Source organism: Bacillus sp. LB7, assembly GCF_030449715.1.
GTDB classification, from domain to species: domain Bacteria; phylum Bacillota; class Bacilli; order Bacillales; family Bacillaceae; genus Bacillus; species Bacillus paralicheniformis.
Genome location: NZ_JASGCA010000002.1, coordinates 401,820 through 458,564, shown reverse-complemented (window position 1 = coordinate 458,564; position 56,745 = coordinate 401,820). Strand labels below are relative to the sequence as shown.

Here is a 56,745-nt window from a genome sequence, read left to right as displayed (position 1 = left end):
ATACGTCAAGACCTAAAATAGGAGTCTTGCCTTCTGAAAGAGGAGAATCTTGGTTTGGCGTGCTTGTGATTTCAAGCTCTCCGTTATTGACAACAAGCCATGCCCAGCCGGAGCCGAAACGGCCAGCTGCTGCAGCGGCAAAGTCTTCTTTGAATTGATCGAAGCTGCCGAATTTGCCGTTGATCGCTTCTGCCAATTCACCAGTCGGAGCGCCTCCTCCGTTTGGAGAAAGAAGTTTCCAGAACAATGAGTGGTTGGCATGTCCACCGCCATTGTTGCGGACAGCTGTGCGGATGTTTTCCGGTACAGCATCAAGGTTTGCAACAAGCTCTTCAACAGATTTGCTTTCAAGATCCTGTTTGCCTGCCACCGCTTCGTTCAATTTTGTAACATATGTGTTATGGTGCTTCGTATGGTGAATATTCATCGTCTCTTTGTCGATGTGTGGTTCTAACGCATCGTAAGCATAAGGTAATTCTGGAAGTTTGTAAGCCATCATCAATTCCTCCTTAATATTGTATGTATTGAAATGCCGCCTTTAGCAAGCCTTTCCTCTTTCAATGTATCAAAAGAAAAGGCTTGTTTCAATGGAAATGCTCACAAAATGATCACAAGTGCATTTCAAGCGCTCACTAAACTTTATCCTTTTCACCTTCTTTTTAAACATGCAGGGAAAAATTTAAAGCACAGTATATAAAAAGTAGCCGATCATGATTAACTGGATCACGCTTTTAGCTAAAACTCCGGAAATAAAACCGATCAGCGAACCGATTCCAATTTTAGCGGCAGTTTTGATATCCTTCTGATGAACAATCATCTCACCTGCCAAGGCCCCGATAAAAGGCCCCAAAATAATGCCTGCCACCGGTATCACAAACGGTCCGATCAAAAGGCCGATCGTGCTGCCCCATATCGCCGCCCTGCTGCCGCCGAAGCGCTTAATACCGAGGAGATTTGTAATATAGTCGGCGGCAAACAATACGGCTGTAAAAATGCCTTCAATGATCCAGAATAAGTAGGAGTAATGCCCGAATGTAAATAAAAATCCGTATAGAACAAAGCCGGCTACGATGAAAACGACGCTCGGAATGATGGGATAAACAAGGCCGATGAACGCAATGATGAACATCGCCGCAACGATGATCCAATATAAAACATCCATGCGAATCCCCTCCAATCGATTGTGATGCTTCATATTATACCCATTTTTCCAAAAGGAAACTTCCAGAACCCCTGTTGATCGATAAGTTTTCTTGTATTCGTCCTTTTGTGACGATACAATAATGCAGATACATTATAGAAATAGGAAGTGAAAAACGAATGAATTTATTTCAGCGATTTTTTAAAAGTACATATTCCCCTCACGCGATTGGCAAAATGCGTTTCCAAGGCATAGGGAGAACGATTTTATACGTATTTTTGCTCAGCATCATCGCCGCTCTCCCGAACCTTTACCATATCAGCAGCGGAGTGGTGAATACAATGAACAGCTTTCAGTCAGCTGTGAAAGAATTCCCCGATTTCTCCATAAAAGACGGCTCACTGCAAACAGATGCAAAGAAAGCGATTGAATCACAGTCATTCGGATTTGTCATCGTTTTTGATCCGAGCGGCTCTTATAAAACAAAACAGATTGAAGACAAACGGAATTCCGTCGGCATCCTGAAAGATAAGTTCGTTATCGCCATTGACGGCCAAGTCCAGGAAATGCCATACACAATGCTTCCCGAGGACATGTCTAAGGATGATATCCTTTCTTTAGTTGATCAAAATAAATCGGTGATTGTTCCCGTCTTATGCGTTCTGCTGTTTTTGGCGACGGCAGCCGGAAAATTCATTGATGTCTCGGTTCTTGCCGTCATCGGGCTGATCATTCGCAATGGTCAGAAGAAAATGCTCTCTTATAAACAGCTTTGGGTGATGTCTGCTTATTCGATCACGCTCGCAACCGTGTTTTTTGCAATTATGGACGCGCTGGAGGCAGTGGTTCCAAGTCAGTTTCTCCTGAACTGGTTTGTGAACTTTATCATCCTGTTTCTCGCCATTAAAGAGACGCCGGCTTCTAAAGCAGCAAGGTAAAACGGGCAGGAGCAAATTTATTGTCATGTTGAAAGAGGGACAAGCGTAACATAATAAAAAATGCACGAAATGGGGACAAATCAGATGAAACGTGTGATTGTGCTGTTTTCGATTTTGCTCGCCCTGTTCATTGTTTATTATGACTTGAAATCAGGCACCATCCCTCAAAACGCCTTGCCGGCTTCAACCATGGCAGCGGAAGCTCCGGCTGCAAGCCTGCAATATAAGACCGTTACCGTCAAACCCGGACAGACCGTATTTTCAATCATCGGGAACAGCGCCGTTCCGGCCGACAAAATAGCCGAAGATTTTGAAGCGCTGAATCCGAATGTGAAGGCGAGCCGCATTCAAGCAGGCGTCACCTACAAGTTTCCCGTTTATCCTGAATAAGCGTTAATTTCTTGTCAGTTTCATGAACGGGCTGTTACAATAAGACTTGTAAACGATTTGGTATAAGAAAAGGAGCAACCGCCTCCGAATTATACTTAAGGAGCGAATTCAAGTGAGTGAAATCACACATCGTACAAAAACGCGTCCCGTTAAAGTGGGACCTTTAACAATAGGCGGCAATAACGAAGTCGTCATTCAAAGCATGACAACAACGAAAACACATGACGTTGAAGCAACCGTCGCCGAAATCAACAGACTCGCGGAAGCGGGATGTCAAATCGTCCGCGTCGCCTGTCCTGATGAACGGGCTGCAGACGCGATTCCTGAGATCAAAAAGCGGATATCCATCCCTCTTGTCGTGGATATTCATTTCAACTATAAATTGGCTTTAAAAGCGATCGAAGGCGGAGCCGATAAAATCCGTATCAATCCTGGGAACATCGGCCGCCGCGAAAAGGTTGAAGCGGTTGTCAATGCAGCGAAGGAAAAGGGCATTCCGATCCGGATCGGCGTCAATGCGGGCTCTCTGGAAAAACGTATCCTTGAGAAATACGGCTATCCGACAGCAGACGGCATGGTCGAAAGTGCACTGCACCACATTAAAATTCTTGAAGATCTCGATTTCCACGATATCATCGTCAGCATGAAAGCGTCTGATGTAAATCTGGCGATTGAAGCGTACGAAAAAGCGGCAAAAGCATTCGATTATCCGCTTCATTTAGGCATCACCGAATCGGGAACGCTGTTTGCCGGTACGGTGAAAAGCGCCGCCGGTCTCGGCGCGATCCTTTCAAAAGGAATCGGCAATACATTGCGGATTTCTTTAAGCGCGGACCCGGTCGAAGAAGTAAAAGTCGCCAGGGAGCTCCTGAAATCTTTCGGGCTCGCTTCCAATGCGGCGACATTGATTTCCTGCCCGACTTGCGGCCGGATCGAAATCGATTTGATCAGCATCGCCAATGAAGTCGAAGATTACATCGCTAAAATCAAGGCGCCGATCAAAGTTGCCGTTCTCGGCTGTGCCGTCAACGGTCCCGGAGAAGCGCGCGAAGCCGATATCGGAATTGCCGGCGCACGCGGCGAAGGCCTCCTGTTCCGCAAAGGCGAAATCGTCCGGAAAGTGCCTGAGGAAACGATGGTCGAGGAATTGAAAAAAGAAATCGACAAGCTCGCCGAAGAGCATTATGCCAAACAAGCGGCCGAAAAAGAAAAATTAAACACATAATAAAAAAAGCTTGACGGATATCCGTCAAGCTTTTTCCGTTAGAAAAACGGGGTGATGAATATGCCAAGCACCAAGGAAACTGCACCGATACCCATTGCCCATGCTCCTAAGCCAGCTGCTCCTTGTCTTCTGGCTATATAACCGACAATGATCCCTGCAATTCCTAACAGCACTGGAAGCATAAACAAGGAAATAATCGAAAGCGCAAGCCCGATATATCCGGTTACACGTCCGCCGGCAGCATCGGCATCGTTACGCGCTTCGCCGTTGTCCCTGTTATCTGTACGATAAGTCGGGGCAACTTCTGCTGCTGTTTCTTCTAAAAAGTCATCATTATCTAAAGTCGCATCGACTAGGTCAGCATCATAACCGGCCCGGTTACGATCGCGAACATTTTGATCTCTTTCCATTCGATATCCCCCCTCTTTAATCCATAAAGGAGCATTTATAGTTTAAGCATTTTAGCCCGATTCATGTTTGCTAAACTTTACTGTAAATGTTAAAAGATTATGATACACTGGAGGAATGGATGATAAGGAGTGTGGACATGTTACATTTAGGAATCGATATTGATGGAACGATTACTGCCCAGGATACTTTTGTTCCCTATTTGAACGAGTCGTTCAGCCTCTCCATTACATTGGAAGATATTAAGGAATATGACTTAACAAAGCTGCTGAATATATCCCAAGAAGATTTTTGGAAATGGATGAACGAAAACGAGCCCCGCATCTATCAGGAAGCGCTGCTGGCTCAATATGCCAAACAGACGCTGGATGAGCTGAAAAAACAGCATAAGCTGATATACATTACGGCAAGAAGACACCATCTGGAGGATATCACCTTTAACTGGTTCGAGAAACGCGACATTCATTATGACCATATAGAACTTGTCGGCGGACACGATAAACTGGAAGCCGTCTTCAGGCATGAAATCGATGTTTTCTTTGAGGACCACCACGGGAATGCAACCATGATTGCAAAAGAAGCAGGCATTCCGGTTCTGTTGTTTAATACGCCGTACAATCAGCTTCCAACCGATTCAAACATCGTCAGAGTCGACAGCTGGCTTGAAGCCGCCGAATGGCTGAAAAAGAACGCGAAAACGATTAAAGGCGCAAAAAGCATGTAAGATAAAGTCTCTTACATGCTTTTGCGTTAAAAAGGCATATGGCTTTAAACGCCATATGCCGCTTTTCTTTACTGCGCTTCCGTGCTATTTTCTTCGCATCGCGGGCACGTTCCGTAAATTTCAAACTTATGGCCGCTGATCTGGTAGCCGTCAAGATCGTCTGTCAGCTTTTCCATCGGACATAGTTCGATTTCCTTCGTTTTGCCGCACACCATGCAAATAAAATGATGGTGGTGATGAGCAGAAGAACATTTAAAACGAAACAGCTTTTCACCGGAAAGCTCAGTCGTTTCCAATATGCCGAGTTCTTCAAACAGCGACAAATTCCTGTAGATCGTATCAAAGCTTAACCCCGGATAATCATCGTTTAAAGCGGAAAGGACATTTTTCGCCGTTAAATATTTATCAGAATCACTAAACAGCTGAAGCATATCCTCCCGTTTGCTTGTATATTTATATCCTTTTTCCTTCAGTAAATCAAGCGCTTCCTGTACGTTCACGGCGAATCCTCCTTTTGATTTTATTATAACTGATGCACAGTATCAGGATAAAGATCGACAGCATCACGATCGTTCCCCCCGGCGCCAGATCGAGATGATAAGCAAGCACCAGGCCGACGATGACGGAAAGTTCACCGAATAGGATCGATAAGAAGATCGCCTGCTTAAACCCCTTGGCAATGCGCATGCTCGCAGCGACAGGGAGCGTCATCAGCGCTGAAACGAGAAGCGTACCGACGATTCTCATAGAGGCGGCGATCACAAGCGCAACGATCAAAATAAATATAAAATGAATCCACTTCGCGGAAATCCCCGAAGCTTTTGCATGCTCTTCATCAAATGACAGGAGAAACAGCTCTTTAAAAAGGGAAAACACCACGATCAGAACGGCTGCGGAAATTCCGACGATCACCAGCATGTCTTCCCGCGAAACAGCGCTGACGCTGCCAAATAGATAGCTGAACAGATCCGTATTAAATCCGTCCGCAAGCGAAATAAAAATAACGGAAATCCCGATTCCTCCCGACATGATAATCGGGATCGCCAGCTCCTGATAATGTTTATAAACCGTTCTCAGCCTCTCGATGATCAAAGAGCCGGCAACGGAAAACGCCATTCCGAAATAGATCGGGCTGACCCCGGCGAGCACTGCAAACTGTTTGCCTGCATACAGGCTCGCCGCTATGCCGGCTAAAGAAACGTGGCTGAGCGCATCCGCGATCAGCGACAGGCGCCTGACAACGATGAATACACCGAGCAAGGGCGCGATGAGGCCGATTAATATTCCTGAAATAAAAGCGTTTTGCAAAAACTCATAATGAAAAAAAGGTGTCAGCATTATTCGTGTCCTCCATGATGATGGTGATTGTGGCTGATGGCTTGAACATCATGCCCGTAAAATTGAGACAAGTCTTGATCTGTCATGGACTCAAACTCTTCTGTATTGCCGTGAAAATGAAGATGTTTATTCATGCAGGCAACGTGTGTGACTTTATCGGAAACCGTGCCGACATCATGGGTGACAAGAATGAGCGTAATGCCTTTTTCACGATTCAACTTCTCCAGCAGCTTGTAAAACCCTTCAACTGTTTTTTGATCGACTCCAACCGTTGGCTCGTCAAGAATGAGCAGCTTCGGTTCGCTCACAAGCGCTCTCGCGATGAAAGTTCTTTGCTGCTGTCCTCCCGAAAGCTCACCGATGTTTCTGTCTTTCAAGGACGTGATGCCGACGGCTTCGATCGCTTCATCCACCTTTTGCTTATCGGCTTTAGACATGCGCCTGAATAAGCCGAGCTTCGCTGTTAAACCGCTTGCCACCACTTCATATACTGAAGCGGGAAAACCGGTGTTAAAGCTGTTTGCTTTTTGGGATACGAAGCCGATTTTGCTCCAGTCCTTAAATTTTCTGAGAGGGACGCCGAACAAATTAAGTTCGCCTGTCTGCGGCTTAATCAGCCCGAGAATGCATTTCAGCAATGTCGTCTTTCCCGATCCGTTTGGACCGACCAAGCCGAGAAAAGTCCCTTCTTCAATGTTTAAATTGATATCTTCTATCACATTTCGATGATCATAGGAATATGATACATGCTTCATTTCAATAATAGGTTGTTTCAATACGTTCACCTTCAAACTCTCCAGAATCATTACGATTTATCGCACAAAAAGAAAATGGCAGCCGAAAAGCAGCAAGCCATTTTCACGATTGACCAGTTCATCTTTAAATTATACATATAAACTAAAAAAAAGTAAATGAAAGCCTAATGGATGGCGTTTTTGAACTTTCCTCCACGCGTTTCGTGCGTGTCCATAATCGTAATAAAAGCATTGTGATCAATATCGAAAACAATCGATTTCAGCTTCGTCACTTCAAGCCTGGTCACAACGGCATAAATCACCTCTGTGTCCTCATCGGAATAGCCGCCTTTCCCTTTGAGCTTGGTCGTTCCCCGGCCGAGGCGATGCAGCAGCGCATCGGAAATCTCCTCGTATTGATCTGAAACGATGATAACCGCTTTCGTCTCATCAAGCCCTTGAATAACGGCGTCGATCGTCTTCATCGCAATATAGTATGTCATAACCGAAAACATAGCCTGCTCAAGGCCGAATACAAAGCTTGCCCACGCAAAAATAAAGACATTGACGAACATGACAAATTCGCCGACTGAAAACGGCAGCTTTTTCGTAAGCAAAATGCCGAGTATCTCAGTTCCATCCATAGAACCGCCGTTACGAATAACAAGCCCTACGCCGAATCCGAGCAGAAGACCGCCAAATACGGCTGCCAGGACGGGCTGAGTCGTAACCCCTTCTACATGATGCAACAAGGTTTCGATAATTGACAAGCTGATGATTCCGATCAGGGTTGAAATTAAGAACGTTTTTCCGATGTGCTTGTAGCCTGAAAACATAAACGGAATGTTAAGAACGACGACGAGCAGTGCGAAGTTGATATACGGAGTATCTTTAAAAATGTAGTCCAATATTAGTGACATGCCGATAATGCCCCCATCAATGATGTTGTTCGGCACTAAAAATAATTCGATGCTGGCGGCTGCGCAGGCAGCCCCGACGAGAATCATGACGATCCGGAATGCCATTTTGACCGCTGATTCTTTTTTATGCTGTTTTGTGGTATTTGCCATTCTGTCTCTCCTTTTCCCAAACTGGCCAAACCGTCCCTTATCATCATCATATCATTTAACAGACTGAAATAAAAAAATGACACATTTTTAATTTTACGCCATACATTAGTTCAGAGGGGAGGAATGGACGTGATTTTATTTCAAAAAATCGTGCTACAGCGTTTAAATCAGGTCACGGCTGACGAGGTGCTGAAGTACGCTAAACAATACGGAATTCATGTAACAAGAAAACAGGCGCTTGAAGTAGAAAAGCTTGTGAAAGGAAAAAACATCAATATTTTTAATGAGGAAGAACGCAATAAACTGCTCAAGCAGGTGGAAGCGGTCACTTCAAAAGAAGCGGTGCAGCTTTTGAACCAGCTGTTTTCTCAATACGTATCATAAAAAGGGGAGCTGATACGCCCCCCTTTTTTATTGCTGCTTGATTTTTTCCAGCAGCCCTTCATCAAACTGTTTATTTTTAAGCATTTCAATTTCAAACCGGTACGGCGGCTTTTTGTTCTTTTTATCTTCTCCTACATAAGGCGTTTCAAGGATTTTCGGAATATATGTCAGCTGATCGTGGTGAACGATGTATTGAAGCGCATCAAAACCGATTTCTCCAAATCCGATGTTTTCGTGACGGTCTTTTCTCGCGCCTCTGACATTCTTGCTGTCATTAATATGAAGCACTTTTAAACGGTCGATTCCGACGATTTTATCGAATTCGTTTAAGACACCGTCAAAGTCGGATACTACATCGTAACCTGCGTCATGGGTATGGCATGTATCGAAGCAGACGGATAAATGTTCATTGTGTGTAACGCCTTCGATGATCTGTGCCAGCTCCTCAAACGACCGCCCGCATTCTGAACCTTTGCCGGCCATCGTTTCCAAAGCGATCTGCACATTCTGATTCGGGTCGATGACCTCGTTCAATCCTTCGATGATTTTTTGTATGCCCGCTTCTGCGCCCGCACCTACATGAGCTCCCGGGTGAAGAACGATTTGTCTGGCGCCGATCGCCGATGTCCTTTCAATTTCAGAACGCAGGAACTCGACACCGAGCTCAAATGTGGCCGGATTTGTTGTATTGCCGATATTGATAATATACGGGGCATGAACGACGATATCAGAGATGCCGTTCTCCTCCATATGAGCCCTTCCTGCTTCAATATTCAAATCCTCGATTTTTTTCCTGCGCGTGTTTTGCGGCGCTCCCGTATAGATCATAAATGTATTGGCGCCGTAGGAGCTTGCCTCCTGACTGGCCGCGAGCAGCATATGTTTTCCGCTCATTGAGACGTGTGAACCGATTTTCAACAAAACTGTTTCCCCTACTTTCCTTTTCTAAATTGCTTTCTTTTTTGCTGTCTTTTTATTTTATTGATTTCCGTCTGCATTTTCTTCTTATATCCGGGCTTGACTTTTCTCGGTTTTTTCACAAGCCGCTTGGCGACTTCATCCGTTTCATCAGGCGTTCTTTTTCGGTTCTGACGGCGCTTGCGGTCATCGATCTTTTTCCACTCGCCTTTTTCAAGCCTCATGTTTTCAAACACGATTCCCATCTGTTCTAGCTTCACAAGTGCATCTTCGTCAGATGTATCATAAAACGTCATCGCTGTTCCGGATGTTCCGGCGCGCGCTGTACGACCGACGCGGTGAACGTAAAAATCAAGATCGTCAGGCAGTTCATAGTTAATGACATGGCTGACGCCTTTAATATCGATTCCCCTTGCAGCCAAATCAGTGGCTATGATATAGGTGAATTCCAGATCGCCGATTTGCTTCATCACTTTTTTTCGTTCCCGCGGCGTAAGCCCTCCGTGAAGAAGCCCGACTTTCATCCCTTTGTCCGCCAGGTAAGCGGCGATTTCGTCAGCCGTTGTTTTTGTATTGGCAAAAACAATCGCCAAATACGGATTTAAATGGGTCATAACCTCGAGCAGCAGCTCATTTTTATTCCTGTGTCTGGAAGGTATGAGCACGTGTTCGATTTTTTCGGCCGTGATGTGCTTCGGCTCAACATGCGCATACCTCGGATTGGCCATGTACTTTTTCAGGAAAGGCTTTAATTTTTCGGGAATCGTTGCGGAAAATACGAGCATCTGCAAGCCTTCAGGCATATGCGATCCGATAAAATCGACATCTTCCAAAAATCCCATATCAAGCATTAAGTCCGCCTCGTCGATAACGAGCGAACCGGCTTTATGAACATCGAGCGCCTGCTCCCTGATCAGATCTGCAATTCGCCCCGGCGTACCAACCACCAGATGAGGTTGCGTTTTTAATTTGTCAATCGATTTTTGTTTATCGGTCCCGCCGATGAAACATTTAGAACGAACCGCTTCATCAGGCCCTAAAAATTTGGTGATTTTCAGGACTTCCTGATGAATTTGGTTGGCGAGCTCCCTTGTCGGAGCCGTAATCACGACTTGAACGAACTCTTTTTCAAGATCGATCCTGCTTAAGAGCGGGAGCAGATAGGCATGCGTTTTTCCCGTACCTGTCTGCGACTGCCCGATTGCACTCTCCCCTTTCAGCGCCGCAGGAATTAACCGCTTTTGAATATCAGTCGGCTCATAAAATCCCAAGTGGTGAACAGCCTCTATAATAAACGGCTTTAAATCGTACATTTCAAATTTCGTTTGTTTCATTTTCCCAACTCCTTCTTGGAAAGCCTTTATTCCGGCGATCCAAGCTTTATCCTATATGGCTGAATTGTGCGCTTATGTATCCTTTTTTATGCCGCACTGCTTAAAAAAAGGCTGATATCATGTCCATCATTAAATTATAACTGATCCTGCGGAAAAAAACCATCACCCCCGCCCTATTCGGGCCGGCGGCAAAGGCACTTCGCCACCGTTGGTGCATACCCTATCAAGAGAAGGATTTTGAAAGGAGGTACAAGTATGTTTCAGCAACAGCCGATGAGAAATCAGCCAAGACCGCAGATGCCGCAAAGGCCCGGCAGAGCCTTGATGCCGAGACATCAGGGGATGAGAATGCAGCCCCCTCAAGCGCAGCCCCGCGGCCTGCAGCAAATGTTTCAGCCGCTGGGCGCCGCCCAGCAGCAAGCAGGCGCGCGAGGAGGAGGGATTCAGGGGTTGCTCTCGAAATTTCTTCCCGGATCTGCCGCGTCCGGGGGAACAGGTGCGGGCCTCGGCGGAACCGGAAGCGGCCTTGGAGGCATTCAAGGTCTTGCCAATCCGGCTACCATTTCTAACATGCTCGGCAATGTTCAAAAAGCGCTCGGTGTAGCCCAGCAAGTAACGCCGATGATTCAGCAATACGGACCCCTCGTCCGCAATCTCCCTGGCATGGTGAAAATGTTCAGACAGCTGAATTCCGATGATACTGAAGCGGAGGACAGCGAACAACAAAAAGACGAACCGGACAACAAGACCGAAACGAGCGGCGAAAAGAAAGAAGAAATAAAAGTATCTTCCAAAACACCCGAAAAATCCAAAGCCGAAGAAATCAGAAAAAAACAGAGCCGTTCAGCCCCTCCGTCTGCAAAAAGAAAAACCGGAGGATCAAAACCTAAACTGTATGTATAACATTCTTTGATATCTCCTGCGGGATCAGATATAATGAGGTCTATAGAGACTGCAAAAATAAGCCGTTTTTTACGGCTTTTTATCATGCCCGGCTCTTACTTCTTTATAGGAGGACTAAGAATGAACGTAATTAAAATATCGCCGCGCGGCTATTGCTACGGTGTCGTCGACGCCATGGTCATCGCCAAAAACGCGGCTCTCGATAAAAGTCTGCCGAGACCTATATATATTTTAGGTATGATCGTTCACAATAAACATGTCACCGACGCATTTGAAAAAGAGGGCATTTATACGCTTGACGGTCCGAACCGGCTTGAGATTTTGAATCAGGTCGACAAAGGAACGGTGATCTTCACCGCTCACGGCGTTTCGCCTGAAGTCCGCAAAATAGCTGAGGATAAAGGTCTTGTCGCGATTGACGCCACCTGCCCTGATGTGACAAAAACACACGATTTAATCCGAAAAATGAAAGCGGACGGCTATCACGTCATCTACATCGGAAAAAAAGGACACCCGGAGCCTGAAGGAGCGGTCGGTGTCGCCCCGGATATCGTTCATCTTGTTGAAACCGAAGAAGACGTGGAAAGGCTGGACATTGATGCGGAGAAACTGATTGTCACGAACCAAACGACGATGTCCCAATGGGATGTCCATGATATTATGGAAAAAGTAAAAGAAAAATATCCGGATGTTGAATTCCACCAGGAGATTTGCCTGGCCACCCAAGTGCGTCAGGAAGCGGTATCCGAGCAGGCGAAAAAAGCCGACTTGACAATCGTTGTCGGCGATCCGAAAAGCAATAACTCGAACCGTCTCGCCCAGGTCTCCGAAGAAATCGCAGGTACGAAAGCATACCGGATCGGCGATTTAAGCGAATTAAAGCTGGAATGGCTCGACGGCGTGGAAACCGTCGCTGTAACGGCCGGCGCTTCGACCCCGACCCCGATTACAAAAGAAGTCATCCGCTTTTTAGAACAATTTGATCATGAAGACCCGTCAACATGGCAGATCAGTCACGAAGTACCTCTTCAAAAAATCTTGCCTAAAGTAAAAGCAAAAACCTGAAGCTCTTCAGCTTCAGGTTTTGTTTTTATACAAATGTAAACGGGTTCGTATTTGTATCTGATGGAAAGACGGCGACATCGTATTTTTTCTCCCGGCACATCGCCGTCAGCTTTTTCGCAACTCCGTTTTTCATGATTTGTTCGGCATAATGTCCGGGGTCGACCACATTCAGCCCGATCATCATAGCATCGTGCGCCGTATGGAAATAAAGGTCTCCTGTGACATATACATCGGCGCCCATTCGTTTTGCATGATGGATGTATTTGTTACCGTCGCCCCCTAATACAGCGACCTTCCTTACTTTCGCATCAGACTTGCCTACCATCCGCGCTCCGTTCGCTTCCAGCTTTTCTTTTACATAGCTGGCAAATGTTCCAAGTGTCATCTCTTCTTTCAATTCACCGATACGGCCCAGCCCTTTTTGGAGCGGATTCTGCTCGACGGGGTAAATATCAAAGGCCACTTCTTCATACGGATGGGCCTCATTCATCGCTTTAATCACGGATTTTTCAATACCTGACGGATAAACGGTCTCGATTCTTACCTCTTCGACCCGTTCAAGTTCGCCCCGCTTGCCGATAAACGGATCGGCTTCAGACAGCGGCTTGAAGCTGCCGACTCCTTCTGAAGAAAACGCACAGTGGCTGTAGGCGCCGATATGACCGGCTCCGGCGTCTCCAAGCGCTGCGCGCACCTGTTCTTCATAATCTTTCGGGACATAGACGGCAAGTTTTTTCAGCGGCTCTTCATAGGTCGGAACGAGCACTTTTGTGTTCTTTAATTCCAGCGCTTCCGCAAGCATGTCATTGACTCCGCCGTCAGCGACATCGAGATTTGTATGAGCCGCATAAACGGCGATATCATGCTTGATGCACTTTTCGATCAGCCTTCCCCCGGGCTGATCTGTGATGACATGTTTCAGCGGCCTGAAAACAGGCGGATGATGCGCAATGATTAAGTCAACGTTCTTTGCAATCGCTTCATCAACCGTTTCTTCGAGAACATCAAGCGTGACCATGACATTAGCCACCGTTTTGTTCAGCGTGCCGATTTGCAGGCCGATTTTATCGCCTTCAACGGCTAAAGACTTAGGTGAGAACTGTTCAAACAATTGAATGATTTCATGCCCGTTTATCGTTTTTGTCATCTTCTAAGTACCTCCTTTAAGATCTCTATCCGTTCTGACAGCTCAAGCAATTTTTGTTGATTTTCTGCACTCGGAGGAGCCGCTTCAATTTGTTGATAGATGTTTTCTGTATGTTTCAGTTCTTGCGACCATTTTTTGATAAAAACAGCATTTTGTTGTTTGGCCAAAAATGGGCCGACAAGCATGCCTGCCGCAAAGGAAACCCCATCGTAAGCCGCATCCCGATCGCCCGCTTCCGCGACAAGAACCTCATAGTACTTGCCGTCTTCTTCAAGGATTTCTTCATTGATCAGTGCATAGCCTTCCTGATAGAGCCACTCTCTAATATGGTGAGCGTGGATATTCGGCTGCAAAACCAAACGTTCCTTACCTGAGAGCTTATCCTTGCCCGCTTTTAGAATGTGAGCAATGAGCGAGCCCCCCATTCCGGCAATCGTGATCACATCAGCTTCGCCCTTTTCAATCACTTCAAGCCCGTCTCCTTTCCTTACGGATATGAGCGAACTTAACTGCAGTTTCTCAACCTGCTGTTTCGCAGAAAGAAAAGGACCATCTGTGATTTCTCCGGCGATCGCGGCGCTTGCCAGGCGATTCAACACACAATAGCAAGGCAAATACGCATGATCAGACCCGATATCAGCCACAACCGCCCCTTTTGTTATGTATTCCGCCACAGTCTGCAGCCTTTTCGATAACTTCAATTCATTCACAATTATCACAACTTTTCTAGATTCATTTTTCTTTTACTATCATATAAAAAATCGCTGTAGTTTCCAAGCTGGAACAGCAAATCAACATTCTACTCGGCCAATTTTTGATTTTCTCTGTAGTACGCACGTAAAGCATGTGTCTCAAGATCCGCGAGCCGAACCGGAATCGGCAGCCTGCTTTCTCGATTGATCAGGCTCATCGCGATGTCATAACTGCTGTCTAAATCAAGCAAATGTCCGCATGATAGAAAAATCGGTTTGACATCTTGCCTTGTCCGCACCGCACGTCCGTAGACTTCGCCATCAATCACAATATCGGTATAAGCGCCGAATTTATTATCAGGCATCACAAAATCAGTTTGTTTTATTTTCAAGTAAGTTTTCGCAATGCCGATCGTTGGCTTTTCGAGAAAAAACGCCGCATGTGTCGCAATCCCCATATGGTTAAAATGGAGATAGCCATTCCCGTCAAATAAAAAAACATCCGGTTCAATCGTCAGCTTCTTAGCCGCCTTTATAATAAGCGGCAGCTCCCTAAAAGCAAGAAACCCCGCGATATAAGGCACATCGATTTTCCCTGCACTATTTACTTTTTCAATGACACGCTTCGTATGAAAATCCAGCACGATGATACTGCAGACACCAAACGCTTCACCATCTTCCTCCCAATAAGCTAAATCAACCCCCGCACAGGTTTGCAGATCGTCTTTACTGATGGAGTTTACTAGATTGATATGTTTTTTTAGTTTTGTTTGTATCGTTAAAAAGTCATTTTCTTGGTTTAAATTAAAATCGTGTATGTTGTTGATGTTCATCTTTAAATACCAACTTTCTATCATCCCATTTTTTTAAGCGCCTTTACCAGATCATATCTAAATTGTTCAGTTCATTCAAAGTTACTGATTCATACCGGGATAAGCCGGGACAGTAAGATGTCTTATAGAATGATCAGCATATAAAAAAAGAACCCCTCAGCAAGCAAAAAATGGGGAGCTCTGTTTGTCTTTTGGTAAATCGGGGTATGTTTTAATCATTCATTATTATTCTTTATTTCTCAGCTTCATCGTCATACTGTTTACACCCTCAAAAACAGCGTCCCGTATGACCTCAGTGTAATTCTCATAACTGTCGCTTTTGGCTTTAATGATATCTAGAACTTGTTTAAATTGTCCATCTATGATAATCGTAATGCCTTCGACCTTTTCACCTGTCTGATCATTCACAAATTCCTCATTTAACATGGTTACCGTATCATGACTATTCATAAGACACTCTCCTATCTTTTTGAAAATAAACTTTTCCCTTTATGATTGATCCAATACTTTTGATTTGCAGGAACTAGACTTGTAAAGTCCTCATAAATCCCGCTCCAGTTATTCGGTACATATTCTTCATAAGATGCCGGCTCTGGGTACATGGAATACAACTTTCGCTTATCAAAATCAATTAATAATGATGGACTGAAATCTAACAGATCATCAGTTGCATTGTGTTGAAAAATTTCATGCATCAGATGATTTAAAGCTCACTCTCATCAATGAAATCATCTAGTTGAAACCCTTTAGCTTTGTAGGCCTCGTCGAGTTTATTATAATCTAAAAACCATACATCTTTTTCTGTGACATACCAGTTCCATGCGTTATTATAAACAACCCCAACTATTATATTTTCAGCATACGTTGGTTCTAATAACATTTTAGCTCTCCCCCCCCCCCTTAACGTTCTCAGTCACTCATTTTTTATTATCCTGCCATTAGCAGCGTACTCTTCTATCCACTCCATCCATGGAGCAGGAACTGTATTTGGAATACTAACTCTGCCATTTTATCTATACGAACCCTGCTTGCATTTGGTGGAATTCCGCCTTGAACTCGTCTGTAAGTAACCACATCAGTTGATGGACTTACCTTTTCAACTGTTCGATTAGCGCTATCAATCATGTCTGTAACCTTTTTATCTGCTTTACTCCTATTTACAGGTGAATAAGAAACAGGCATATTTCTGGTATGTACACGATTCAAATAGTGACCCATACCCCCAATAGCCACTGCAATCATCAGGCTTTGTTTACGCTTTTCTTCAGATAATTGATTTCCAAACATATCGCGGCCGGCTCCGGATGCATGGAATACAACTTTCCCTGATTATCAGCTGGCTATTTATATTTAAGTTCCCCTGCTTTTTGCAGGGTGGCTTCTATATGGGCCACTAATTTTTCCGGTCTTCTCGTTTCCATGTCTTCTAACGGGTTTTCCCAGTCCTGATTCTTTATTAACAGCATATAAAAAGTGCCTGAAGGATCAATATCTATGTACCAGCCGACATCTAAAATCAAGCGGCTTTCTTTATGCTCCAACTGCAATAATGATGACGTAAAGTTAAACCAGTCATCACTGTCTTCCTCTAACTGATCTGGATCGATATCAATTAGTTTATTATAAGAGACGGTCCATCCTTGAGGAATTCTCAGACGTAAATAGTCAGGAGGTCCTTCAAAAATGAAAATGTTTCCTCCAAATGCCGCCGCTTCAATTTTCCAAATTGATCCGTTCCAATTCGTTCACTAACTGCCGGCGATCTTCAACATGGATTGTGTCAATCGTTTCTCTATGATTATCATAAATATGAATAAGATATTCATCCTGGCCTTTCATGATTTTAACCGCAGCATGATATTTTTGTTTTTCTAATTCTAATAATTTGGTATTTGGTTCAACTTGTTCTTGAGTGACGGTTAAATTATTATATTTAATGAGCCAGCCGCTTGGTATATTTATAGGTTCTAATGATTTTTTGGAATTAGACAAAGTGTTCACTCCTGATTTGTATATTCATCTCTTGAGTTCAGGTCTTGTCCTCTTAATTGTTTTACTTCCAAGTTTTATACAAATAATGTGTCAGTACTTTACTATTTGCAATAGATGATGATGGAGGATCATTCTATTTCACACAGACCAAACTGCCGACACTAGAATACAAAGGACTGTGTCCACAAGCTCTCCTACTTGGAGCAAGCAATAATCATGATCGTCTTCTTGTCTTTTATGTATGACAAAATGAAATATGAATAATCATATATTGATTTCTTTTTTCAACTATCCATGCATTAAGAAACCTTGCAAGCTATTGCCAATCAAAGTTTCTATAAAATCATATTTTATTGTCCCGTCATAACTCAATAAAGCCTTTCGAAAATAGGAGTTACTGTTTTCTTAATCAAAATCCTTGGTCAAAGTCTATTTCATACAAATCTACCCATTCTATAAAAGTCGGCATTGATTTAGTGGTAATAAACTCATTAATTATACGGTAAGCTAAGTCACGATCCACATAACTGCAAGACGGAACCTTCATTGGCTCCCCACCTACTAAATGTTCCACCGTTTCTATTTCAACATTTTTATTCATTGGAACTAGGTAGTCTGGATGTCTCATTATAAAGAAACCATATGGTTCATTATAAAAGAAAATTAACCATTCATCACAGCCCACTACTTCAAAACATGAATCACCGCTTCCTTGCTTCCAATAATCCTCGCCTTTTTCAAATATAATACTTCTTATAAAATCATCATTCGGGTTTTCAATTGGTTCTTCAACCGGTCCATTATAAGTGATCATATTCATACCACCTTATTTGGTAGTCTCAATTATTATTGGCTTGTTACTCTTCCGCATCTTTCATAAGCCCTGCGTAAGATTCAGCATGAGTTAGTTGAGCATGTCCTAAGTGTTTTAGGTGTTTTATCTATTTCCAGCTTGAGCCCCGAGACAATTTCCGCCCCTTTCAAATCCGCGTTTTTCAGTTCATGATCCAAAAAAGGGTCTTCCATATAAGAATTGGATCCCCTTTGCTTGACAATCAAGTGCTTTATTCTTAACTTTAGGAGCGGTTAATAAACATATATTAAACTTACGATTGAGTTCTTTCCTAATTAAAATAACTTTATAAACTCTTCTCTTTTTGTGGGGATCTCCTCGTTTGTACTCTGATAATCCTCAATGCCCTTTCTAATCTTTTCAACCTCTTTCGATCTGATAAAACCAGTTTCCACTGCACTGTTTAAAAAGATGGTAATGCTATCTTTATTTATACCTTCTAAAGCTTGTGGTAAATATTTTACTTTTTCTTTTTTATAAGCTTCCCAAGAAGTATAAGCGACAGCATCAACCAATAGTGACCACAGCCTAGCAATATTCAAGTCTTCTTCTTCCTCAGCAAATTCTGAAATTCCTGTAAAGTCTGCGTTATCAATAAGCTCGTATAAGTCATCACCAGTAACGGCATAAGATTCAACCCATAACCAACATTTGTCCAATGCTTGTCTTCCTTCCGGATACCTTTCATCGTCTATGCTGATTACAGAAAATACTCTTTCGGCAACTGTTAAAACAAATCCTGCTTTAACTTCATTTTGTAAATTGCCCAAAAAAATATTATCCATGATTCCCCCCTTATTCACACGGAAAATTGGAGTGCCGATGTGGTCGGCTGTTCTACGTAGACGCTTTTCTTTATGCTCTAACTGTAGGAAGTGATAAGCTGAACTTTCTCGTTGTAATTCATTTACCTTTATATACATTAACTTGTTATCACTAAACTGTCTCAAATTTTCAAAGAGCCTTGAAAAGCATACGGCCAATCAAGGTTTGCAAGTGATTATATTTATTTTTTCTTATTCGTTGCTACTAGATGGGACAAAGACAATAAATTCCCCTTTAGGATATGTCCGCTTCCAACCGCAAGGCCATCCGCCTTCTTTATATATCTCAAAAACCTTTTCATAAAAATTATTTGTTTTTCCATTGACCAACCGATTTAAAGCACACATTGTGAGGTCTCCTTCAATCTCCTCATGAATATCTACATAATCAAACGGAAGAAAATTTTCAGAGTAATTTTCATAGTCACCGAAATACTCGTATAATTCATCTTGCTGAGTAGCTAAGTCTAAATCGTATATCTTTTCTACAATATTTTCAGTTCCGAATGACTTAACATTCTCCCACACTGTATCAACTTCATTTAAATCTTGTGACCAAGCAAAATTTTGCGCATCACTAAAACTATTAATGACTTGCAAATTAGGTACACTAAAGTTCTTATTGAAAAACATCTTGTTATTACGAATAAAGCTCATTACTTCTTCGACTAATTGAGTCTTCTTACCAAAATTCATTTAGATAACCACCTTTTCAATAACTCTTCGGTTTCACCGCCTCTGTTCCAAATAGGGAGCTTTTTCTTTTTTCCACTTTTATAAAATTCTTTAGATATTCCTATTCAAAATAAGAAAGCTGGGATATCCCAACTTTCTTATTTTTATTCTGCACTATTAAGTAAAAAATCTTGAATACTCTCCCTGGAAACTTTTTCTGACCCCTCTTTTTTCAAAAACTTCAAAAAAGCTTTTTCTTTTTGACCTGGATTTTTAGATAATAAACTAAAGTGACTATGAAATTCCTCAAATAACTCGTAAGAATCAATAGATTCGATGGTTTCAGGTAAATACTCATCTTTCTGATATTTATATGCTTTGTATATTGTATAAGATATTGCATCAGCAATACATATCCAAGCATCTAGATCATCTTCATTTGATTCAAGCTGCATTAAAGTTAAAATCCCTGTGTCATCTAAATTTTCCAGGTAAGTATAAAGATCGTCTGCTTCTATATTCTTGTGTTCAAGCCACTTCCAGCAGGCATCTAATGCTTCTTTTATATAATTGAAATCATTTGATTGTTTTAATGTAGGAACTATTGCTTCACAAAGTCCTAAATAATATGCAGATTTTAAATGATCATTCAATTCTTCCCACTCTTGAAACATCTACTACACTCCTCAATTAAATATATTCACCATTTTTAATAACTAAATTCAATCTTCCATTTGGCTTGATTCCTTGAATAGTCTCAGAAGTTACTTCTATCGTTAAATTAGGAAACACATTGCTGAATTGCTTAAATATTCCAGATGGCACATTCGGATTATTTAGTCCTTGAATACAGGTTGGACAAACTCCTTTAGGATTAGATTGGTGAATTTTTAATGTTCCTGTTATTTCAGCAGGATTTTTTCCTAAAGCTTCTACTTTGCTTATAAAGTCATTTAACACGCCTTCTTCAGCATGTCTTGTTGCACTTGCGATTTTTCCCGGAGATTTTATAGGTCTATCTGGCATTACTGAGTCTAAATCGGGAAGGCCGGCTTCTTTTCTAACTTTAGGCGATCCACCCTCAAATACTAAATTTTCCAAACCTTCCACATCTGTCTTTCCAACCGCAACAGTGTCAGTTTTAGGAACATTCCATTTTTGGCGTAGAACATCTAAATCAGCTTTTCCAACATCTATTTTACTACCAGTCCTATTGGCTCCCTTACTGACGTTCCCCCCACCACTCACCATCTTCACAATCCCAAGCTCTTTCACCGGCGTTTTTTCCACATTCACGCGCACAATTGGGGTGCCGATGCGGTGGCCTGTTGCCGAGGCCGGCTGTTCGACGTAGACGCGGACGTTTGTCGGAACTTGGAAGGATTTCACCTTTTCAAGGATGTTGTTTCCTTTTTGTACCAGCGCCACTTTTGGCGATTTGGCGAGCGGAATGTTTTTGCCGGCCGTTTTGGCCAATGTTTGAGCGCCGTGGTTTGCCGTTTTTGCGACAGCACCTGCACCGACGAGACTCAAAGCTGCTTCGATCAGGCCTTGTTTCCGCCTCTCTTCAGAAACTTTGTTTCCAAACATGTCCTTGCCCGTGACGGCTTCTGAGAACCCATTTGAAGCGACAAGGCCGTAGGCGCCCATTTCCGTCATTTTCAAGACGTTCAACGTTTTTGAGGCTTTGTAAGCGTCAAGCGCGTGTTCAGCGGCGATGAGTCCTTTTCCTGTTTTATAAATGGCTTTGCCGCCTTTGAAGGCTCGGCCTGCCCACCCTACAATCGGAATAAATCCTGCTGCCGCCATTGCTCCGGCGGCGACACGCTGGCCGTCTGTCAGCTTTTCTCCTGTGACCGGGTCGACGCCTTCAGCGGCTCTCTTATAATCATAATACCCGCTGACTTCTCCGACAAATGTTCCGGCTGCGTCAAGCGCTTTTAAATACCAAGGCTTGTTCGCTTCTTCTTCTTGTTTTTCCTGAAGCCTGCGCGCTTCTGCCTGTTCATTTTTGAATTCAATATAATTGGCGGCTTGATTTTCGACTTCTATCGTATTTTTATAGATCTCGCTTGAGTGGAACGATTTCAAGCTAAAATACATCGGCGAGGCGGTTTTTCCGTGGCTTGTAGCTTCCATCAGCCCGGAATATTTGCCGAGCACAGCGCTGTCGAGCGCTTGTAAGTTTGTGTATTCGGTCTTGAGCGATTCATCCAGCTGATTAACGGCGTCGATGGTGTTTTGCCGGGTTGTTTGCGCTTTAGACATTTTATCAATATAATCGTCGAGCGTCCAATTGTCCAAGTCAACGATATCGCTGATACTTGCGATGATTTTATCCATTTCCAGCTTGAGCCCCGAGACGATTTCCGTCGCTTTCAAATCAGCGTTTTTCAGTTCATGATCCAAAAAAGAGACTTCCACATAAGAATCGGACAGCTTTTTGTCCTTTATATCACCCGATACACCTTTAAAAAAAGCAATCTGCGCTTCAACAAGCTTTAACCAGCTGTCTACGATCTCTGCCTGTCCTTTGTAGAAGTCTTTAATGTTGTCGGCACCTTTCCCCTGAAAATTTTCACCTAAATCAGCGACCCCAAGAAACGCTTTTTTGAGCGTCTGCAGTTGATCCTCAAAGGTTTCGTATTGTTTCTTGCGGTTATTCGCTGCTTCAATTAAAGAATGCGCTTCAAATACTTTCATTGAATTGTCCTCTCTAACCTAAGGGCTATTTTCTGGCGATTGCTTTGTCCTGCTCTTTCAGCAAATCGACATTTTCCTTCGTATCCTTTATGTTTTTGTGTACGGCTTTTTTGTAATCGGCCACCATCTGATGAATGTTCTGCTCGCGTTCGTGGCACTTTGTCACATATGTCAATTTATTTTTCCCCGCCGCTTTCGGAGGATTTGGCAGGTCTAGGGCATCGAGCGCCTCTCTTACGGCCTCCAGCTTTTTGATGACCGCTTCATGTTTCAGCTTGATTGTCGTCATTAAAACCAGCTCCAACTGTTTTTGATTGAGCGGAGTTTATCGCTCAACTGATCAACCGCTTTTTCTCCGAGAGAAAGCAAATGATCCGCCTCTTTAGCTGCCGCTCCCGCCAATTCAAGGCTGTGTTTTTCAATTTCCAGCGCAAAAATTTTTCTCTCCAGCTGTGAAATATAGCCTTCGTACTTTCCGTTCACGATGTTGTACATTGATGTATGAGCTTCATCCCGTTCGTCATCAAAATCATTGGCGAAGTCCCCCGTCCAGTGGCTGTTCAGATGAGGGTGCAAGATTTGTCTGATCTCGACAATCCCGGTTTCGTGTTCTTTCTCAATCTCCTTTTTTGCTGTTTTGACACGTTCAATCCGGCTTTCTACATCAGCCAGCTTTTGGTTAATCGTGCTGTGGATATGATTCAATGTGCTCTCATGACTCATATGATTCACCTCAGGGAAATACTCAAATAGACGGATGGCACCAGTGCATCCGCTACATTTTCTCCATTTATATAATAGTAGAATAGATGCAATCTTACTTAAATAGGGTGGATTGCTTATTTTTTCCCCTGTAAAGCTGGAATGCGCCCCCAAAAAAGTAACAAAGGCCTATTTCCGGCAGACGCATCATCCTCTTAAAGGCCGGGACCGAAAATCTAAATAGTCCAAAAATCACCCTTCAACATGACTCACCGCTAAGCAAAAACCCCCGTTTAATGAAAACAAAAAAGGATTCGCACAAAAGCTCTTGTCTAAGCTTTCATTACGAATCCTTTTGGTGATTTAGCCAATCTGGAAAAGCTATTTAATCTCTGACACCCATTTTGCCATATCATCAAGCTTTTCCGCCGGAACAAGTCCTCCCGGCATTCCGTTACCGCCTTTTTCAATCTTTTCTTTAATCGCACCTGTATCCATCCGGTCCCCGACGCCCTTCAGTTTAGGACCTGATACACCTTCATAATTCTCGCCGTGGCAGGTTACACAGTTCGCTTTGTAAATTTCTTCAGGCGAGGCATCCGCCTTGTCTTCTTGAGCTGTTTTATTCCCTTCGCCTGCAATTTCTTTTTCGTCATAAAGGCCTTTTATGGATAAGATAAAAACAAGTCCTATGCCCATAATGGCGATTAACAAAAATGGTATCAATGGATTGCGGTTCATTTTACATCCCCCTTTTTAATTTACCCCTGCCCCTTATGTAAACAATTCTAATTCTACTTTAATTTTACAAAAAGTAAACCGATTATGAAACAAAAGCTGATGAAGTTCACATTTTAGACAAAATAACGGATGATGAAGTGATTGTTCATTTTCCATTTAAAGACCAGTTTTTGAATACGGTTACAACAACAATTATAAAGGGCTTTTCCTTCGATCTCAAGGTTATAATGACTCAAAATGCACTTTTGGATATTTGCAAATTCGAAAGAAATTAAGTAAAATATAATCGGGTTACCAATAATAGCGCTTTCATTATGTCGTGAAAAAAGAACGGATCTCCTGACCCGTTCAAGTTTATTCGAGAAAATCTTTCAAGCGTTTGCTTCTGCTTGGATGTCTTAATTTACGAAGTGCTTTAGCTTCTATTTGACGAATTCGTTCTCTTGTTACCCCAAATACCTTACCAACTTCTTCTAATGTTCTTGTACGACCATCATCAAGGCCGAAGCGAAGGCGGAGCACATTTTCTTCACGGTCTGTCAATGTATCCAGTACATCTTCAAGCTGTTCTTTCAGCAATTCATATGCTGCATGATCTGACGGAGAAGTCGCTTCCTGATCCTCAATGAAGTCTCCCAGATGTGAATCGTCCTCTTCACCGATCGGAGTCTCAAGTGAAACCGGTTCCTGGGCGATCTTTAGGATTTCACGGACTTTTTCAGGCGTCAGATCCATATCTTCCGCAATCTCTTCAGGCGTTGGTTCGCGGCCGAGATCCTGAAGGAGCTGCCTTTGAACACGAATCAGCTTGTTGATGGTTTCAACCATATGAACAGGAATCCTGATCGTTCTCGCCTGGTCGGCAATCGCTCTTGTAATCGCCTGTCTGATCCACCATGTGGCGTATGTGCTGAATTTATATCCTTTGCGGTAGTCAAACTTTTCTACCGCCTTCATCAGGCCCATGTTTCCTTCCTGAATAAGGTCAAGGAAAAGCATTCCGCGGCCGACATACCGTTTTGCGATGCTGACGACAAGTCTCAAGTTGGCTTCAGCGAGACGGCGCTTCGACTCTTCGTCGCCTTCTTCGATTTTTTTCGCGTATTCGATTTCTTCTTTTGCAGACAAAAGGTTTACCCGTCCGATTTCTTTCAGATACATGCGGACAGGGTCGTTTATCTTAACGCCCGGAGGCACGCTTAAATCGTTAAGGTCAAATTCTTCTTCGGCCTTGGCCAGCTGTTGAATATTAGGATCCTCAGTTTCTTCGTTCTCGCTAATTAATTCAACGCCTTGTTCTCCTAAAAATTCATAATACTCATCCATTTGGTCTGATTCGATCTCGAAGCTGGACATGCGCTCTGCAATTTCTTCATATGTGAGCACTCCGCGTTTTTTTCCGGCTTCTGTTAATTGATCCCTCACCTGTTCAAATGTGAATTCAGTTTCGGTCTCGTGTGCTTGTTTATCAGCCATTCATGGATCCCTCCTTCCAAAACTTACAGACGAATTCTAAAAGCATCCCGCTTTTTTTGTTCCTATTTCACGAGTAAAGCCTTCTCTCTCTTCTATGGCTTCACGGGAAAGCAAATCATAAATTGACAATATATGATTAGGACAAGTAGCTTTTGCTCCTCCGTTAGGATTCATTGCCAAAAGCTTTTCCTATTATATATAACGGTTTATTTCAGCGAACGGTTCAGCTTAACAATTTCCTGTGCCAAAGTTGCCGCTTTGATGAAATCTTTTTGCCTCTCGGCTTCCGCCCTTGCAGCTTCTTTTTCTTTTATCATTGACCAATTTCGATAATTCAACACTTTTTTTACATAATCAGATAATTCCGCTTCACTTAATTCTTCGTTCACCTGAAGCATTAAGATATCTGTCAGAAGCTGACCGAGTTCCTGATCCTCAACTCTTTTAAAGAGCTCCTGGATGGAAATGTCCGCTCCTTCTTCATACATGGCGTACAAATAAGCGGCAATCGCGCGGTGCTGATCAAGATTGAATTCAAAGCCCACCCGGTCTAAAACCTTTCGAATGACGTCCCGATCATGAATCATGTGAGCCAGGAGCATCCGCTCCGCGTTCTCATGAGCCGGCCGAAGCCCCGTCTTTCTTCGCGGCGCGCGCGAAACGGCCGCCTGCCGCTCTTTTGAGTCCTGACGGCTGCTTTCCCTGCTGCGGCTTACAGCCTGCTTTTCAAATACGGAAAGCTGATCCTTCAAGGATTCAAATGAGATTGAAAATTCATTTGCCAGCTGTTTGATGTATATTTCCTGTTCCAAAGGGCCGCTGAGAAGGCTGACTTCCTTCAGTACATCATTGATATAGGCTAAACGGTCTCCTTCATCAGACAGGTTTCTGCCCTTGCGGAAATAGTTCATTTTAAACGTCATCATCGTAACGCTGGCCCCTATTACATCATTCTTGAATTTCTCGCTGCCGAATTTTTTGATGTAGTCATCGGGATCCAGCCCGTCAGGTATCATGGCCACCTTGACGTCGCAGCCTTTTTTCTGAAGAATCTCCGCCGCTTTCAGCGTGGCTTCATAACCGGCATGATCCGAGTCATAGCACAGGATGACCTCTGCGACATTTCGCCTGATGATCTTCGCATGTTCTTCTGTCAGCGATGTGCCCATCGTGGCGATCGATTCTTTCACACCGGAACTGACGGCTGAAATGACGTCGGCAAATCCTTCAAAAAGGACGGCCCTCTCTTCTTTTCGAATGTGAAGGCGGGCCTGATGGAAATGATAGAGAAGCTTGCTTTTTCGAAAAAGCGGCGTTTCCGGGCTGTTCATGTATTTTGGCTGCTCCCCGGTGAACGTCCGTCCGGAAAAAGCGACCGTTGCGCCGTGATGATCATGAATCGGAAACATAATCCTGTTTCTGAAACGGTCAAAATAGCCGTCACCGTTCTCGCGTCTGATGATGAGTCCGGCTCTTTCCATCAGCGCAAGATCAAAACCTCTCCGTTCCAAAAACTTTGTGATGAAATCCCATGAATCAAGGGCGCATCCGATTTCAAACTGCTCGATCTGCTCCATCTCAAAGCCTCTTCCGAGCAAATAATCTAGCGCTTCCTGGCCTTCCTTTGTATTGACCAGCAAATGATGATAAAATTTCTTTAACAGATCATGAGCTTCCGCCATTTTCTGTTCATCCGAACTGCCTGTGCTGTATGCTGATACAGCTGCAACCTGCTCCGGCAGATCTATTTGATATTTGTCCGCCAGGTGAGAGACGGCCTCGGTAAATGAATAGCCTTCCATTTGTCTTAAAAATGAAAAAACATTCCCTCCCGCTCCGCAGCCAAAACAATGAAAAATCTGTTTTTCTCCGGAAACGGAAAAAGATGGCGTATTCTCACCATGAAAAGGACAAAGCCCAAAATAATTACGCCCCTGTTTTCTCAACTGGACGTACTCTCCGATAACTTCTACGATATCAGCTGATTTTTGCACCTGTTCTACAATTTCGTCTGGTATACGATTGCCCATGTTCCAACACTCCGTCGTACATAATTCGCTGCTTAGTACGTAAATCCTTCAATTTTCGACAAGATTTTTTGCAGCTCTTTGACAAATCGCTCTCGGTCTTCCTTGACCAGTTTTTTCGGACCTTTCGTGTAACGTCCGCTTCTTCTCAATTTTTGTGCGACGTGACGGCGGAAAAGAGCATGATCAATGGTGTCCTCTTCGAAAAGAAAGCCTCTCTCCGACATCACATAGACCTTTTTGCCAAGCAAAAGCGATGCCAGCCCGATATCTTGTGTCACGACGACATCACCTGGTCGAACATGGTTGGCAATGTACAGATCGGCTGCTTCTTTGTGCGGATCGACATATGTCCAATTCTCTTCTTCTTTCCTTGTGACTTGAAAATGCTCGAATGAAGCCACGAATACCACCTTTACGTCGAAATCCGCCGCTGTTTTGAGCACTTCATCTTTCACCGGGCATGCGTCTGCATCGACAAAAATCGTCCTTTCTTTTTCAAGAAGACTAATTCTCCATCCCTCCATCAATCTCCTGCTATAAATACAGGCAAAATCACACAGGTTTCAAAAATAATCGATCTATAAGAATTTGTCGAAAGTTTTTTCCGGGAAATTCTTGACACGATACCCATAATAGTTTATTCGTTCTGTACTAAGCTTAAACCTAAAAGTTAATTATTTTATCACAATTTTTTATTATAATACAAATGGGTTAAAGATGCTATCATTTTCACTTTTCCCAAAACCATCAAAGCAAAAACCCAGGATGGGGTGTCCTGAGTTTTATTCTTAGACCCTTTTTGTCATCATGTTGTGAATTATGTTGGCCGTTTCCTCTACCGCTTTATTTGACACGTCTACGACATTGCAGCCGATGCGGCCGACGATCTTTTCAAAGAACTCCAGCTCTTCTTTGATGCGATTGATATTAGCGTAAATCGCTTTGTCGTTGAGGCCGAGCGATTTCAGGCGCTCCTTGCGAATATGGTTCAGCTTATCCGGGCTGATTTTTAACCCGATGCATTTAGACGGATCAACGGTAAAGAGCTCTTCGGGAGGATCCACCTCGGGAACGATCGGAACGTTTGCCACTTTTAACCGTTTGTGCGCCAAGTATTGGGATAACGGAGTTTTGGACGTTCTCGACACACCGATCAGCACGATATCCGCTTTTAAGATGCCCCTCGGGTCTCTGCCGTCGTCATATTTCACGGCAAATTCGATGGCCTCTACCTTCTTAAAATAATCTTCGTCAAGCTGCCGGACTCTGCCCGGTTCGTATTTCGCGCTGAAGCCGTAGACCGTCTCCATTTTCTCAATCAGCGGGCCGATGATATCGTAATACACGACATTCGCCTTTTCCGCTTCGGCGATTAAAAAATCACGAATCTCCGGGACAACAAGCGTAAAACAGATGATGCCGCCGTCCGCTTCTGCCAGCGAGATCACTTCTTTTATTGTTCCGCGGTCTTCGACATAAGGAATCCGCCTGATGTTTGTCTGCTCGGATGAACCGTTAAACTGGCTGATAGCCGCCTTGACTACGAGCTCAGCGGTCTCGCCGACAGAGTCTGATACAACATAAATCGTCCGATTACTCATGATATCCCTCCATTTGAAGTTACTCTACATGATTTCATTTTCAGATAAGCCGACTAAAATTTTTGTCATGTTCGTTTTCGTAATTCTTCCCACAACTTCATAGCCTTTTTCTGTATCTTTTACAACAGGCAGTGCGTCAATTTGTTTTTCAATAAGCATCTTGGCAATGTCCAAAATGAAATCGTCGCGCCTGCAAAGCGTAATGTTCGGCATTCTCGTCATTATGATATGGACGGGTATTGAAGGGAGCTCCTGTTTGCCGATGCTGGCTCTGAGCAAGTCTTTTCGTGAAAGTACACCGACTAAGATGGCATTATCATCAACGACAAAAAGCGTTCCTACGTCCTCTAAAAACATCGTGCAAATCGCATCATAAACGGAGACATTTTCATGAATGACCACCGGAATGGACTGGAAGTCTTTCACCTGCAGCTTTTTCAGCTTATCAGCCAAGAGCTGCGTGCCCGTCTTTCCCGTGTAGAAATAACCGACCCGCGGCCTTGCTTCCAAAAATCCTGACATCGTCAATATCGCCAAGTCCGGACGAAGTGTAGCCCTTGTCAGATTCAGCTTTTCCGCGATATGTTCTCCGGTAATCGGCCCGTTCTCTTTGACAATCTGCAAAATATGCTCCTGACGTTTATTTAGTTCGATCGTACTCACCACCTTTAAGCCGAAGCTCACAATTCGTTCGTTATGTATAAAAGTCGATAACATATTATAACGCATATGAAGACTAAAATAACAGCAATTACAATTGAATTCTATGAAAAAGACAGGCACAATTTGACAAGGATGTGAAAAACCGATTTGAGCAAAAAGACGATTGCCAGCTTGTCAGCAACCGTCTTCTGCGGTGTTTATTTTACAATGATGGCATTGATGTTTGCAAAAGATCGGATCAGCTCCGCAAGGCTTGCCATTTGCGCCAGGCGGTTCGCTTTTAATCTTTCATCTTCGGCATGGACCATCGTGTGATCAAAATAAGCTTCGATCGGCTCTTTCAGCTTGGACAGCTCACTGAAGGCGCCCTCATAATCTTTTGCTTCGTAAAGGCTTTCTAATTGCTGTCTGCACGCCTCATAAGCTTTGAAAAGCTCCTCTTCTTGAGGGTTTTCAAACAGTGACGCGTCAATGGCTTTCGTTTCGCTCTTTTTGCTGATCGAAATAACCCTTGCCAGCGCTTCAGCCGTTTCTTTAAATTCCGGTTTTGCTGCAGCCGATTCAAGGACAGCGGCTTTTTTGACAGACGAATACGGCTCAAGGTTCGAGCTTTCGAGCACGGCATCCACGACATCGTAGCGGATGTTTTCCGCTGTTAATACGTATTTGAGGCGCTGTTTAAAGAATTCAAGCAGTTCGCTGTTTGCTTCCTGTCCGGCAAACGCAGCCAGTTCTTTGAATGAAATGCCCCAGTTCCGGTCAAGCAGGATTTGGACGATGCCGCTCGCCTGTCTTCTCAGTCCATACGGGTCCTGAGATCCTGTCGGAATGACGCCGATTTTAAAGAATGAAGCGACCGTATCAAGTTTATCCGCTAATGCGACGACGGCGCCGACGATTGATGAAGGCGTTTCCCCTCCGGCTTGTCTCGGCATATAGTGCTCATTGACAGCGAGCGCCACTTCTTCTTTCTCACCGAGCATCCGCGCATATTTTTCACCCATGATGCCCTGCAGCTCAGGAAATTCGTAAACCATGTGTGTCACAAGGTCGAATTTTGAAATGTGCGAAGCGCGCTTGATCAGCTGCACCGTCTCTTGATCCGCACCGATGACGTCAGCGATCCGTTCAGCAACCGCCTCAGTGCGTCTCACTTTGTCTCCAAGCGATCCCAATTCTTCGTGGAAAACGATCTTTTCGAGCTTTTTCACATTCTCGTCAATGTTTAATTTTTGATCTTCTTTATAGAAGAAGGCGGCGTCTGAAAGCCTTGCTCTCAGCACTTTTTCGTTCCCTCTCGCCACGTTTTCAAGGGCGCGGCTGTCTCCGTTGCGGACGGTCACAAAGTAAGGAAGCAAATCGCCGTTTTTATCTTTGACAGGGAAATAACGCTGATGCTCTTTCATCGTTGTCACGAGCACCTCTTCAGGAATTGCGAGAAATTCCTCTTCGTACGAACCGAACAGAACCGTTGGATATTCAACCAGATGGGTAACCTCATCCAGCAGATCCTCGTCTCTCGGAATGTCCCAAGACTTTTCAGCCGCCAGTTCGTCAAGCTGCTTCACGATCAGCTGCTTCCGTTTGTCCGGATCGGCAATCACAAACTGACTTTCCAGTGCCGCTTCGTATTCAGAAGGTGCGCTCAAGTCGGCTGCTTTTCCGAGGAAGCGGTGACCCTGTGTTGTGCGGCCGGTTTCGACATGAGCGACTGAAAACGGAACGACTTCACTGCCGAACAGCGCGACGATCCATTTAATCGGCCTGATATATTTCAAATCTTCGCTGCCCCAGCGCATGTTTTTTGGAAAGTGGAGGCTTGTCACCAAGTCGCCGAGCTCAGGAAGTAATGAAAACGTATCCTGACCTTTTTGGAATTTTTGCACAAAAACATATTCCGTTCCTTTGATGTCTTTAAAATACAAATCTTCCGGACTTGCTCCTTGCCCCCGTGAAAAGCCGATGGCCGCCTTTGTCCATTCGCCGTTCTCGTCAAGGGCGATTTTCTTTGCCGGTCCTTTCGCTTCTTCTGTTACATCGTCCTGCTTCTCCGCCACGTTCTCGACAAGAACGGCTAGTCTTCTAGGAGAGTTATACAGCTTAACGGAGCCGAAGGCAATATTTTTTTCCTTGAGCCAGCTTTCCAGTTTTTCACCAAACTGAGTCATGCTGTCATGCATGAAGCGCGCCGGCATTTCTTCTAATCCGATTTCTAAAAGCAAATCTTGATTACTCATGTGAAGCCTCTTCCTCCTTCAGCATTGGGAAACCCAACTTTTCGCGTTCATCATAATACGTTTTCGCCACTTTTCTGGCCAGGTTTCTCACCCTACCAATATATCCTGTGCGCTCCGTCACAGAAATCGCTCCTTTTGCGTCAAGCAAGTTGAACGTATGCGAGCATTTCAGTACATAATCATAAGCAGGATGGACAAGTCCCTGATCCATCTGGCGGTTTGCTTCTTTTTCATATGTTGCAAACAATTCGAACAGCATGTCGACGTCAGATGTCTCGAACGTATAGACGGAATGCTCGTATTCAGCCATCTTGAACAGATCTTTTATCGTATAGCCGTTCGTCCATTCGAGGTCAAAGACGTTTTCTTTGTCTTGAATATAAGAAGCAAGGCGTTCAATCCCGTATGTGATTTCAACAGAAACCGGTTTGCACTCAAGCCCGCCGACCTGCTGAAAATAGGTAAACTGGGTGATTTCCATGCCGTCAAGCCACACTTCCCAGCCAAGCCCGGCGCAGCCGAGCGACGGATTTTCCCAGTTATCCTCGACAAAGCGGATATCATGCTCCAGAGGGTCGATTCCAAGGGCTTTTAATGAATCTAAATAAAGCTCTTGAATATTGTCGGGAGACGGCTTAATGATCACCTGGAATTGATGGTGCTGATAAAGCCTGTTCGGATTGTCCCCGTATCTACCGTCCGCAGGGCGTCTTGACGGCTCCACATAAGCGACTTTCCAAGGTTCAGGACCAAGGCTCCGCAAAAATGTATATGGACTCATCGTTCCTGCACCCTTCTCTACATCATACGACTGCAAAAGTACGCATCCTTCATTGGACCAGTGCTTTTGCAGGGTCAGAATCATTTCTTGAATATTCAAATGAAGCACCTCCACATAACGTGTTTTCAAGTTTAATTTTTGGCATAGGGCTGGTTTGGGCAGAAAAAAACTCCCGTCCCTATGCTTGTTTGCCCACAAACATAGGGACGAGAGTTCTCCCGCGGTTCCACCCTAATTGCTGAGAGGAAATGTCTCAGCCTCTTTTTTAAAAGTTGCTCAGGGAATGCCTTTCATTACGCTCTCATCCCCGGCTTTCACCGCCCCGGAGTCGCTTCAATGAGGCCGTGCGCAATTACTTCTTTCCGTCAACGCAACGTCATTATTTAATCCAATCTTCATGACATGATCTTATAAAAAGATGAAGAGGTTGTCAACTTTTGTTTTCATCGCCCAGCATCTTTTTCATATTGTCCATTTGTTCCATGAAGCGCCGCGATTTCAGGTATATCCCTGAGTACTCGTCATAGTACGTCTGAATGACCCTTTTCAGCTCATCCTTCGTCTCCTGTTTGACCGAGACATTTCCGAGCCTTGACAGGTCAAAATAAAAAAACAGCCTCAACAGCCTGGCGGATGCGGGAGACAGCGGTATCCTGTATGGATCTTTCGCAAAACAGCGGTGGCAGATAAAGCCGTTGTCGCGGATCGAAAAATGAAATGTGCCGTCTTTGCTTTTGCAGTGCACACATTCATCCAGCTCCGGATACAGCCCCATCACGCTGAGCATTTTAACTTCGATAAGGTTGGCGATAATGTCGGGATCTGTACCGTCATCGAGCCTCCTCATCGACTGAAGAAGCAGCTCAAATAAAAACGGATTCGGTTTCTTTTCCTCCGTTCCCTTGTCGATTAATTCAGCGATGTAGGCCGCATATGCTGTTAAAAACAGATCCTCGCGGATATGCCTCATGCTTTCGATCATCTCGCCCTGCTCCAATGTGCCGAGACCGGATGATTTGCGGAATAAAAAAGAAGCATAAAGGAACGGCTGGGAAATCGCTGACAAGCGGCTGTTCGGCTTTTTGGCGCCCCTTGCCAGCACACCGATTTTCCCGTGTTCTCTCGTCAACAGCGTAATGATTTTATTTGTTTCACCATAGTCATTTGTACGAAGGACGATACCTTCACATTTCGTCAGCATATGTGCACCATCCAAAAATTGGAGGGGTCAAGCATGATCACAAAATTGGAAAGTCAATTTGCGCTAGCTCTTCTTCAAGTACTTCGGGTCTTTCCAGGTTCTCCTTTTCCAATTCTTTAAAAAGGAGGTACGTGTCAACGCTTCCTGTTTGTGAAAATACATTCCAAGTAAAATTCAACATAAAAAGCCCCACCTTTCTGTTTATAACTAGCTTTTTAAACATCCAAATTCTTAAGATTATCTTGACCTTGTATCCTCCATTTCATGTTAAACAATTTTTTCTAATATATCTTTGATTTCGAGAGATTTTGTCACGACTAAACCGCGGTCAAGCTCTGTCCGTTAATACTCGTCTTCTCTAAATCCAAAATCACGAAGCTGAGACATCTTGTTGCGCCAGTCTTTCTGCACTTTAACCCACAGCTCTAAAAACACCGATGATCCGAGCAGCGCCTCGATATCGGTTCTTGCCCGCTTGCCGATTTCTTTAAGCAGACTGCCTCTTTTTCCGATGACGATCCCTTTTTGCGAGTCGCGTTCGACGACGATGGTCGCGCTCACATACACAGAACCGTTTTCCCGTTCTTGAATGGACTCGATCGAGACCGCAATGCTGTGAGGGATCTCTTCCCTTGTCAGATGCAGCACTTTTTCCCGAATCAGCTCAGAAATGATAAATCGCTCCGGATGATCGGTCACCTGGTCACTCGGGTAAAACTGCGGACCTTCCGGCAAATAATCCTCAATTTGCTTTAAAAGCGTATCGATATTATTTCCCTCAAGGGCGGAGATCGGAACGATTTCCTGAAACGGATACCTGGTTCTGTACTCATCGATTAGCACAAGAAGCTCATCCGGATGAATCCGGTCGATTTTGTTGACGATCAAAAATACCGGCGTCTTGACTCCTTTTAAGCGCTCGATGATAAATTCGTCGCCTTTTCCGTAGCCTTCCTCTGCATTGATCATAAACAAGATCAAGTCGACTTCCTTTAAAGTGTTCTGCGCCACCTTCATCATAAAATCGCCCAATTTATGCTTCGGTTTATGAATGCCCGGCGTATCGATAAAAATCGTCTGGGATGTATCGGTTGTCAGCACACCTTGCACTTTGTTTCTTGTTGTTTGCGGTTTGTCGCTCATGATGGCGATTTTTTGGCCGATCACGCGATTCAAAAATGTAGATTTTCCTACGTTTGGTCGTCCGATAATGGAGACAAATCCTGATTTAAAGCTTTCCTGTGTCATGTAAGTCCTCCGATGAAAATGCTCCTGGCAGTAATTCTTGAACCGTCATTTCTTTGACTTGGCCATTCAGATTGGTTAAGATGACAGGCATGTTTGCTGAACAAAGTTCGGAAATCACCTGTCTGCACGCTCCGCACGGCGACACCGGACCCGGCGTATCCGCAGCGACGGCAAGCATCTTAAACGATTTTTCCCCTTCCGAGTAAGCCTTGAACAACGCTGTCCGCTCGGCGCAGTTGCACAGGCTGTATGCAGCATTTTCAATGTTGCAGCCTTTGTACACCTTGCCGTCCTCAGTCAAAAGGGCAGCGCCGACTTTGAATTTCGAATACGGAACATATGCAAATTCCCTTGCTTTTAAAGCTTCTGCAATCAATTCTTGTTTAGTCAATGTGTGTATTCCTTCCTATAGCGGTTATGGTACCGCTAACACTTTTATTTTACATAAAAATGGCTTCTTTTTCACGCCCAAATCACAAATGTAAAATTTTTGTAAGAATTGAGCACAATGAAAGGCACGGCATCAAAACAATTTTGACAAAAAGATGAGTAACCCAATCATACACGAAACGGCCGCAAACACGCAAACCGCCCCGGCCGCCGCGTCCTTTGCCGCCTTTGCAAGCGGGTGATTCTCTTTTGTGAAAAGGTCGATCGTATGCTCCACAGCCGTATTCATCAGCTCCAAGGCGAGCATTCCGCCGATCAGGATCAAGATGATGGACCATTCGATCAGAGTCAGCCTGAAGAAAAAGCCGCAGGCGATCACGAGGATGGCGGCTCCAGAATGAATTCTAAAATTGCGCTCCGACATGAACGTCTTGACTATTCCTGTAAAGGCGTTTGAAAAACTCCATTTCAGACGGCGCCATTCGTTTTGTTTATGAGGATCTTGAGAGCCCATATCGATTCAAAATTTCCTTTTGCTTAGTGAACATCTCTTTTTCCTCTTCCTCTGTCATATGGTCATAGCCGAGGAGGTGCAAAAAGCCGTGAACCGTCAGAAAACCCAGCTCTCTCATCAGTGAATGCCCGTATTCTTCGGCCTGTTCTCGTGCTTTATCAGCGCTGATGATGATATCTCCGAGAACGGGCGGCATGTCAGCGCCGATAATTTCAATCTCTCCTTCGCCGTCTTCTTCAAGGGCAAATGAAATGACGTCAGTCGGATAATCTTTGCCTCTGTACTCTTTGTTGATTTTTTGTATCTCTTCATTGTTGACGATCGTAACCGAAACTTCGGCGCCGTCTGCGACGCCTTCCTCTGCCGCTGCGAATTGAAGAATCTTCTCAATTTCAGCAAGCTGGTCTTCAGGGACCCGTCCGGTCTCGTCTGTGATATCTAGAATTAAACTCATGTGTGTTTCACCTTCTGTTTAGGATTAGCTTCCGGATATTCGATCCGGGAATGAAAAATGCCTTTCAGCGTTTCGCAGAGCGTCTTCGCGATAATATTGAGCTCTTTTAAAGTCAAATCGCATTCGTCAAACTGCCCGTCCTGCAGCTTATCTGATATGATCCCGCGCACCAGCTTTTCAATCCTTTCGGGATTCGGGTTATGCATTGAGCGGACGGCTGCTTCGACGCTGTCGGCCACCGAGATGATCGCCGCCTCTTTTGTCTGGGGCTTCGGACCGGGATAGCGGAACTCTTCTTCAGTCGTCTGATCGCCTTTTTCTTTCGCCTTATAGTAAAAAAACTTGAGCAGCGATGTGCCGTGATGCTGTTCGGCGATGTCGACAAGCTCCTTCGGCATTTTATGATCCCTCAGCATATCGGCGCCGTCTGTCGCATGGGCAATGATAATGTTTTTGCTCAGCTGCGGAGAAAGCTTGTCATGCGGATTATCAATATTCATTTGGTTTTCTATAAAATATTGGGGCCGCTTTGTCTTGCCGATATCATGGTAATAGGCTCCGACTCTTGCCAAAAGCCCGTTTGCTCCGACAGCTTCGCATGCCGCCTCCGACAAGTTCGCAACCATAACGCTGTGATGGTATGTGCCGGGTGTTTCGGTCAGAATTTTGCGGAGCAGCGGATGATTCGGGTTTGAAAGCTCGAGAAGCTTCATCGTGGACAGAATCCCAAAGCCGCTTTCAAAAAACGGCATGAGCCCGAGCACAAGAACTGACGATCCGATGCCGGACACCGCTCCCATGACAAGGTATGTACCCATCTCAAGTCCGGTTTGCGCCGTGTTTTGAATGAGCTGCAGGGTAAACAGGACGACGATGTTGATCAGGGAGACAAACAAGCCGGCCTGGAGGATTTTCGCCCTCGCATTATGCTTCCCTAAAAACAGTATACCCGCCATCGAGCTGATCAAGAAATACGTTCCGATTCCATAGTTAAACGTGCCTGTCACACCTTGGTTAAACATCATGCTTCCGCAAATGGAAAGGATCATGCTCGACAGGATCGCCAGCCTTTCATTGATCAGCAGTTTAATGAGCATCACGCCCATCGCAATCGGCACGAGATAGCCGATATGGCCGATTTCAAGCTGCTGAAACAGGCTGATCACTTCCATGACGATTAAAACGATCGCTGTAATCAATGAAAACAGCATGAGCGACTTATTTTTCGGAATCCGGCTGCTGTACTGCTTTTCGAAATAGTAAACCAAAGCTGAGATGAAAAGCGCGATTAAAAGCAGCAGTCCGCCGACAGGCTTGAAGATGTTGGCTCCGCTTAAGAGTCCTGTCAGTTCAAGCTTTCGATAGACTTCCCTGTCGATCAGCTGATTTTCCTCAACGAGTATCTGCCCCTGCTTGATCTGCACCTGCTGCACGCTGTCAGCCGCTTCCTGACGCTTCTGCTCCGTCTTGTCGGGATCGTATACATAGTTGGGAATGATTGCAAAGCGTCCGATTTCATCAGCGGCGTTTTTTAATTTTGAAGGTATCGAATTACCTTTCAGCTCTTTCGTTACATGCTCTTTCGCTTCATCAAGCTTGCCGGCGCGGATTTCTTTACTCATCACGTCATTGACGGCGGTGATGACCGAATCCTGTGTCATGGAAAGCTCTCCGTCGCTGGCCTTCAGCAGGTGTTTGACTGAATCCTGCGACAGCGAGTCCGTCACATCTGAAGTCAGCTTTTCTTCAACAGATTTGATCTGGTCTTTTTCAGACGGGGCCTGCTTGTCTTTTTTCTCTTGTTCTGCGCTTTCTTTTTTCACTTCTTTAATGATGTCGAATATTGATGAGACAAGGTCGACCCTGTTGTCAGAGTACTCTTTTTTCAAGGTGTACTGGTCGGGAACTTCCTCTCTCGCTTCCTGTTTTTTATTAGCTGTTGCCTTTTGATCTTCGACTGTCGCCGGCGCATAGATCGTATTCTCGCTGATCGAAAATAAATCGAGGTCGAGAGACTCGGGCCTCACATGGAAAAACAACAGGATGAACATCAGCGCGGATAAAGCCGCATAAAGAATGACGGGAAGGAAACGGCCGTTTTCCAAGCGGATGAGCCGAAACTTTCCGTCTCTTTTTTTCTTTTTCAACAAAAGCACCTCTTTTCCCGCGGGAAACTAAAAAATGACCCGATAACGGGCGATCGGGCCATTCGGAATTATTTTGACTTTTCGTATGCTTCAATAATACGGGCGACAAGCGGGTGTCTGACCACGTCCGTCTGATCCAGTTCAACAATTGAAATGCCTTCGATATCAAGGAGCATCTTTTTTGCAACGGCAAGCCCCGATGTGACGCCCTTCGGCAAATCGATTTGCGTAATATCGCCTGTAATGACCATTTTAGAACCAAAACCCAATCTCGTCAAAAACATTTTCATTTGTGCCGGTGTCGTATTCTGCGCTTCATCCAAAATCACAAATGCGTCGTCGAGCGTTCGCCCCCTCATGTAAGCAAGCGGCGCGATTTCAATCGTTCCTCTTTCAAGCAGCCGTGCCGTATGATCCGTTCCGAGCACATCATGGAGCGCGTCATAGAGCGGCCTTAAATAAGGGTCGACTTTCTCCTTTAAATCCCCAGGCAAAAACCCGAGGCTTTCCCCTGCTTCAACAGCTGGTCTTGTCAAAATGATTTTTTTGATGCGTCCGTTTTTCAGTTCATGAACGGCCTTTACGACAGCCAAATAGGTTTTCCCCGTTCCTGCAGGGCCGATGCCGAAGATTAAGTCGTGCCTTTTCATGGCGGCGATATATTCTCTTTGACCGATGGTTTTGACTCTGATCGGTTTTCCTTTGGCGTTTTTCGTAATTTCCTCTTCATACATGCTTTCAAAAAACTCAAGCTTCTGCTTTTTCGCCATCTTGACCGCATACAAGACATCGCGTTCTGATATCTCGATTCCTTTGCGGATGAGATTCAAGAGGGATGCAAGCAGGCTGTCCACGATTTCAAACGTTTCTTCGTCTCCGGTCACATAGACGGTTTCACCGCGCGTGACAATCGAAATGTTCAGCTCTTCCTCCATTAACTTCAAATGGGAATCCTGGTTCCCAAACAGCGCTTGAGCCTCGTTCGGACTTTCCAGTTGCTGATGAATCGCAAGTAAGTGTTCTGTCATTCTTTAGTCTCCTGAACAATTGGTGTTGTTTGAACAATGTCTTCAATAACCTGGTAAAGGATGATCAATTTAACTTTACCATTCTCACTCGTTTCGTGCAAAACTTTTTCACTGATAATGTTCCCGTCGCTGCCGATTTTTTTCCTGATGTCTCTTTTTCCCATTTCGATCCCTTCAAGGACCGCTTCTTTTTTCGAGTACACCCTTTTGATTTGTTCGCTCTCCCTCGTATGTTCCTTTTCATACGCGACAGGAAGCGTAAAATTCATAAAATGCAGTGAGTGTTTTTCGGTTTCTGTCTTCGGGCGTGAGAACTCTTCTTTTTTAAAAGAAAAGCCCCAGACCGGCACGGAAAAAGAACCGAAGGATAGCTTGTGACTTGTCCTTACTTTACCCGTAAAAACCTCAAATGATGTCTCAAGCGGAACCGTTACCTTTGACTTGTACCAGGTTTCACCGTAGATTTTCCCTTTGGCTCCGACTTTTTGCTTTTCCTCTTCGCTCCCGATCAGTCCGGAAACAAGCATTTGCCCTTTTTCAACGTGCTGGTTCACGGTGACGAGCGGCTCGCCTTTTTCCACGAACATTTTCGAGATGGTTGCCCCTTTTTTGGCGACGATGTGCCTCGGACCAATATATTTTTCTTTGTCAGGTTCATTTTTTTCAACCACTTTCATGTGAAGGGCCGTGCCGTTTAATTCAATGCCCACCCAGGTGATGTTTTCGACGCGCTTTGTAAGCGCCTGCTGAATTTTTTCCGGGGTCAGCATTGTAAACTGAAGGCGGCCTTTTTTGACGCCGATTTCATTCAAGTGCTGTCTGATTTGATGTTCTGTCTCCGGATTGGCTCCTGTTATGTCAATCTTCCAAAGCATGTTGGACAATAAAAACATGATGATAAAAAAACCAGCAATTCCAATCGTGAAGCCGCTATTCCGTTTAGACTTCTGCACGAGGAAAGGAAAACCTTTTCGTCTGACGAATCGGCACTTGCAGTCAAAATCCCTGATGACCCTCCGGAAGGCATGTACATCAGAAAGCGGAATATAAAGAAAGACAGCGTCTTTCTTTTTCTTAACATTAAACATCGGGATGCTGCGCCTGGTGCATTCATTTAATAATCGTTCGATCCCCTTTCCCGTTATCTCAAGCTGGATCTTTCCTGAAAAAAAAGAAAGCCATTTATTCTTCACGATTCTTTCCCCCCGACTTATGAATCGATATAGCGTACGAGCTCAATCGTGCCTTCAAGCAGAATTTCCTCAGGCAAAATTGTTTTGATGACAAAGTTTTTACCTTGAATGATGCACTGCCCCTGTTTGAGCATCAGCCTTACTTCGGTATCGCTGAAAAGCAAAAGCCCTCTGTGGTTTTCAATATATATGTGAAGTCTTCCTATCATCGTGATTCTCGGAAGATCCATCATGACATCAGGGGGAATTTCCAATGTTCTTGTCAGCCACGCTTTGATGCGGTTTTTTCTTTGCGCCATAAAAAAAGAACCCCCTTTCATCTCATATGTATGAGTGATATGGGGGTTCTAATACTTAAATTTTAGGGCGGCGCCTCATTGTGTAATGCGGCTTTCTCGACCGTGGAGGGCCGAATACTTCGCTGAGTACAACGCCTTGGACAATCGTGTTTTTATTCAAATCGAGCAGCTCTTGTTTCCGGTTGATCACCCGGCTGCTCTGCTTTTTAATGGCCCGTTCAACGGCCGGCATGGACCGCTCGGCATCCGCTTGGATTCTGCGGAGCTCTGCGGCCATATCTTCGCTTTTTGCAGCAGCCGCAGCTGCTGCAGGCCGTTGTTTATTGTTTTCTGCCGGCCGGCGCTGTGCCGTCTGCTTCGGCGTCGTCTGCGTTTTCGGCCGTTCAGGCGCCGGTTTACGCTTTGTTTCTTCATTTTCATCATTTTTTCCGAGCTTGTTGAATATGAAGGAGATGGCTGCGATGATGGCCGCCATGATAATCGGATTGTCGAACAGGATATCAAGCAATGAGCTCCCTCCTTTTTACAGGGGCTTGTTTATTTATGATCCTCTTCATTTTGGTCTTTCGTCATCTTTCCAAAAGAATCGCGCATGTCTGTGTCGGCGTCGATGTTTTTCATATTAAGGTAGTCCATGACTCCGATCTTTCCGCTGCGGAGAGCTTCAGACATCGCAAGCGGCACTTCGGCTTCTGCCTCGACGACTTTAGCGCGCATTTCTTCGACGCGGGCGCGCATTTCCTGTTCTTGCGCAACCGCCATGGCGCGGCGTTCTTCCGCTTTCGCCTGGGCGATGTTTTTATCGGCTTCAGCCTGGTCGGTCTGCAGAATCGCTCCGATGTTTTTGCCGATGTCAACGTCAGCGATATCGATCGATAGAATTTCAAACGCTGTGCCTGAATCCAATCCTTTGCTCAAGACGGTTTGTGAAATCATATCCGGGTTTTCAAGCACTTTTTTATGATTATCGGAGGAACCGATTGTCGAAACGATCCCTTCGCCGACACGGGCAATGATTGTTTCTTCTCCCGCTCCCCCGACAAGGCGGTCGATGTTTGCGCGAACCGTGATTCTCGCTTTTGCTTTCACCTCGATACCGTCCATTGCTACACCGGCAATAAACGGCGTTTCGATGACTTTCGGATTAACGCTCATTTGAACGGCTTCAAGCACGTCACGGCCCGCTAAATCGATGGCCGCACATCTGGCGAATGTGAGTTCAATGTTTGCACGTTGGGCAGCGATGAGCGCGTTGACAACCCGGTCAACATTACCCCCTGCAAGATAGTGGCTTTCAAGCTGATTGATCGTAACATCAAGTCCCGCTTTATGCGCTTTGATCAGCGGGTTCACCACGCGGTTTGGAATGACGCGACGGAGCCTCATTCCGATCAGTGTGAAAATGCTGATTTTAACACCAGCGGCCAAAGCCGAGATCCACAGCATGACCGGGACGAATGTAAAGAAGACAGCTAGTAAGATGATTCCGGCTGCTATAATAAGCAAAAGAAACAGTGTTGACGGATCCATAATATTCCTCCTAATAATGTAATTTATAATTCTCTCACAACAATGCGTGAGCCTTCCACTTTAACCACTTTCACTTTCTTGTCCTTCGCGGTGAACGAGCCTTCAGATACGACATCAAGCCGTTCATCGCCGATGATGACCGTTCCGGACGGTCTGAGCGGTGTAAACGTGACGCCGGTTTTACCAATTAAATCGCGCCGGCTTTCATTTGACACATATCCGCTTTCCGTGCTTGTCGAGTCGGTTAAGATCAATTTTTTAAAAAATTTCATACGCTTCCCCAACACCCTTGTCAATAGAATGGATGCCGCTATAGAAACAGCAGTTGCAATCAAAATGGAGACGGCCATGACCTTAAAGCTTCCCGATGCTAAAAAGAGGCTCGAAACAATCGCGATCAGGCCGGCAATCCCTGCTATTCCGCCCGGCAGAAAAATCTCTAAAATGATTAAAATAATGCCTGCTGCAAACAGAAGGATCGTTTCCATTCCGGCAAGCCCGGCGACGAGATGACCGTAGAAAAAGAGCAGCAGCGCGGAGAGTCCCATAAAGCCGGGGATCCCAAAACCAGGCGAATAAAGCTCCACAATCAACCCGAGACTTCCAATTGAAAGGAGAATCGGAATCACGACCGGATGCGTGATGAACCGGGCCACCTTTTCGGCGAAGCTCACCTCGGCACGCTCGATTTTAGCATCCTTCAAGTTCAGCTTTTTCAAAAGATCATCAAGGCTCGAAACTGTGCCTTCTGAATAGCCGACTTCCAGCGCTTTGTCAGGGCTTAATGTGAGCAGCTCGCCCTTCGGCGCCCCAACTTCTTTAGCATCGACGTCAGCATCGGCCATCGCGAGAGCGTATTTCGGATCACGCCCGTTTTTTTTGGCTGCGTCTTCCATTTCAGCGAGCCACAGAGATTCCGACTTTTTATCAGCGGCATTTCCCTGCGTGTCAATGATCGCGGCAGCTCCCATTTTCCCGCCGGGCGCCATATAAATATCGTCTGCATTCAAGGCGAGGTAAGCGCCTGCCGACAGAGCCCTTCTATTCACATAAGCGGTCACCGGAATGTCGGAGTTATGTATCGTATCAGCCATGTCAAGGACTGCGTCGACCGCTCCGCCGGGGGTATTGATATCGAGTATGATATGTTTGGCATTCATATCTTCCGCTTCTTGAAAAGAGCGCTCAAGAAATTTTGAAAGCCCTTTTTCAACCGTTTCTTCAATCGGAATGACATACACTGTATCTCCATCCGCTTTCACGGTCAAATGAACGCCTAGTAATAAGAATAAAACAAAACCGCTGGCCAGAGCAACAAAAATTCTAAATTTTTTCAGCAGCAATGATGTCTGAGGCCTCCTTCCCCTATTATCATTAACATTACATACGTTATAAATGTAGCAAAGGTTTCATCTTTCTACTACTTTTCTATTGTATGAACACGCACAAAAAAAGACGCCTTTAATTGCTTAAAGGCGTCTTTTTCTTAAGACAGTTGTTTGCTGACAAGCTTATTGACAAGACCGCCGTCCGCCTTGCCTTTGACTTTCGGCATGATAGCGCTCATCACTTTGCCCATATCCGCTTTTGAAGAGGCGCCGACTTCGGCGATCGTCTCGTTGACGATGCCGAGCAGCTCTTCTTCCGTCAGCTGTTCAGGCATATAAGCTTCCAGAATGTCTAACTCTTTTTGAACTTTATCTACTAAATCTGAACGATTAGCGTTTGAAAATTCATGGAGGGAGTCTTTACGCTGTTTTAATTCACGAGAAAGAACAGTCAGTTCTTCATCATCGGTCAGCCTGTCTTTCTTAAGCTTGATTGCTTCGTTTTGAAGCGAAGCTTTGACCATGCGAATGACAGTCAGTTTGTCTTTCTCACGGTTTTTCATATAGAGCTTCATATCTTGATTCAGCCGCTCAAGAAGACTCATAAATCCACCCTCTTTTAGTATTTGCGCTTTCTTGCAGCTTCAGACTTTTTCTTGCGTCTTACGCTAGGTTTTTCATAAAATTCACGCTTTCTTGCTTCCTGCAAAGTACCTGTCTTTGATACACTGCGTTTGAAGCGACGAAGAGCATCTTCAAGCGATTCGTTTTTTCTAACGACCGTTTTTGACATTCTCTTTCCCTCCCTCCGAATACACCAATCGACTGCTTTAAAAAAAGACATACATATAAACATGTACTTTGACATTATAATATAAGCCTCCGGTAAGGTCAACCAAGGAGAACGTTTTATTGTTCAGTCATGATTTCGGCAGCTTGTCTGTATATATTTATAAAGGAGGCTGTTCGAAAAACTGATGATAATCCTGATCTTATTCATATTATTGATCGTTCTTTTTCTCAAAGGCATGAGCATGCTGAGAAAAGGCTTGATTTCACTGACATTTGAAAAAATCGAAAAGCGGCTGCTGTTTTTCACGGATCATCCGGTGAAAGCCTTTTTGGTCAGCATTGTATTTACGGGGGTTTTGCAAAGCAGCTCGGCTTTTATGGTGATCGTTATTGGCTTTGTCTCGGTAGGCGCCCTTTCATTTAAACGTTCGATTCCGCTCATTTTGGGAACAAACATCGGGTCCACCTTCACAACGGAATTTTTGGCAGTGAAGCTGGAATTTTTGATTTTTGCCCTCTTTGCCGCAGGTGCGGTTCTTTTCATTGCCGGAAAATCCCCTTTTCGGCAAGTGGGCGTAAGCATGATCGGCTTGGGTGTTATTTTTTTCTGTATCAGCGGCTTCAGCCGGCTTGCCGTGCCGTTGTCACAGCTAGACTCGGGCGCTTATATTGTGCAGCTTGCCGAAGATTCACCGCTTTACGCCTTGATCATCGGGACGGTTTTGACCGCGATGATTCATTCCAGTTCGGCGTGTGTCGGCATCCTGATGAGCTTTATGGATCAAGATGTCGTCGGTTTGACCGAAGCGATGAGCGTTGTTCTCGGCTCCAATATCGGGACATGTATCACAGCCGTGATGGCGTCCTTCAAAGGCGGAGCTGCAGCCAGGCAAACGGCTTATGCCCATGTGCTGTTTAATGTCATCGGTGTAGCAGCTGTATACCCCCTGCTCTCATCAATAACAGGCTTTATTTCCGGACTGTCGGCAAGCCCCGCTCAGCAGATTGCCCATTTCAGCCTGCTCTTCAACGTCGTCACGTCCCTATTGTTTCTGCCGCTCTCAAATCTGTTTCATTCGCTGATCATGTTTCTCATTCCAAACAAAAACCAGGCCCGGTAAACGCCTGGTTTTGTTTGATTAGTAGTCTTCATTCGCTGTTAAGCCTTTGACAATCGACACGCCCGCGCTTGCTCCGATTCTCGTCGCTCCGGCTTCAATCATGGCAAGGGCAATTTCCTTATCGCGGACGCCCCCTGAAGCTTTAACGCCGATATCAGGTCCGACATTTTCCCGCATCAGTTTTATATCTTGAACTGTCGCACCGCCGCCGGAAAAACCGGTCGATGTTTTGACAAAGTCGGCGCCTGCTTTTACGGCCAGTTCACAAGCGAGCCTTTTTTCTTCATCCGTCAACAGTGAGGTCTCTATGATGACTTTTACGAGAGCTTTGCCGGCGGCCGCGTCTGTCACCGCTCTGATGTCATGCTCCACGGTTCCGGTATCGCGATCTTTTAATGCACCGATGTTGATCACCATATCAACTTCACCGGCTCCGTCTGCGATCGCCTGCCTGGTTTCAAAAGCTTTTGTTTCCGGAGACGCCGCACCTAAAGGAAAGCCGATAACCGTGCATACTTTCACTTCTGAATCTTTAAGAAGCTCGGCGCACAGCTTTACCCAGCAAGGATTGACGCAAACGGAAGCAAAACCGTATTCACGTGCTTCTTTGCAAAGCGCTTCGATTTCGGATTTGACAGCATCAGGCTTCAATAGCGTGTGATCGATCATTCGTGCCATTTGTTTTGTCATCGTCCCGACTCCTTTTCAAGTGGTTGTCTCTTATGAGATTCGCAAAAAAGCCGGAACACCTTTTTGTGAACCGGCTGAGTTGATCATTTATGACGATAAGCGGATGTTTTCATGGACGCCGTCTTCGGCGACGCGGACGAACTGTCCTTTATTGTACGGATAGCCGGCTTTTAAGATCTTCACTTTAACAAGCTGGCCGATCAGGTCTTCGGAACCTTCGAAAACAACCTTCATATAGTTGTCCGTGTAGCCGACAAGCAGATTGTCTTCGCCCGTTTCCGTGAACGGCTCTTCCGGAATAATTTCCAGAACATCGCCTTCATAGTCTGATGCGTATTCTTTCGCAAGCTGATCTGAAAGGGCGATCAGTTTGTGAACTCGTTCGTTTTTCACGTTCTCGTCAACTTGGCCGTCCATGCGCGCTGCCGGGGTTCCGGTCCGTTTGCTGTACGGGAAGACGTGGAGCTCGGAAAACTTGTGTTCTTTAATAAAGTTGTACGTCTCCATGAATTCTTCTTCCGTTTCCCCCGGGAAGCCGACGATCACATCAGAAGTGACTGCGAGCCCCGGAAGAGCTTTTTTGAGTTTCGTCAGCCTGTCGGCGAAAAACTCCATCGTATACTTTCTTCTCATCCGTTTTAAAACGCTGTTTGAGCCGGATTGAAGCGGAATGTGAAGGTGTCTGACGATCTTGTCTGAGCGGTCAAGCACTTCGATCACTTCGTCTGTAATTTGGCTCGCTTCGATTGAAGAGATACGGATTCGTTTCAGACCTTTCACACGGCTGTCCAATTCTTTCAACAGCTGCGCAAAGTTGTAGTCTTTCATATCTTCTCCATAACCGCCGGTATGAATACCGGTCAAAACGATTTCTTTATAGCCGGCATCAACGAGCTGCTGCGCCTGGCGGATGACTTCCTCAGGGTCGCGGGAACGAAGCAGGCCGCGCGCCCACGGAATGATGCAGAATGTGCAGAAATTGTTGCAGCCTTCTTGAATTTTCAAAGAAGCACGCGTTCTGTCGGTAAACGCAGGAACATCAAGCTCCTCAAACACTCTTGCTTTCATAATATTGCTGACGCCGTTAATCGGCTGTCTTTCTTCCTGGTACTGCTTAATATAGCCGAGCATTTTTTCGCGGTCCTGCGTACCGACGACGATATCAACGCCTGGGATCGCCATGATTTCCGCCGGGGAAGTCTGGGCGTAGCACCCTGTCACGCAAATGACGGCGTCAGGATTTTGGCGGATCGCCCGTCTGATCACCTGGCGGCTTTTTTTATCACCTGTATTTGTGACGGTGCATGTATTAATGACGTATACGTCCGCCGAACTTTCAAATTCTTTTCTTTCGTAGCCGGCTTCTTTGAAAAGCTGCCAGATTGCTTCTGTTTCATAATGGTTGACCTTGCAGCCAAGTGTATGAAATGCAACGGTTGCCATTGTTATTCACCTCTTAATAACTCTGTATGATAAGAAACTGCCGCCAACGCGTACAGCGGAGCTGTTTCCGCCCTTAAAATCCGCGGACCGAGCCCGCAGGCGAGGGCTCCTTTTTCTTTAAGCGCCTCAATTTCATCCTCTGAAAATCCGCCTTCAGGACCGAACACCATGAGTACGGATGATCCTTCCGGCAGGCTTTTGAGCACGGATTGAAACCGGCTCGTCTCGCCTTGCTTTGATGACTCTTCGTATGCAACGACACATTTATCGAAGTCCTCAAGGCTCTCAAGCAAACGTTGAAACGTGTGAACCGGCGCTACATCGGGAATCGCGTTTCTGTGGGACTGTTCTGCGGCTTCTTTGGCGATTTTCGCCCACCTTTCCCGCTTTTTCTTTGCCTTTTTTTCATCAAGTTTAACAACGGAGCGTGATGCCTGAAAAGGAATAAACGAGCTTGCACCGAGCTCTGTCCCTTTTTGAATGATCCATTCCAGCTTATCTCCTTTAGGAAGGCCGTTGGCAATATGGATCTGGACGGGCAGTTCGCGTGTTTGCCCCGTCCATTCGATTACGCTCAATAAAACCTCTTCTTTTGTGACGGACTCGATCCGGCATTTCGCTTCATGGCCGTCTTTTGCACAGCAAATGACCTCGTCTCCGGGAGACATCCTCATCACGGTCGCAATGTGATGAACGTCTTCGCCTTTGATCGAGAACGCGGGTGCGGCTGTGACCTCTTGTTTTGATTGTTCGATAAAATATCGTTGCATACGCTTGTCACACCTACTAACGATTATTTTTTAGCGATGATGCTGACCCAGTCCTCCATTGAAAGAACCTCGACGATCGTAAAGCCTTCTTTCACCAGTGCATCTTTGACTTCCTGTTTTTTCTGCTGGATGATTCCCGACGTAATGAAATAGCCGCCGTCTTTCAACAGATCGTATGCCTGATCCGTAAAGCGCAAGATGACCTCGGCCAGGATATTGGCAACGATGACGTCTTTTTCTCCTTCAACGCCGTCGAGCAGATTATTTTGCTTAATCTCGATATGATCGCTGACTTTATTGAGCTTGGAGTTCAAGCGGGCGCTTTCCACGGCTACGGGATCGAGATCATATCCTTCAACCTGTTTCGCGCGAAGCATGGCTGATGCAATGCTCAAAATGCCTGTTCCCGTTCCGACATCCACGACCGAATCCCCTTCTTTCACATACCTTTCGAGCGCCTGTATGCAAAGTACGGTTGTCGGGTGTGTACCTGTTCCGAATGCCATTCCCGGGTCCATCTCGATGATGAGCTCATCCGTATGAACCGGTGTGTACTCTTCCCATGTCGGAACAATCGTAAACTTCTCGGAAATTTTTACGGGATGATAATATTTTTTCCATGCTGTCGCCCATTCTTCTTCGTTAACCTCGCTGATGGTAATCTTGTTTCGTCCGAGGTCAATATCATACAGCAGCAGATTATTGATGGTTTCCTTGATTCCTTCTACGGTCTCCCCCAAAAAGCTGTTGATCGGGAGATACGCTTTGATGATGACTCCTTCATCAGGATAATCATTGGGATCGAGCTGGTAGATTTCTCCGTATACATTCTCACGCTCTTTAATTAAATCAAGCGGATCTTCAATCACGACTCCACTCGCACCAGCTTCATGTAAAATATTCGAGATGGGCTCAACCGCTTCATGTGTCGTGTGAATGCAGATTTCGGACCATTTCATACTACCAACTCCTCATCCAATCATTAATCGCCTTTAAAGGCGCGCTTTACTTTATCGAAAAAACTCATTTCCTGTTCATCCGGCATATTTCCGCTCACTTCTGCAAATTCGCGGAGTATATTTTTCTGGTTTTCTGTTAAATTCGTCGGTGTCACGACGCGGACGACGATGTGCTGATCGCCTTGACCGTACCCGCGTACGTTGGCAACGCCTTTTCCTTTTAAGCGGAACTTGGTGCCAGTCTGCGTGCCCGCCGGCACTTTTAATTTTACTTTACCGTGAAGAGTAGGCACTTCGATTTCGTCCCCGAGCGCAGCCTGTGCAAATGTCAGCGGCATTTCGCAGTAAATATCGTCTCCATCGCGCTCGAAAAATTCGTGTTCTTGGACGCGGAAAACGACGAATAAGTCACCTGACGGACCGCCGTTGATCCCCGGTTCACCCTGTCCGGATACTCGAAGCTGCTGGCCGTCATCCACACCCGCCGGGATGGTGACATTGATTTTCTTGCGTTTTTTCACTTTTCCTGAACCGCCGCAAGTGGAACATTTGTGTTTAATTTGCTTACCGGTTCCATTACAGTAATGACATACTCTTCTGTTGACGACTTTTCCGAACGGAGTCGACTGCTCCATGTTCAGCTGGCCTGAGCCGCCGCAGTGTGAACATGTTTCCGGCTTTGTTCCCGGTTTCGCGCCTGAGCCGCTGCATGTTTCACATGTTTCTTCACGCGGAATTTCGATCGTCGTCTCTTTTCCGAAGGCCGCTTCTTCAAATGACAGTGTCATCGTATACTGCAGATCGGCGCCCTGCCTCGGGGCATTCGGATCTCTCCGCCTTGCGCCGCCTCCGAAAATGCTTGAGAAAATATCGTCAAACCCAAAGCCGCCGAAGTCGCCGCCACCGAAACCTCCGCCGCCGAATCCCTGATTTGGATCGGTGTGGCCAAACTGGTCGTAATGGGCCCGTTTTTGGTCATCAGAAAGTGTTTCATAGGCTTCTTTGACTTCTTTGAATTTTTCATCCGCTCCGGCTTCTTTGTTGATGTCCGGGTGATATTTTTTAGAAAGCTTGCGGTAAGCTTTTTTAATCTCATCTTTAGAAGCGCTCTTACCTACCCCAAGCACCTCATAGTAATCACGCTTACTCATCTCTTCACACTCCCGATTTTCTCACATAAATTAGATTGTATCATTTCAAATTATGTTTTTTCAATTCCTTTTGTCCTTTAGGAAGAAAAAAGTCAAAGTCAAGAGATCCTGACTTTGACTTTCATCGCCTGTAAGGTCATGTGCTGTGCAAACCGGGGTAAGCACAGCACATTTTATTTCAATTATTTTTGATCTTTGTCGTCGTTTACTTCTTCATATTCAGCGTCAACGACATTGTCGTCGGCTTTTTTAGCGCCGGCGCCGCCGTCTTGCTGAGCCTGAGCCTGTTTTGCAGCTTCTTCGTAAAGCTTCATTGAAAGCTCTTGGACGATCGCTTGCAGCTCATCTTTTTTCGCCTTGATTTCATCAAGGTCATTTTTCTCGATCGCAGCTTTTAGCGCGTCTTTTGCTTCATTCGCTTTTTTCACTTGCGCTTCGTCTGCTTTGCCTTCAAGATCTTTCAGCGTTTTTTCAGTTGTGAAAACAAGCTGATCCGCTTCGTTGCGAAGCTCGATTTCTTCTTTTTTCTTTTCATCCGCTTCGGCGTTTTCTTCAGCTTCTTTAACCATGCGCTCGATCTCATCGTCAGAAAGGCCTGAAGAAGATTTGATCGTGATGTTTTGCTCTTTGCCGGTGCCCAGATCTTTCGCGCTGACGTTGACGATACCGTTCTTATCGATGTCAAATGACACTTCGATTTGCGGTACGCCGCGAGGAGCCGGCGGAATATCTGTAAGCTGGAAGCGTCCGAGCGTTTTGTTGTCAGCAGCCATCGGGCGCTCACCTTGGAGCACGTGGATGTCAACCGCTGTTTGGTTGTCAGCCGCTGTTGAGAACACTTGGGACTTGCTTGTCGGGATTGTCGTGTTGCGCTCAATCAGCTTCGTGAACACGCCGCCCATTGTTTCGATACCAAGTGACAGCGGAGTTACGTCCAGAAGGACAACATCTTTGACATCGCCTGTGATGACGCCGCCTTGAATGGCTGCACCAAGAGCTACGACTTCGTCAGGGTTGACGCCTTTATGCGCTTCTTTTCCAGTTTCTTTTTTGATCGCTTCCTGAACGGCAGGGATACGTGTTGATCCGCCGACAAGGATCACTTTGTCGATTTCGCTTGCAGAAAGTCCCGCATCTTGAAGAGCCTGACGGACAGGGCCCATTGTGCGCTCTACCAAGTGTGAAGACAGCTCTTCAAACTTCGCGCGGGTCAGTGTCAATTCAAGGTGCAGCGGACCTGCGTCACCTGCTGTGATAAACGGCAGGGAAATTTGCGTAGAAGATACGCCGGAAAGGTCTTTTTTCGCTTTCTCAGCCGCATCTTTTAAGCGCTGGAGCGCCATTTTGTCTTTAGAAAGATCAATGCTGTTTTCTTTTTTGAATTCTGAGACGAGATGATCGATGATCACTTGGTCAAAGTCGTCTCCCCCAAGGCGGTTGTCACCCGCTGTAGAACGAACTTCGAATACGCCGTCTCCCAATTCAAGGATGGAAACGTCGAATGTACCGCCGCCAAGGTCGTAGACGAGGATCGTCTGATCTTCTTCCGTCTTATCCAGACCGTATGCAAGCGCAGCTGCAGTCGGCTCGTTGATGATCCGCTCAACTTCAAGTCCGGCGATTTTACCGGCATCTTTTGTCGCTTGACGTTCTGCATCGTTGAAGTATGCAGGAACTGTGATTACGGCTTTAGATACAGTTTCGCCTAAATAGCTTTCAGCATATGATTTCAAATGCTGAAGGATGATGGCAGACACTTCTTGCGGCGTGTACTTTTTGCCTTCGATTTCAACTGTATAGTCCGTGCCCATGTGGCGCTTGACCGACATGATCGTGTTCGGATTCGTGATGGACTGGCGTTTCGCCACTTCACCCACCTGGCGCTCTCCGTTTTTAAATGCAACAACCGAAGGAGTCGTGCGGGCTCCTTCTGGATTTGGGATGACTTTCGGCTCTCCGCCTTCAAGCACTGCAACGCATGAGTTCGTTGTTCCCAAGTCGATTCCGATTACTTTGCTCATGATTTTTACCTCCTGCTATGTAGTTATTGATTGACTTTTACCATAGAAGGACGGATCACCCGGTCCTTAAGTTTATAGCCTTTTTGCAGTTCCTCAACGACTGCGTTTGATTCGTACGCTTCATCCTCGACCTGCATAACAGCCTGGTGCATGTTCGGGTCAAATTGCTCTCCGACTGAAGGGATCTGTTCAACTCCTTCATTTTTAAGAGCATCCAAAATTTGACGGTGCACCATTTCCATCCCTTGAAGCAGACTTTTCGTCTGCTCGTTGTCAGGATCGATCTGAAGTGCGCGTTCAAAGTTGTCAAGCGCCGGCAGCAAATCGCTGATGATGCGCTGGGAACGGTACTTTTCAGCAGCCTCAAGATCAAGGCGTGCGCGTCTTTTGTAGTTTTCAAAGTCCGCCTGAACACGTAAAAGTTTATTTTCTTTTTCTTCAAGACGTTCTTGAAGTTCTTTTAGTTGTTTTTCAAGCATTTCTGTTTGAGTGTCTTCTACCGGGGCATCAGCTTCAGGAGCCGTTTGTTCGGCTTCGGCTGTCTCCGCTTCTGTCTCGTTCAGTTCCTCTTGTTCGTTTAGCTCTTCGGTTTGTTTTTCTTCTGCCATCTGTGTTCACCTCCCTTAAAGGATGAGTTTCATGATAAAGAAGGGATTTCTCCCTTCTGTCTCTGTTTTAGGTACTGCCTTACCCATCATACAAACTTGTCAGCGCTTTTGACAAGTCAGATGATACGTGCTGAAGCAAACCGACGACGCGGGAGTAGTCCATGCGCGTCGGCCCGATGACCGCGATGGAGCCGATCTGTTTTGAGCCGACCGTGTATGTCGCGGTAATCAGGCTGCAGTTTTCCATTTCTTCATAGTCGTTTTCCTTGCCGATTTTAATGGTAATTCCTGACTCAGTCGACTGAAAAAGCCGGAGAAGCTCCTGTTCTTTCTCAATGAGCGACAATAGCGATTTCACTCTGTCAATATCGTGAAATTCGGGCTGATTCAGCATATTAATCTTGCCGCCGAAAAACAGCCGGTCGGTTTGAACAGATGAATCCAGCGTTGCGCCGAGCCCGTGTAAAATCGTATCGTAATTTTGGATATGCGACTTTAAGAAGATGACGACCTCTTTGAAAATCCTGTCTTTCAGCTCTGAGATCGGCACGCCTCTAAGGCGTTCATTTAATATATTCACCAGCTTTTCGAGATCGGAAAGATTGACCTCCGCCGGAAAATTGATCGTTTTATTCTCGACATGGCCGGTATTCGTTACTAGAATGGCAACGGCCTTCTTGGGCTGAATCGGCACAATCTGGATCTGTTTAAGATGGTTTTCGCTCAGTCTCGGACCGAGGACAATCGATGTATAATTTGTCAGATCAGACAGCACTTGAGCCGACTTCTGCACCGCTTTTTCGAGTTCAAAGATTTTTTCTTTGAAAACCGAATGAATAATGTTCAAGTCCGTTTTTGACAGCTTTCCGGGTGAAAGCAGATGATCGACATAATAGCGGTAGCCTTTTTCAGAAGGAATCCGGCCTGAAGATGAGTGGGTTTTTTCGATAAAACCGAGCTCTTCCAAGTCAGCCATTTCGTTTCTGATCGTTGCTGAGCTGAATGTGATATCTTCCTTTTTGGAAAGCGTTCTTGACCCTACCGGCTGAGCTGAACGAATGAAATCGTTGACGATAACCTGCAAGATTAACAGCTGACGATTTGTTAACATCCATATCACCCCTGTTAGCACTCGACACAACTGAGTGCTAATTGTATATCAAAATTACCAAACCGAAATCAAAATGTCAATTATAACTCACCCAGGAATGCCTGAAACACTTCATTCCCCAATAGTTTTCCATTATGTGATAAAAATACATTTTTGCTCGTGTTCACAATCAGCCCTGTTTCTTCCAGCGAACGGAGCACTTTCGGGAAGAGATCGTCGACAGTTCTTCCGTATTTTTCGAAAAAGCGTTCTTTGTCTACTCCCGCGGTTTTTCGAAGACCGAGAAACATTTCTTCTTCAATCTGTTCATTTTTTGTAACCCTGTGTTTTTCTTTATAAGGAAAGCCTGACTGCTCAATCAGGTCGATATAATGTTTGACAGGGCCGGCATTTACCGTTCTTTCACCATTGATATAGCCATGCGCGCCCGCGCCCAAACCGAAATACTCCTCATTGTTCCAATATGTGAGGTTATGTTTGCTCTCATATCCTGTTTTGGCGTAGTTGCTGATTTCGTATTGGCCGATGCCCGCTTCTTCCATCTTCCGCATCACGAGTTCGTACATTTCAGCTTCCTGATCCTGCGGCGGCAGATGAAGCCGGCCTTTTTTCATCAAGTTATAAAAAACGGTTTTCGGTTCGACGATCAGCGAATAGACCGAATAATGTTCAGCCCCGAGGGCAAGCGCCGTATCGAGCGATGAGGCGAAGTGGCCGATGGTTTGTCCTGGCAGGCCGAACATCAGATCAAGGCTGATATTATCAAATCCCGCCTTTCGCGCTCTTTCAAAGGAAACGAGTACGTCTTTTTGCTCGTGGACCCTGCCGATTTTTTTTAGCAGCTCGTCTTCAAACGTCTGTACGCCAAAGCTCAGCCTGTCTACACCGGCGGCTTTTAAAACATCCAGCTTTTCAGCCGATAAATCGTCGGGATTGGCTTCCACTGCAAATTCGGCAAGGCTTTCGGACGGTTTTAAAACGCGATGAATGGAATCAAGAAGCCGTTCAAGCTGCGCTGCCGACAGCGATGTCGGCGTTCCTCCCCCGATAAAGATCGTTTTCAGCTCCGGATGTCCGGCCGCTTCCATTGAATTGGCCATTTCCTTCTCTAAAGAGCGCAAATATTCATCAACGGGCTGAGATTGAATAAAAAACTTGTTGAAGTCGCAATAATGGCAAATGTGCTCGCAAAACGGAATATGGATATATGCTGCTTTCATTATTTTCACCTTCTTTTACAGGAAGAAGCCGCAGTGTGTTACGCTGCGGCGGCTCATGATTATGATTTCGGACCGCTGTCGTCCATTTTCAGGACTGCCATAAAGGCTTCCTGCGGAACTTCGACAGAGCCGACCTGTTTCATTCTTCGCTTTCCTTCCTTTTGCTTTTCAAGCAGTTTGCGTTTTCTGGAAATATCCCCACCGTAGCACTTCGCCAAAACGTTTTTGCGCATGGCTTTGATGGTTGAACGGGCGACAATTTTTGTGCCGATGGCTGCCTGGACAGGCACTTCAAACTGCTGGCGCGGAATGAGTTCCTTCAGCTTTTCGACGATAACCTTACCCCGTTCATACGCATAATCGCGGTGAACGATAAAGGAAAGAGCATCGATTTTTTCGCCGTTCAGCATAATGTCCATTTTCACGAGCTTGGACGGTTTATATCCGATCAGTTCGTAATCAAATGACGCATAGCCTTTCGTATTTGATTTAAGCTGATCGAAAAACTCGTAGACGATTTCCGCAAGCGGAATTTCGTAGACAATGCTGACGCGGTTCGCATCAAGGTACTGCATATCGATAAACTGGCCGCGCTTGCCCTGGCACAGTTCCATGACCGCGCCGACAAAGTCGTTCGGCACCATCATCGTCGCTTTGACGAACGGTTCTTCGACCCGGTCGATCTTCTGCGGATCAGGCATATTTGACGGGTTATCGACGACGATTTTTTCTCCGTCTGTCATGTATACGTCATAGATAACGCTCGGAGCCGTCGTAATCAAATCGATGTTGAATTCGCGTTCAATCCGCTCCTGAATGATTTCCATGTGGAGCATCCCCAGGAAACCGCAGCGGAAGCCGAATCCGAGAGCCTGGGACGTTTCCGCCTCATACTGCAGGGCTGAATCGTTCAGCTCAAGTTTTTCAAGCGCTTCCCGCAAGTCGTTGTATTTCGCTGTATCAATCGGATACAGACCGCAATAGACCATCGGATTCAGCTTTCTG

General features: G+C 45.3%; 64 protein-coding genes and 1 pseudogene (2 of these 65 running past the window's edge). 8 read left to right on the top strand and 57 right to left on the bottom strand.

Going from position 1 to position 56,745, the window contains the following annotated elements; all coding sequences use genetic code 11:
* Nucleotides 1-496 carry the 5' portion of a superoxide dismutase SodA gene (gene sodA / locus QMZ64_RS04915; protein ID WP_065644171.1) on the bottom strand. Its footprint begins 113 nt before the window's first position, so the window shows 496 of its 609 coding nt (coding positions 1-496); its start codon is at nt 494-496; its stop codon lies beyond the left edge, outside the window.
* 183 nt (nt 497-679) lie between these two features.
* On the bottom strand, nt 680-1,162 hold the full coding sequence (locus tag QMZ64_RS04910; RefSeq protein ID WP_243943110.1) for a DUF456 domain-containing protein: 483 nt from the start codon (nt 1,160-1,162) through the stop codon (nt 680-682).
* Between the two features lie 158 nt (nt 1,163-1,320).
* Between QMZ64_RS04910 and QMZ64_RS04905 the strand changes: the two genes are divergently transcribed.
* The 3 genes from QMZ64_RS04905 to ispG all read left to right on the top strand — a co-directional run bounded on the left by QMZ64_RS04905 (nt 1,321) and on the right by ispG (nt 3,694).
* Entirely contained in the window at nt 1,321-2,079 is a 759-nt protein-coding gene (locus QMZ64_RS04905) for a DUF1189 domain-containing protein (protein ID WP_265626309.1), read from the top strand.
* Between the two features lie 84 nt (nt 2,080-2,163).
* On the top strand, nt 2,164-2,469 hold the full coding sequence (locus QMZ64_RS04900; RefSeq protein ID WP_020452212.1) for a LysM peptidoglycan-binding domain-containing protein: 306 nt from the start codon (nt 2,164-2,166) through the stop codon (nt 2,467-2,469).
* 106 nt (nt 2,470-2,575) lie between these two features.
* Nucleotides 2,576-3,694 (top strand): flavodoxin-dependent (E)-4-hydroxy-3-methylbut-2-enyl-diphosphate synthase, encoded by a 1,119-nt coding sequence (ispG, locus tag QMZ64_RS04895; RefSeq protein WP_085959519.1) that lies wholly within the window; start codon nt 2,576-2,578, stop codon nt 3,692-3,694.
* 38 nt (nt 3,695-3,732) lie between these two features.
* Here the strand turns inward: ispG and QMZ64_RS04890 are convergent, their stop codons facing one another.
* A complete protein-coding gene (locus QMZ64_RS04890; RefSeq protein ID WP_301441151.1) occupies nt 3,733-4,104 on the bottom strand; it encodes a DUF4190 domain-containing protein in 372 nt (123 codons plus the stop codon).
* A gap of 137 nt (nt 4,105-4,241) precedes the next feature.
* Here QMZ64_RS04890 and QMZ64_RS04885 point away from each other — a divergent pair, with 137 nt between their 5' ends.
* On the top strand, nt 4,242-4,826 hold the full coding sequence (locus tag QMZ64_RS04885; protein ID WP_265626308.1) for a hypothetical protein: 585 nt from the start codon (nt 4,242-4,244) through the stop codon (nt 4,824-4,826).
* A 68-nt stretch (nt 4,827-4,894) separates the two neighbouring features.
* Here the strand turns inward: QMZ64_RS04885 and zur are convergent, their stop codons facing one another.
* The 4 genes from zur to QMZ64_RS04865 all read right to left on the bottom strand — a co-directional run bounded on the left by zur (nt 4,895) and on the right by QMZ64_RS04865 (nt 7,968).
* A complete protein-coding gene (zur, locus tag QMZ64_RS04880) occupies nt 4,895-5,326 on the bottom strand; it encodes a zinc uptake transcriptional repressor Zur (RefSeq protein WP_243943104.1) in 432 nt (143 codons plus the stop codon).
* Nucleotides 5,304-6,164, bottom strand: a complete 861-nt coding sequence (locus tag QMZ64_RS04875) for a metal ABC transporter permease (protein WP_023855222.1) — start codon at nt 6,162-6,164, stop codon at nt 5,304-5,306. Before QMZ64_RS04875 ends, zur begins: the two co-directional genes overlap by 23 nt.
* A complete protein-coding gene (locus QMZ64_RS04870) occupies nt 6,164-6,940 on the bottom strand; it encodes a metal ABC transporter ATP-binding protein (RefSeq protein ID WP_023855223.1) in 777 nt (258 codons plus the stop codon). Before QMZ64_RS04870 ends, QMZ64_RS04875 begins: the two co-directional genes overlap by 1 nt.
* Before the next feature lie 143 nt (nt 6,941-7,083).
* The gene (locus QMZ64_RS04865; protein WP_265626307.1) at nt 7,084-7,968 is read right to left on the bottom strand and encodes a YitT family protein; all 885 of its coding nucleotides are present in this window, start codon (nt 7,966-7,968) and stop codon (nt 7,084-7,086) included.
* A 129-nt stretch (nt 7,969-8,097) separates the two neighbouring features.
* Between QMZ64_RS04865 and QMZ64_RS04860 the strand changes: the two genes are divergently transcribed.
* Complete coding sequence (locus QMZ64_RS04860) at nt 8,098-8,352, top strand: DUF2624 domain-containing protein (protein ID WP_023855226.1); 255 nt, start codon at nt 8,098-8,100, stop codon at nt 8,350-8,352.
* Between the two features lie 27 nt (nt 8,353-8,379).
* Here the strand turns inward: QMZ64_RS04860 and QMZ64_RS04855 are convergent, their stop codons facing one another.
* On the bottom strand, nt 8,380-9,273 hold the full coding sequence (locus tag QMZ64_RS04855; RefSeq protein WP_301441150.1) for a deoxyribonuclease IV: 894 nt from the start codon (nt 9,271-9,273) through the stop codon (nt 8,380-8,382).
* Nucleotides 9,274-9,284: 11 nt separating this feature from the next.
* Entirely contained in the window at nt 9,285-10,604 is a 1,320-nt protein-coding gene (locus QMZ64_RS04850) for a DEAD/DEAH box helicase (protein WP_265626305.1), read from the bottom strand.
* A gap of 255 nt (nt 10,605-10,859) precedes the next feature.
* Between QMZ64_RS04850 and vrrA the strand changes: the two genes are divergently transcribed.
* A complete protein-coding gene (gene vrrA, locus QMZ64_RS04845) occupies nt 10,860-11,507 on the top strand; it encodes a VrrA/YqfQ family protein (RefSeq protein WP_265626304.1) in 648 nt (215 codons plus the stop codon).
* Between the two features lie 120 nt (nt 11,508-11,627).
* Complete coding sequence (locus QMZ64_RS04840; protein WP_265626303.1) at nt 11,628-12,572, top strand: 4-hydroxy-3-methylbut-2-enyl diphosphate reductase; 945 nt, start codon at nt 11,628-11,630, stop codon at nt 12,570-12,572.
* A 25-nt stretch (nt 12,573-12,597) separates the two neighbouring features.
* Here the strand turns inward: QMZ64_RS04840 and QMZ64_RS04835 are convergent, their stop codons facing one another.
* From QMZ64_RS04835 to rpsU, 38 genes and pseudogenes are all read right to left on the bottom strand, one after another.
* Nucleotides 12,598-13,719 (bottom strand): Nif3-like dinuclear metal center hexameric protein, encoded by a 1,122-nt coding sequence (locus QMZ64_RS04835; RefSeq protein ID WP_265626302.1) that lies wholly within the window; start codon nt 13,717-13,719, stop codon nt 12,598-12,600.
* Nucleotides 13,716-14,363, bottom strand: coding sequence for a tRNA (adenine(22)-N(1))-methyltransferase (locus QMZ64_RS04830; protein WP_301441155.1), 648 nt, complete (start codon nt 14,361-14,363; stop codon nt 13,716-13,718). The genes QMZ64_RS04835 and QMZ64_RS04830 overlap by 4 nt, the downstream gene beginning before the upstream one ends.
* 155 nt (nt 14,364-14,518) lie before the next feature.
* A complete protein-coding gene (locus tag QMZ64_RS04825) occupies nt 14,519-15,244 on the bottom strand; it encodes an endonuclease V (RefSeq protein ID WP_265626300.1) in 726 nt (241 codons plus the stop codon).
* Nucleotides 15,245-15,469: 225 nt separating this feature from the next.
* Entirely contained in the window at nt 15,470-15,694 is a 225-nt protein-coding gene (locus tag QMZ64_RS04820; RefSeq protein WP_265626299.1) for a hypothetical protein, read from the bottom strand.
* A gap of 11 nt (nt 15,695-15,705) precedes the next feature.
* Nucleotides 15,706-16,124: pseudogene (locus QMZ64_RS04815) on the bottom strand (hypothetical protein).
* 74 nt (nt 16,125-16,198) lie between these two features.
* On the bottom strand, nt 16,199-16,531 hold the full coding sequence (locus tag QMZ64_RS04810) for a hypothetical protein (RefSeq protein WP_265626297.1): 333 nt from the start codon (nt 16,529-16,531) through the stop codon (nt 16,199-16,201).
* 53 nt (nt 16,532-16,584) lie between these two features.
* Nucleotides 16,585-16,785, bottom strand: coding sequence for a hypothetical protein (locus QMZ64_RS04805; protein ID WP_301441149.1), 201 nt, complete (start codon nt 16,783-16,785; stop codon nt 16,585-16,587).
* A 172-nt stretch (nt 16,786-16,957) separates the two neighbouring features.
* Nucleotides 16,958-17,236, bottom strand: coding sequence for a hypothetical protein (locus QMZ64_RS04800; protein ID WP_301441148.1), 279 nt, complete (start codon nt 17,234-17,236; stop codon nt 16,958-16,960).
* A gap of 409 nt (nt 17,237-17,645) precedes the next feature.
* Nucleotides 17,646-18,050 (bottom strand): hypothetical protein, encoded by a 405-nt coding sequence (locus QMZ64_RS04795; protein ID WP_265626295.1) that lies wholly within the window; start codon nt 18,048-18,050, stop codon nt 17,646-17,648.
* A 314-nt stretch (nt 18,051-18,364) separates the two neighbouring features.
* A complete protein-coding gene (locus QMZ64_RS04790) occupies nt 18,365-18,874 on the bottom strand; it encodes an Imm6 family immunity protein (RefSeq protein WP_265626294.1) in 510 nt (169 codons plus the stop codon).
* 231 nt (nt 18,875-19,105) lie between these two features.
* Complete coding sequence (locus QMZ64_RS04785; RefSeq protein ID WP_265626293.1) at nt 19,106-19,609, bottom strand: cytoplasmic protein; 504 nt, start codon at nt 19,607-19,609, stop codon at nt 19,106-19,108.
* Between the two features lie 143 nt (nt 19,610-19,752).
* Nucleotides 19,753-20,262: an Imm6 family immunity protein gene (locus tag QMZ64_RS04780; protein WP_065644182.1), complete on the bottom strand. Its 510-nt coding sequence runs from the start codon at nt 20,260-20,262 to the stop codon at nt 19,753-19,755.
* Between the two features lie 16 nt (nt 20,263-20,278).
* Nucleotides 20,279-22,291, bottom strand: coding sequence for a ribonuclease YeeF family protein (locus tag QMZ64_RS04775; protein ID WP_301441147.1), 2,013 nt, complete (start codon nt 22,289-22,291; stop codon nt 20,279-20,281).
* A 25-nt stretch (nt 22,292-22,316) separates the two neighbouring features.
* Entirely contained in the window at nt 22,317-22,580 is a 264-nt protein-coding gene (locus QMZ64_RS04770) for a YwqI/YxiC family protein (protein ID WP_025811144.1), read from the bottom strand.
* Complete coding sequence (locus tag QMZ64_RS04765) at nt 22,580-23,014, bottom strand: YwqH-like family protein (protein WP_020452232.1); 435 nt, start codon at nt 23,012-23,014, stop codon at nt 22,580-22,582. Before QMZ64_RS04765 ends, QMZ64_RS04770 begins: the two co-directional genes overlap by 1 nt.
* A gap of 360 nt (nt 23,015-23,374) precedes the next feature.
* Nucleotides 23,375-23,734 (bottom strand): cytochrome c550, encoded by a 360-nt coding sequence (gene cccA, locus QMZ64_RS04760; protein ID WP_020452233.1) that lies wholly within the window; start codon nt 23,732-23,734, stop codon nt 23,375-23,377.
* A 354-nt stretch (nt 23,735-24,088) separates the two neighbouring features.
* A complete protein-coding gene (rpoD, locus tag QMZ64_RS04755; protein ID WP_043928723.1) occupies nt 24,089-25,210 on the bottom strand; it encodes an RNA polymerase sigma factor RpoD in 1,122 nt (373 codons plus the stop codon).
* A gap of 206 nt (nt 25,211-25,416) precedes the next feature.
* Nucleotides 25,417-27,240, bottom strand: coding sequence for a DNA primase (gene dnaG, locus QMZ64_RS04750; RefSeq protein ID WP_265626287.1), 1,824 nt, complete (start codon nt 27,238-27,240; stop codon nt 25,417-25,419).
* A 32-nt stretch (nt 27,241-27,272) separates the two neighbouring features.
* Nucleotides 27,273-27,764, bottom strand: coding sequence for a YaiI/YqxD family protein (locus QMZ64_RS04745; protein ID WP_065644185.1), 492 nt, complete (start codon nt 27,762-27,764; stop codon nt 27,273-27,275).
* A gap of 264 nt (nt 27,765-28,028) precedes the next feature.
* Entirely contained in the window at nt 28,029-28,841 is an 813-nt protein-coding gene (locus tag QMZ64_RS04740) for a pyruvate, water dikinase regulatory protein (RefSeq protein ID WP_065644186.1), read from the bottom strand.
* Between the two features lie 24 nt (nt 28,842-28,865).
* The gene (gene ccpN / locus QMZ64_RS04735; RefSeq protein WP_025804968.1) at nt 28,866-29,504 is read right to left on the bottom strand and encodes a transcriptional regulator CcpN; all 639 of its coding nucleotides are present in this window, start codon (nt 29,502-29,504) and stop codon (nt 28,866-28,868) included.
* Between the two features lie 197 nt (nt 29,505-29,701).
* Nucleotides 29,702-31,741, bottom strand: coding sequence for a glycine--tRNA ligase subunit beta (glyS, locus tag QMZ64_RS04730; protein ID WP_301441146.1), 2,040 nt, complete (start codon nt 31,739-31,741; stop codon nt 29,702-29,704).
* Entirely contained in the window at nt 31,734-32,621 is an 888-nt protein-coding gene (gene glyQ, locus QMZ64_RS04725; RefSeq protein ID WP_265626285.1) for a glycine--tRNA ligase subunit alpha, read from the bottom strand. The genes glyS and glyQ overlap by 8 nt, the downstream gene beginning before the upstream one ends.
* A 331-nt stretch (nt 32,622-32,952) precedes the next feature.
* A complete protein-coding gene (recO, locus tag QMZ64_RS04720; RefSeq protein ID WP_075752269.1) occupies nt 32,953-33,723 on the bottom strand; it encodes a DNA repair protein RecO in 771 nt (256 codons plus the stop codon).
* Nucleotides 33,724-33,760: 37 nt separating this feature from the next.
* The gene (locus QMZ64_RS04715; protein WP_003183626.1) at nt 33,761-33,904 is read right to left on the bottom strand and encodes a YqzL family protein; all 144 of its coding nucleotides are present in this window, start codon (nt 33,902-33,904) and stop codon (nt 33,761-33,763) included.
* Nucleotides 33,905-34,065: 161 nt separating this feature from the next.
* Complete coding sequence (era, locus tag QMZ64_RS04710) at nt 34,066-34,971, bottom strand: GTPase Era (RefSeq protein WP_023855242.1); 906 nt, start codon at nt 34,969-34,971, stop codon at nt 34,066-34,068.
* The gene (locus tag QMZ64_RS04705; RefSeq protein WP_065644190.1) at nt 34,952-35,362 is read right to left on the bottom strand and encodes a cytidine deaminase; all 411 of its coding nucleotides are present in this window, start codon (nt 35,360-35,362) and stop codon (nt 34,952-34,954) included. The genes era and QMZ64_RS04705 overlap by 20 nt, the downstream gene beginning before the upstream one ends.
* Nucleotides 35,363-35,494: 132 nt before the next feature.
* A complete protein-coding gene (locus QMZ64_RS04700; protein ID WP_265626281.1) occupies nt 35,495-35,875 on the bottom strand; it encodes a diacylglycerol kinase family protein in 381 nt (126 codons plus the stop codon).
* On the bottom strand, nt 35,853-36,329 hold the full coding sequence (gene ybeY, locus QMZ64_RS04695) for an rRNA maturation RNase YbeY (protein ID WP_075752265.1): 477 nt from the start codon (nt 36,327-36,329) through the stop codon (nt 35,853-35,855). Before ybeY ends, QMZ64_RS04700 begins: the two co-directional genes overlap by 23 nt.
* Nucleotides 36,326-38,380: an HD family phosphohydrolase gene (locus QMZ64_RS04690; RefSeq protein ID WP_223254788.1), complete on the bottom strand. Its 2,055-nt coding sequence runs from the start codon at nt 38,378-38,380 to the stop codon at nt 36,326-36,328. The genes ybeY and QMZ64_RS04690 overlap by 4 nt, the downstream gene beginning before the upstream one ends.
* A gap of 164 nt (nt 38,381-38,544) precedes the next feature.
* Nucleotides 38,545-39,504: a PhoH family protein gene (locus tag QMZ64_RS04685; RefSeq protein ID WP_048350460.1), complete on the bottom strand. Its 960-nt coding sequence runs from the start codon at nt 39,502-39,504 to the stop codon at nt 38,545-38,547.
* Nucleotides 39,501-40,697 carry a sporulation protein YqfD gene (gene yqfD, locus QMZ64_RS04680; RefSeq protein WP_265626279.1) on the bottom strand — a complete coding sequence of 399 codons (1,197 nt, stop codon included), beginning with the start codon at nt 40,695-40,697 and terminating at the stop codon, nt 39,501-39,503. Before yqfD ends, QMZ64_RS04685 begins: the two co-directional genes overlap by 4 nt.
* Nucleotides 40,698-40,714: 17 nt before the next feature.
* Entirely contained in the window at nt 40,715-40,996 is a 282-nt protein-coding gene (gene yqfC, locus QMZ64_RS04675; RefSeq protein WP_020452247.1) for a sporulation protein YqfC, read from the bottom strand.
* Between the two features lie 55 nt (nt 40,997-41,051).
* Complete coding sequence (locus QMZ64_RS04670) at nt 41,052-41,504, bottom strand: hypothetical protein (protein ID WP_243943066.1); 453 nt, start codon at nt 41,502-41,504, stop codon at nt 41,052-41,054.
* A gap of 29 nt (nt 41,505-41,533) precedes the next feature.
* A complete protein-coding gene (floA, locus tag QMZ64_RS04665; RefSeq protein WP_020452249.1) occupies nt 41,534-42,526 on the bottom strand; it encodes a flotillin-like protein FloA in 993 nt (330 codons plus the stop codon).
* Nucleotides 42,527-42,549: 23 nt separating this feature from the next.
* Nucleotides 42,550-43,869, bottom strand: a complete 1,320-nt coding sequence (locus QMZ64_RS04660; protein ID WP_243943064.1) for an NfeD family protein — start codon at nt 43,867-43,869, stop codon at nt 42,550-42,552.
* Between the two features lie 143 nt (nt 43,870-44,012).
* Nucleotides 44,013-44,459 (bottom strand): GatB/YqeY domain-containing protein, encoded by a 447-nt coding sequence (locus tag QMZ64_RS04655; RefSeq protein ID WP_023855244.1) that lies wholly within the window; start codon nt 44,457-44,459, stop codon nt 44,013-44,015.
* A gap of 14 nt (nt 44,460-44,473) precedes the next feature.
* On the bottom strand, nt 44,474-44,647 hold the full coding sequence (rpsU, locus tag QMZ64_RS04650) for a 30S ribosomal protein S21 (protein WP_003183654.1): 174 nt from the start codon (nt 44,645-44,647) through the stop codon (nt 44,474-44,476).
* A gap of 184 nt (nt 44,648-44,831) precedes the next feature.
* Between rpsU and QMZ64_RS04645 the strand changes: the two genes are divergently transcribed.
* Entirely contained in the window at nt 44,832-45,767 is a 936-nt protein-coding gene (locus QMZ64_RS04645; RefSeq protein WP_243943063.1) for a Na/Pi symporter, read from the top strand.
* Nucleotides 45,768-45,785: 18 nt separating this feature from the next.
* On the opposite strand, the gene deoC is transcribed toward QMZ64_RS04645, so the two are convergent.
* The 10 genes from deoC to lepA form a co-directional block, all read right to left on the bottom strand.
* A complete protein-coding gene (gene deoC / locus QMZ64_RS04640; RefSeq protein WP_301441145.1) occupies nt 45,786-46,457 on the bottom strand; it encodes a deoxyribose-phosphate aldolase in 672 nt (223 codons plus the stop codon).
* Between the two features lie 87 nt (nt 46,458-46,544).
* Nucleotides 46,545-47,900: a tRNA (N(6)-L-threonylcarbamoyladenosine(37)-C(2))-methylthiotransferase MtaB gene (mtaB, locus tag QMZ64_RS04635; RefSeq protein ID WP_301441144.1), complete on the bottom strand. Its 1,356-nt coding sequence runs from the start codon at nt 47,898-47,900 to the stop codon at nt 46,545-46,547.
* A gap of 2 nt (nt 47,901-47,902) precedes the next feature.
* On the bottom strand, nt 47,903-48,670 hold the full coding sequence (locus tag QMZ64_RS04630; protein WP_243943058.1) for a 16S rRNA (uracil(1498)-N(3))-methyltransferase: 768 nt from the start codon (nt 48,668-48,670) through the stop codon (nt 47,903-47,905).
* Nucleotides 48,671-48,693: 23 nt separating this feature from the next.
* Nucleotides 48,694-49,629 carry a 50S ribosomal protein L11 methyltransferase gene (gene prmA / locus QMZ64_RS04625; protein ID WP_065644201.1) on the bottom strand — a complete coding sequence of 312 codons (936 nt, stop codon included), beginning with the start codon at nt 49,627-49,629 and terminating at the stop codon, nt 48,694-48,696.
* Between the two features lie 23 nt (nt 49,630-49,652).
* Nucleotides 49,653-50,780 (bottom strand): molecular chaperone DnaJ, encoded by a 1,128-nt coding sequence (gene dnaJ / locus QMZ64_RS04620; RefSeq protein WP_065644202.1) that lies wholly within the window; start codon nt 50,778-50,780, stop codon nt 49,653-49,655.
* Nucleotides 50,781-50,962: 182 nt separating this feature from the next.
* Entirely contained in the window at nt 50,963-52,801 is a 1,839-nt protein-coding gene (gene dnaK / locus QMZ64_RS04615; protein WP_301441143.1) for a molecular chaperone DnaK, read from the bottom strand.
* 23 nt (nt 52,802-52,824) lie between these two features.
* The gene (grpE, locus tag QMZ64_RS04610; protein WP_301441142.1) at nt 52,825-53,409 is read right to left on the bottom strand and encodes a nucleotide exchange factor GrpE; all 585 of its coding nucleotides are present in this window, start codon (nt 53,407-53,409) and stop codon (nt 52,825-52,827) included.
* A 79-nt stretch (nt 53,410-53,488) separates the two neighbouring features.
* Nucleotides 53,489-54,520, bottom strand: a complete 1,032-nt coding sequence (gene hrcA / locus QMZ64_RS04605; RefSeq protein WP_020452261.1) for a heat-inducible transcriptional repressor HrcA — start codon at nt 54,518-54,520, stop codon at nt 53,489-53,491.
* 80 nt (nt 54,521-54,600) lie between these two features.
* Entirely contained in the window at nt 54,601-55,740 is a 1,140-nt protein-coding gene (hemW, locus tag QMZ64_RS04600) for a radical SAM family heme chaperone HemW (protein WP_243943053.1), read from the bottom strand.
* A 59-nt stretch (nt 55,741-55,799) separates the two neighbouring features.
* Nucleotides 55,800-56,745, bottom strand: partial view of a translation elongation factor 4 gene (gene lepA / locus QMZ64_RS04595; RefSeq protein WP_059231276.1) — the 3' portion only. It continues 893 nt past the right edge of the window; 946 of the gene's 1,839 nt are visible here — the last part of the coding sequence; its start codon lies off the right edge, out of view — the gene reads right to left on this strand; its stop codon occupies nt 55,800-55,802.

Excerpts from the sequence above, each read along its gene's own strand:
- QMZ64_RS04910 (WP_243943110.1), bottom strand. The coding sequence starts at position 1,162 with ATGGATGTTTTATATTGGATCATCGTTGCGGCGATGTTCATCATTGCG.
- QMZ64_RS04905 (WP_265626309.1), top strand. The coding sequence starts at position 1,321 with ATGAATTTATTTCAGCGATTTTTTAAAAGTACATATTCCCCTCACGCG.
- QMZ64_RS04900 (WP_020452212.1), top strand. The coding sequence starts at position 2,164 with ATGAAACGTGTGATTGTGCTGTTTTCGATTTTGCTCGCCCTGTTCATT.
- QMZ64_RS04890 (WP_301441151.1), bottom strand. The coding sequence starts at position 4,104 with ATGGAAAGAGATCAAAATGTTCGCGATCGTAACCGGGCCGGTTATGAT.
- QMZ64_RS04885 (WP_265626308.1), top strand. The coding sequence starts at position 4,242 with ATGTTACATTTAGGAATCGATATTGATGGAACGATTACTGCCCAGGAT.
- QMZ64_RS04875 (WP_023855222.1), bottom strand. The coding sequence starts at position 6,164 with ATGCTGACACCTTTTTTTCATTATGAGTTTTTGCAAAACGCTTTTATT.
- QMZ64_RS04865 (WP_265626307.1), bottom strand. The coding sequence starts at position 7,968 with ATGGCAAATACCACAAAACAGCATAAAAAAGAATCAGCGGTCAAAATG.
- QMZ64_RS04850 (WP_265626305.1), bottom strand. The coding sequence starts at position 10,604 with ATGAAACAAACGAAATTTGAAATGTACGATTTAAAGCCGTTTATTATA.
- vrrA (WP_265626304.1), top strand. The coding sequence starts at position 10,860 with ATGTTTCAGCAACAGCCGATGAGAAATCAGCCAAGACCGCAGATGCCG.
- QMZ64_RS04840 (WP_265626303.1), top strand. The coding sequence starts at position 11,628 with ATGAACGTAATTAAAATATCGCCGCGCGGCTATTGCTACGGTGTCGTC.
- QMZ64_RS04835 (WP_265626302.1), bottom strand. The coding sequence starts at position 13,719 with ATGACAAAAACGATAAACGGGCATGAAATCATTCAATTGTTTGAACAG.
- QMZ64_RS04825 (WP_265626300.1), bottom strand. The coding sequence starts at position 15,244 with ATGAACATCAACAACATACACGATTTTAATTTAAACCAAGAAAATGAC.
- QMZ64_RS04820 (WP_265626299.1), bottom strand. The coding sequence starts at position 15,694 with ATGAATAGTCATGATACGGTAACCATGTTAAATGAGGAATTTGTGAAT.
- QMZ64_RS04810 (WP_265626297.1), bottom strand. The coding sequence starts at position 16,531 with ATGTTTGGAAATCAATTATCTGAAGAAAAGCGTAAACAAAGCCTGATG.
- QMZ64_RS04795 (WP_265626295.1), bottom strand. The coding sequence starts at position 18,050 with ATGATCACTTATAATGGACCGGTTGAAGAACCAATTGAAAACCCGAAT.
- QMZ64_RS04790 (WP_265626294.1), bottom strand. The coding sequence starts at position 18,874 with ATGGATAATATTTTTTTGGGCAATTTACAAAATGAAGTTAAAGCAGGA.
- QMZ64_RS04785 (WP_265626293.1), bottom strand. The coding sequence starts at position 19,609 with ATGAATTTTGGTAAGAAGACTCAATTAGTCGAAGAAGTAATGAGCTTT.
- QMZ64_RS04780 (WP_065644182.1), bottom strand. The coding sequence starts at position 20,262 with ATGTTTCAAGAGTGGGAAGAATTGAATGATCATTTAAAATCTGCATAT.
- QMZ64_RS04775 (WP_301441147.1), bottom strand. The coding sequence starts at position 22,291 with ATGAAAGTATTTGAAGCGCATTCTTTAATTGAAGCAGCGAATAACCGC.
- QMZ64_RS04770 (WP_025811144.1), bottom strand. The coding sequence starts at position 22,580 with ATGACGACAATCAAGCTGAAACATGAAGCGGTCATCAAAAAGCTGGAG.
- QMZ64_RS04765 (WP_020452232.1), bottom strand. The coding sequence starts at position 23,014 with ATGAGTCATGAGAGCACATTGAATCATATCCACAGCACGATTAACCAA.
- cccA (WP_020452233.1), bottom strand. The coding sequence starts at position 23,734 with ATGAACCGCAATCCATTGATACCATTTTTGTTAATCGCCATTATGGGC.
- rpoD (WP_043928723.1), bottom strand. The coding sequence starts at position 25,210 with ATGGCTGATAAACAAGCACACGAGACCGAAACTGAATTCACATTTGAA.
- dnaG (WP_265626287.1), bottom strand. The coding sequence starts at position 27,240 with ATGGGCAATCGTATACCAGACGAAATTGTAGAACAGGTGCAAAAATCA.
- QMZ64_RS04745 (WP_065644185.1), bottom strand. The coding sequence starts at position 27,764 with ATGGAGGGATGGAGAATTAGTCTTCTTGAAAAAGAAAGGACGATTTTT.
- QMZ64_RS04740 (WP_065644186.1), bottom strand. The coding sequence starts at position 28,841 with ATGAGTAATCGGACGATTTATGTTGTATCAGACTCTGTCGGCGAGACC.
- glyS (WP_301441146.1), bottom strand. The coding sequence starts at position 31,741 with ATGAGTAATCAAGATTTGCTTTTAGAAATCGGATTAGAAGAAATGCCG.
- recO (WP_075752269.1), bottom strand. The coding sequence starts at position 33,723 with ATGCTGACGAAATGTGAAGGTATCGTCCTTCGTACAAATGACTATGGT.
- QMZ64_RS04715 (WP_003183626.1), bottom strand. The coding sequence starts at position 33,904 with ATGTTGAATTTTACTTGGAATGTATTTTCACAAACAGGAAGCGTTGAC.
- era (WP_023855242.1), bottom strand. The coding sequence starts at position 34,971 with ATGACACAGGAAAGCTTTAAATCAGGATTTGTCTCCATTATCGGACGA.
- QMZ64_RS04700 (WP_265626281.1), bottom strand. The coding sequence starts at position 35,875 with ATGGGCTCTCAAGATCCTCATAAACAAAACGAATGGCGCCGTCTGAAA.
- ybeY (WP_075752265.1), bottom strand. The coding sequence starts at position 36,329 with ATGAGTTTAATTCTAGATATCACAGACGAGACCGGACGGGTCCCTGAA.
- QMZ64_RS04690 (WP_223254788.1), bottom strand. The coding sequence starts at position 38,380 with ATGTTCATCCTGTTGTTTTTCCATGTGAGGCCCGAGTCTCTCGACCTC.
- QMZ64_RS04685 (WP_048350460.1), bottom strand. The coding sequence starts at position 39,504 with ATGACAGAACACTTACTTGCGATTCATCAGCAACTGGAAAGTCCGAAC.
- yqfC (WP_020452247.1), bottom strand. The coding sequence starts at position 40,996 with ATGGCGCAAAGAAAAAACCGCATCAAAGCGTGGCTGACAAGAACATTG.
- floA (WP_020452249.1), bottom strand. The coding sequence starts at position 42,526 with ATGGATCCGTCAACACTGTTTCTTTTGCTTATTATAGCAGCCGGAATC.
- QMZ64_RS04655 (WP_023855244.1), bottom strand. The coding sequence starts at position 44,459 with ATGAGTCTTCTTGAGCGGCTGAATCAAGATATGAAGCTCTATATGAAA.
- rpsU (WP_003183654.1), bottom strand. The coding sequence starts at position 44,647 with ATGTCAAAAACGGTCGTTAGAAAAAACGAATCGCTTGAAGATGCTCTT.
- QMZ64_RS04645 (WP_243943063.1), top strand. The coding sequence starts at position 44,832 with ATGATAATCCTGATCTTATTCATATTATTGATCGTTCTTTTTCTCAAA.
- deoC (WP_301441145.1), bottom strand. The coding sequence starts at position 46,457 with ATGACAAAACAAATGGCACGAATGATCGATCACACGCTATTGAAGCCT.
- mtaB (WP_301441144.1), bottom strand. The coding sequence starts at position 47,900 with ATGGCAACCGTTGCATTTCATACACTTGGCTGCAAGGTCAACCATTAT.
- QMZ64_RS04630 (WP_243943058.1), bottom strand. The coding sequence starts at position 48,670 with ATGCAACGATATTTTATCGAACAATCAAAACAAGAGGTCACAGCCGCA.
- prmA (WP_065644201.1), bottom strand. The coding sequence starts at position 49,629 with ATGAAATGGTCCGAAATCTGCATTCACACGACACATGAAGCGGTTGAG.
- dnaJ (WP_065644202.1), bottom strand. The coding sequence starts at position 50,780 with ATGAGTAAGCGTGATTACTATGAGGTGCTTGGGGTAGGTAAGAGCGCT.
- dnaK (WP_301441143.1), bottom strand. The coding sequence starts at position 52,801 with ATGAGCAAAGTAATCGGAATCGACTTGGGAACAACGAACTCATGCGTT.
- grpE (WP_301441142.1), bottom strand. The coding sequence starts at position 53,409 with ATGGCAGAAGAAAAACAAACCGAAGAGCTAAACGAACAAGAGGAACTG.
- hrcA (WP_020452261.1), bottom strand. The coding sequence starts at position 54,520 with ATGTTAACAAATCGTCAGCTGTTAATCTTGCAGGTTATCGTCAACGAT.
- hemW (WP_243943053.1), bottom strand. The coding sequence starts at position 55,740 with ATGAAAGCAGCATATATCCATATTCCGTTTTGCGAGCACATTTGCCAT.